General features: G+C 56.1%; 48 protein-coding genes, 2 tRNA genes and 2 pseudogenes. 27 read left to right on the plus strand and 25 right to left on the minus strand.

The genetic code is table 11. The features are described 5' to 3' along the window. A partial coding sequence (locus KMP13_RS08985) for a hypothetical protein (RefSeq protein WP_215265529.1) occupies positions 1-187 on the minus strand: 187 nt, incomplete at its 3' end. Next, positions 184-1716: pseudogene (locus tag KMP13_RS08990) on the minus strand (N-6 DNA methylase). The gene KMP13_RS08985 and the pseudogene KMP13_RS08990, both read right to left, overlap by 4 nt. 224 nt (positions 1717-1940) lie before the next feature. Here KMP13_RS08990 and KMP13_RS08995 point away from each other — a divergent pair. Then, positions 1941-2774: a hypothetical protein gene (locus tag KMP13_RS08995; protein WP_215265530.1), complete on the plus strand. Its 834-nt coding sequence runs from the start codon at positions 1941-1943 to the stop codon at positions 2772-2774. Here KMP13_RS08995 and KMP13_RS09000 read toward each other — a convergent pair. Beyond that, positions 2756-3481 carry a hypothetical protein gene (locus tag KMP13_RS09000; protein WP_215265531.1) on the minus strand — a complete coding sequence of 242 codons (726 nt, stop codon included), beginning with the start codon at positions 3479-3481 and terminating at the stop codon, positions 2756-2758. The two genes, KMP13_RS08995 and KMP13_RS09000, sit on opposite strands and share 19 nt — an antisense overlap. A 226-nt stretch (positions 3482-3707) precedes the next feature. Here KMP13_RS09000 and KMP13_RS09005 point away from each other — a divergent pair, with 226 nt between their 5' ends. Both KMP13_RS09005 and KMP13_RS20440 read left to right on the plus strand, forming a co-directional pair. Next, on the plus strand, positions 3708-4028 hold the full coding sequence (locus KMP13_RS09005; RefSeq protein WP_215265532.1) for a hypothetical protein: 321 nt from the start codon (positions 3708-3710) through the stop codon (positions 4026-4028). Next, positions 4028-4945 (plus strand): recombinase family protein, encoded by a 918-nt coding sequence (locus tag KMP13_RS20440; RefSeq protein ID WP_251363762.1) that lies wholly within the window; start codon positions 4028-4030, stop codon positions 4943-4945. The genes KMP13_RS09005 and KMP13_RS20440 overlap by 1 nt, the downstream gene beginning before the upstream one ends. A gap of 586 nt (positions 4946-5531) precedes the next feature. Here the strand turns inward: KMP13_RS20440 and KMP13_RS09015 are convergent. From KMP13_RS09015 to KMP13_RS09030, 4 genes are all read right to left on the minus strand, one after another. After that, positions 5532-5607: transfer RNA gene (locus tag KMP13_RS09015), tRNA-Val, on the minus strand. A gap of 70 nt (positions 5608-5677) precedes the next feature. Further along, entirely contained in the window at positions 5678-6259 is a 582-nt protein-coding gene (locus tag KMP13_RS09020) for a histidine phosphatase family protein (protein WP_215265533.1), read from the minus strand. Between the two features lie 138 nt (positions 6260-6397). Beyond that, positions 6398-6473: transfer RNA gene (locus KMP13_RS09025), tRNA-Val, on the minus strand. A gap of 73 nt (positions 6474-6546) precedes the next feature. Beyond that, positions 6547-7002: an Lrp/AsnC family transcriptional regulator gene (locus KMP13_RS09030; protein WP_215265534.1), complete on the minus strand. Its 456-nt coding sequence runs from the start codon at positions 7000-7002 to the stop codon at positions 6547-6549. Positions 7003-7132: 130 nt separating this feature from the next. Here KMP13_RS09030 and KMP13_RS09035 point away from each other — a divergent pair, with 130 nt between their 5' ends. Further along, entirely contained in the window at positions 7133-8182 is a 1050-nt protein-coding gene (locus KMP13_RS09035; RefSeq protein ID WP_215265535.1) for a Glu/Leu/Phe/Val family dehydrogenase, read from the plus strand. Between the two features lie 206 nt (positions 8183-8388). Here the strand turns inward: KMP13_RS09035 and lon are convergent, their stop codons facing one another. After that, positions 8389-10800 carry an endopeptidase La gene (gene lon, locus KMP13_RS09040; protein WP_215265536.1) on the minus strand — a complete coding sequence of 804 codons (2412 nt, stop codon included), beginning with the start codon at positions 10798-10800 and terminating at the stop codon, positions 8389-8391. A gap of 564 nt (positions 10801-11364) precedes the next feature. On the opposite strand from lon, the gene KMP13_RS09045 reads away from it, so the two are divergent. Then, positions 11365-11874: a hypothetical protein gene (locus tag KMP13_RS09045; RefSeq protein WP_215265537.1), complete on the plus strand. Its 510-nt coding sequence runs from the start codon at positions 11365-11367 to the stop codon at positions 11872-11874. A gap of 143 nt (positions 11875-12017) precedes the next feature. Here KMP13_RS09045 and tgt read toward each other — a convergent pair whose 3' ends face one another. Beyond that, on the minus strand, positions 12018-13148 hold the full coding sequence (tgt, locus tag KMP13_RS09050; protein WP_215265538.1) for a tRNA guanosine(34) transglycosylase Tgt: 1131 nt from the start codon (positions 13146-13148) through the stop codon (positions 12018-12020). Between the two features lie 164 nt (positions 13149-13312). Here tgt and KMP13_RS09055 point away from each other — a divergent pair, with 164 nt between their 5' ends. The 5 genes from KMP13_RS09055 (at position 13313) to tpiA (ending at position 16253) form a co-directional block, all read left to right on the plus strand. Continuing rightward, on the plus strand, positions 13313-14200 hold the full coding sequence (locus tag KMP13_RS09055) for an SPFH domain-containing protein (RefSeq protein ID WP_215265539.1): 888 nt from the start codon (positions 13313-13315) through the stop codon (positions 14198-14200). Beyond that, positions 14200-14481, plus strand: coding sequence for an NfeD family protein (locus KMP13_RS09060; RefSeq protein ID WP_215265540.1), 282 nt, complete (start codon positions 14200-14202; stop codon positions 14479-14481). The genes KMP13_RS09055 and KMP13_RS09060 overlap by 1 nt, the downstream gene beginning before the upstream one ends. Positions 14482-14613: 132 nt before the next feature. Then, the gene (locus tag KMP13_RS09065; RefSeq protein WP_215265541.1) at positions 14614-14976 is read left to right on the plus strand and encodes an SUF system Fe-S cluster assembly protein; all 363 of its coding nucleotides are present in this window, start codon (positions 14614-14616) and stop codon (positions 14974-14976) included. A 70-nt stretch (positions 14977-15046) separates the two neighbouring features. Next, a complete protein-coding gene (locus KMP13_RS09070; protein WP_215265542.1) occupies positions 15047-15406 on the plus strand; it encodes a HesB/IscA family protein in 360 nt (119 codons plus the stop codon). A gap of 97 nt (positions 15407-15503) precedes the next feature. Continuing rightward, entirely contained in the window at positions 15504-16253 is a 750-nt protein-coding gene (gene tpiA / locus KMP13_RS09075; protein ID WP_215265543.1) for a triose-phosphate isomerase, read from the plus strand. An 82-nt stretch (positions 16254-16335) separates the two neighbouring features. Here tpiA and KMP13_RS09080 read toward each other — a convergent pair whose 3' ends face one another. The 5 genes from KMP13_RS09080 to KMP13_RS09100 form a co-directional block, all read right to left on the minus strand. Next, positions 16336-17712 carry a TRAP transporter large permease gene (locus KMP13_RS09080; protein WP_215265544.1) on the minus strand — a complete coding sequence of 459 codons (1377 nt, stop codon included), beginning with the start codon at positions 17710-17712 and terminating at the stop codon, positions 16336-16338. Next, positions 17712-18389 (minus strand): TRAP transporter small permease, encoded by a 678-nt coding sequence (locus tag KMP13_RS09085; protein WP_215265545.1) that lies wholly within the window; start codon positions 18387-18389, stop codon positions 17712-17714. Before KMP13_RS09085 ends, KMP13_RS09080 begins: the two co-directional genes overlap by 1 nt. A gap of 102 nt (positions 18390-18491) precedes the next feature. After that, positions 18492-19493 carry a DctP family TRAP transporter solute-binding subunit gene (locus tag KMP13_RS09090; RefSeq protein WP_215265546.1) on the minus strand — a complete coding sequence of 334 codons (1002 nt, stop codon included), beginning with the start codon at positions 19491-19493 and terminating at the stop codon, positions 18492-18494. A 235-nt stretch (positions 19494-19728) separates the two neighbouring features. Then, complete coding sequence (locus KMP13_RS09095; RefSeq protein ID WP_215265547.1) at positions 19729-20958, minus strand: sigma-54-dependent transcriptional regulator; 1230 nt, start codon at positions 20956-20958, stop codon at positions 19729-19731. Then, a complete protein-coding gene (locus tag KMP13_RS09100) occupies positions 20955-22709 on the minus strand; it encodes a sensor histidine kinase (RefSeq protein WP_215265548.1) in 1755 nt (584 codons plus the stop codon). The genes KMP13_RS09095 and KMP13_RS09100 overlap by 4 nt, the downstream gene beginning before the upstream one ends. 62 nt (positions 22710-22771) lie before the next feature. On the opposite strand from KMP13_RS09100, the gene KMP13_RS09105 reads away from it, so the two are divergent. Continuing rightward, positions 22772-23956: a cytochrome P450 gene (locus KMP13_RS09105; RefSeq protein ID WP_215265549.1), complete on the plus strand. Its 1185-nt coding sequence runs from the start codon at positions 22772-22774 to the stop codon at positions 23954-23956. 9 nt (positions 23957-23965) lie between these two features. Here KMP13_RS09105 and KMP13_RS09110 read toward each other — a convergent pair whose 3' ends face one another. Continuing rightward, a complete protein-coding gene (locus tag KMP13_RS09110; RefSeq protein WP_215265550.1) occupies positions 23966-24433 on the minus strand; it encodes an Lrp/AsnC family transcriptional regulator in 468 nt (155 codons plus the stop codon). Positions 24434-24580: 147 nt separating this feature from the next. Here KMP13_RS09110 and cobA point away from each other — a divergent pair, with 147 nt between their 5' ends. From cobA to KMP13_RS09145, 7 genes are all read left to right on the plus strand, one after another. Beyond that, complete coding sequence (cobA, locus tag KMP13_RS09115; RefSeq protein ID WP_215265551.1) at positions 24581-25399, plus strand: uroporphyrinogen-III C-methyltransferase; 819 nt, start codon at positions 24581-24583, stop codon at positions 25397-25399. Beyond that, positions 25399-25707: a DUF2849 domain-containing protein gene (locus KMP13_RS09120; RefSeq protein WP_215265552.1), complete on the plus strand. Its 309-nt coding sequence runs from the start codon at positions 25399-25401 to the stop codon at positions 25705-25707. Before cobA ends, KMP13_RS09120 begins: the two co-directional genes overlap by 1 nt. After that, complete coding sequence (locus tag KMP13_RS09125) at positions 25700-27364, plus strand: nitrite/sulfite reductase (RefSeq protein WP_215265553.1); 1665 nt, start codon at positions 25700-25702, stop codon at positions 27362-27364. Before KMP13_RS09120 ends, KMP13_RS09125 begins: the two co-directional genes overlap by 8 nt. Positions 27365-27369: 5 nt before the next feature. Continuing rightward, positions 27370-28128: a phosphoadenylyl-sulfate reductase gene (locus tag KMP13_RS09130; RefSeq protein ID WP_215265554.1), complete on the plus strand. Its 759-nt coding sequence runs from the start codon at positions 27370-27372 to the stop codon at positions 28126-28128. Positions 28129-28133: 5 nt separating this feature from the next. Further along, on the plus strand, positions 28134-28535 hold the full coding sequence (locus tag KMP13_RS09135) for a DUF934 domain-containing protein (RefSeq protein ID WP_215265555.1): 402 nt from the start codon (positions 28134-28136) through the stop codon (positions 28533-28535). Positions 28536-28679: 144 nt separating this feature from the next. Continuing rightward, entirely contained in the window at positions 28680-29519 is an 840-nt protein-coding gene (locus KMP13_RS09140; RefSeq protein WP_215265556.1) for a ferredoxin--NADP reductase, read from the plus strand. A gap of 136 nt (positions 29520-29655) precedes the next feature. Next, positions 29656-30588: a bifunctional helix-turn-helix transcriptional regulator/GNAT family N-acetyltransferase gene (locus KMP13_RS09145; protein ID WP_215265557.1), complete on the plus strand. Its 933-nt coding sequence runs from the start codon at positions 29656-29658 to the stop codon at positions 30586-30588. A gap of 76 nt (positions 30589-30664) precedes the next feature. Here KMP13_RS09145 and KMP13_RS09150 read toward each other — a convergent pair whose 3' ends face one another. Beyond that, positions 30665-31372, minus strand: coding sequence for a hypothetical protein (locus tag KMP13_RS09150; RefSeq protein ID WP_215265558.1), 708 nt, complete (start codon positions 31370-31372; stop codon positions 30665-30667). 372 nt (positions 31373-31744) lie between these two features. Between KMP13_RS09150 and infC the strand changes: the two genes are divergently transcribed. The 8 genes and pseudogenes from infC to KMP13_RS09190 all read left to right on the plus strand — a co-directional run. Then, positions 31745-32206 (plus strand): translation initiation factor IF-3, encoded by a 462-nt coding sequence (gene infC / locus KMP13_RS09155; protein WP_435370351.1) that lies wholly within the window; start codon positions 31745-31747, stop codon positions 32204-32206. A 144-nt stretch (positions 32207-32350) separates the two neighbouring features. Further along, the gene (locus KMP13_RS09160) at positions 32351-32983 is read left to right on the plus strand and encodes a methyl-accepting chemotaxis protein (RefSeq protein WP_215265559.1); all 633 of its coding nucleotides are present in this window, start codon (positions 32351-32353) and stop codon (positions 32981-32983) included. Positions 32984-33222: 239 nt separating this feature from the next. Then, positions 33223-34269 carry a glycosyltransferase family 2 protein gene (locus KMP13_RS09165; protein ID WP_215265560.1) on the plus strand — a complete coding sequence of 349 codons (1047 nt, stop codon included), beginning with the start codon at positions 33223-33225 and terminating at the stop codon, positions 34267-34269. Then, positions 34266-34910, plus strand: coding sequence for a sulfotransferase (locus KMP13_RS09170; protein ID WP_215265561.1), 645 nt, complete (start codon positions 34266-34268; stop codon positions 34908-34910). The genes KMP13_RS09165 and KMP13_RS09170 overlap by 4 nt, the downstream gene beginning before the upstream one ends. After that, positions 34910-37249 carry a glycosyltransferase family 2 protein gene (locus tag KMP13_RS09175; protein ID WP_215265562.1) on the plus strand — a complete coding sequence of 780 codons (2340 nt, stop codon included), beginning with the start codon at positions 34910-34912 and terminating at the stop codon, positions 37247-37249. Before KMP13_RS09170 ends, KMP13_RS09175 begins: the two co-directional genes overlap by 1 nt. Before the next feature lie 3 nt (positions 37250-37252). Next, positions 37253-37942 carry an FkbM family methyltransferase gene (locus KMP13_RS09180; RefSeq protein ID WP_251363763.1) on the plus strand — a complete coding sequence of 230 codons (690 nt, stop codon included), beginning with the start codon at positions 37253-37255 and terminating at the stop codon, positions 37940-37942. A gap of 3 nt (positions 37943-37945) precedes the next feature. Beyond that, the gene (locus tag KMP13_RS09185) at positions 37946-39010 is read left to right on the plus strand and encodes a glycosyltransferase family 2 protein (RefSeq protein ID WP_215265563.1); all 1065 of its coding nucleotides are present in this window, start codon (positions 37946-37948) and stop codon (positions 39008-39010) included. A gap of 89 nt (positions 39011-39099) precedes the next feature. Beyond that, positions 39100-39738 (plus strand): annotated as a pseudogene (locus KMP13_RS09190) (transposase); the annotation flags it as partial. A 145-nt stretch (positions 39739-39883) separates the two neighbouring features. Here KMP13_RS09190 and KMP13_RS09195 read toward each other — a convergent pair. Both KMP13_RS09195 and KMP13_RS09200 read right to left on the minus strand, forming a co-directional pair. Then, the gene (locus KMP13_RS09195; RefSeq protein WP_215265564.1) at positions 39884-40486 is read right to left on the minus strand and encodes a dihydroxyacetone kinase subunit L; all 603 of its coding nucleotides are present in this window, start codon (positions 40484-40486) and stop codon (positions 39884-39886) included. A 2-nt stretch (positions 40487-40488) separates the two neighbouring features. Beyond that, positions 40489-41484 (minus strand): dihydroxyacetone kinase subunit DhaK, encoded by a 996-nt coding sequence (locus KMP13_RS09200; protein ID WP_215265565.1) that lies wholly within the window; start codon positions 41482-41484, stop codon positions 40489-40491. 199 nt (positions 41485-41683) lie between these two features. On the opposite strand from KMP13_RS09200, the gene KMP13_RS09205 reads away from it, so the two are divergent. Next, positions 41684-42466 carry an IclR family transcriptional regulator gene (locus KMP13_RS09205; protein ID WP_215265566.1) on the plus strand — a complete coding sequence of 261 codons (783 nt, stop codon included), beginning with the start codon at positions 41684-41686 and terminating at the stop codon, positions 42464-42466. A 5-nt stretch (positions 42467-42471) separates the two neighbouring features. Here KMP13_RS09205 and KMP13_RS09210 read toward each other — a convergent pair whose 3' ends face one another. From KMP13_RS09210 to KMP13_RS09235, 7 genes are all read right to left on the minus strand, one after another. Beyond that, positions 42472-42846: a cupin domain-containing protein gene (locus tag KMP13_RS09210; protein WP_215265567.1), complete on the minus strand. Its 375-nt coding sequence runs from the start codon at positions 42844-42846 to the stop codon at positions 42472-42474. A 127-nt stretch (positions 42847-42973) separates the two neighbouring features. Further along, entirely contained in the window at positions 42974-44287 is a 1314-nt protein-coding gene (locus KMP13_RS09215; RefSeq protein WP_215265568.1) for an NAD(P)/FAD-dependent oxidoreductase, read from the minus strand. Positions 44288-44436: 149 nt separating this feature from the next. Further along, a complete protein-coding gene (locus KMP13_RS09220; RefSeq protein ID WP_215265569.1) occupies positions 44437-45702 on the minus strand; it encodes an ABC transporter permease in 1266 nt (421 codons plus the stop codon). Next, on the minus strand, positions 45699-46505 hold the full coding sequence (locus KMP13_RS09225; RefSeq protein WP_215265570.1) for a taurine ABC transporter ATP-binding protein: 807 nt from the start codon (positions 46503-46505) through the stop codon (positions 45699-45701). The genes KMP13_RS09220 and KMP13_RS09225 overlap by 4 nt, the downstream gene beginning before the upstream one ends. Before the next feature lie 94 nt (positions 46506-46599). Next, positions 46600-47592 carry a taurine ABC transporter substrate-binding protein gene (locus KMP13_RS09230; RefSeq protein WP_215265571.1) on the minus strand — a complete coding sequence of 331 codons (993 nt, stop codon included), beginning with the start codon at positions 47590-47592 and terminating at the stop codon, positions 46600-46602. Between the two features lie 595 nt (positions 47593-48187). After that, positions 48188-48322 (minus strand): hypothetical protein, encoded by a 135-nt coding sequence (locus tag KMP13_RS20795; RefSeq protein ID WP_285895533.1) that lies wholly within the window; start codon positions 48320-48322, stop codon positions 48188-48190. 192 nt (positions 48323-48514) lie between these two features. Continuing rightward, the coding region (locus KMP13_RS09235; protein WP_353055700.1) for a transposase at positions 48515-48826 on the minus strand (312 nt) is incomplete at its 5' end.

Below are 48826 nucleotides of genomic sequence, written 5' to 3' on the forward strand. Positions count from 1 at the left end.
CGTAAGACGTTCGAAGCGCGACGCTTGCATCACCGCCAGCGTGCCGCATAATGCAACCAACCAGATGAGCCAGATACTCTCTTAGTTTAAGCTGCCATTGGTTCCAAAAACCCTGACGACGGACACCTCGGTAGTCGATAAAACGAACATGTTTTACAAGTTCAACTTCTTCCCACCCCGCCTTCATAGCAGCCCCCGAATGGTGGCCAGCAGGTCTGCGCTCTCGTTATCCAGCGCGGCGATTTCATCCATGATCTCGGCAGGGTCGCGCAAGGGGGCTTCTTCGGGTGTGTTCGAGTTTTTCACCGAGAGGTCATAGGCGTCATCCAGCGTGGAAATATCCAGCGACCATGATTGATCGCTGTCGGCAAAGCTTGCTTGCAGATCAACAAATTCCTTCAGGTCATTGTCATTGAGCGGATTGGTCTTGCCCATGTTGCGCGGTTTGCCATCGGCGGATTTGGGCTCGAGCTGGTAAAACCATGTGTTATGCGTCGGCGCGCCTTTTTCAAAGAACAGCACAACGGTTTTCACCCCCGCGCCGAGGAAGGTGCCAGAGGGGCAATCGAGCACGGTGTGCAGGTTGCACGATGTCAGCAGTTCCTTGCGCAGCGCCTTGGACGCGTTGTCAGAATTGCTGAGGAAGGTGTTTTTGATAACAATCGCGGCGCGCCCACCAGCTTTGAGATGTTTGATGAAATGTTGCAGGAACAGGAAGGCTGTTTCACCGGTTTTGATCGGGAAGTTCTGCTGCACCTCCGCGCGTTCCTTGCCGCCAAAAGGCGGGTTGGCAAGGATCACATCGTGGCGATCCTTTTCCTGCACATCGCGGATGTTCTCGGACAAGGTATTGGTGTGGATGATGTTGGGCGTCTCGATGCCGTGCAAGATCATGTTCATGATCGCGATCACTTAGGCGAGCGATTTTTTCTCCCGACCATAGAAGGTGCTGGTTTGCAGGGTTTTGAGTTGCGTGGTGGTCAGATCGCCCAGTTCGTGGCGCATATAGTCATGCGCCTCACACAAGAAGCCCGCAGAGCCCACCGCGCCATCATAAACGGTTTCGCCAATTTACGGCTTCACCACTTGGATCATGGCGCGGATCAGCGGGCGCGGCGTGTAGTATTCACCACCATTGCGCCCCGCATTGCCCATGTTTTTGATCTTGGCCTCATAGAGGTGGGAAAGCTCGTGCTTTTCCTTTTGCGAGCGGAACCGCAGGCTGTCCATCAGTTCCAGCGCATCGCGCAGTGAATAGCCGCTTTGGAATTTGTTTTTGATCTCGCCAAAGATTTCACCGATTTTATACTCGATGGTGTCCGGCCCTGAGGCTCGCTGCTTGAAGCCTTGCAGGTAGGGGAACAGATCGGTGTTGACGTATTGGATCAGGTCATCGCCGGTGAGCGCATTGTCATGGTCAAACGTGCCATCGGATTTTTTGGGCGCGGCCCATTTGGACCAATGGTGCGCGGGGTCGATGATATAGGCGTAAGCCTTGCCCACAAGTTCCGATTCAAGTGAGCGTTCATGTTCGAGGTCATCGAGATATTTGAGGAACAGCATCCAAGAGGATTGTTCGGTGTAGTCCAGTTCGGTGGTGCAGCCTGCTTCTTTCCACAGGACGTCATCGATATTCTTAAATGCTTGCTCAAACATGCGTTTTTTATTCTTCCTGACAGACTTTTCGCCGCCTTGATATTCCCACCGAGGAATCATACAGAATCCGCCCTGCCTTGCATAGCGGTAATGTTATGAAGCATCCGCGCAATAACTTGTACCACTATGTTTTTTCTGGCTTATTTCAAGATACTCGCGACACCTAAATCGCTTCAGACCAGCCAGAAGGTGTTGATTTGAGAGCCAAGAAATATTTACCAATAAGTTATGTTCGTTGGATCTAGATCGCCACATTTGAAGGCTGGATAAGTAAGGTGAAATTTATGAGCGTAGATGGTTCGCGCTACTCGGTTCTAACCCACAACGACAAGTTTGCGGTATCGATTAGCCATTTGAACTATCTAACAGTTCATATCTCGACGGGAGCCTTAAGTACCCTGAAACGTCTTCACCTTACGGGAAAAGTCAATTTTTCAGTTGACGATGCGTTAGCGTGGGCCATCCAGCACGAGCTGCACCACTTGGAACTTGGACATTTTGAACTACCGGATGGCGTGCCAGTGTTGAACCTTGTGTCGCGGGCGTCAGAGCCAGTGAGACCATTTGCAAGTATTCCTCAAGCGGATTGGCCGGATGTGTCACCATGTTTAGAGCTACAGGCTGATCACGAAGCCATAGAGATGGTGTTGGGCGGTTTCGACGCCTCTGATTGGTCTGGCTTGCGTGAACTTGCCTCTAGTATTTCGGCGGTGATGGTCTTGATCGAAAAAGCCGACGAGGATCTTGAGGGCGAACACTCAACCCACCCCAAGGCGGCGACGCGGATTTTTCAATTACTGGGGCACATCAGTGAAATGTGGGCGATTAAACATCAGCTTTCGGGGCGAGAACTACCGTCAGACGATCTGATCCGGTCTTTTTCAAGCGACGTGATTTTGCCCGCCTATTTTGACGCCATTTCTTTGGCCAATGCTGCTGAGGTAACAAACATAGCCAAGGACTTGGGGGAACCAGATATCTTTTTCTCGGATATTGCCCGCGCCAAGCTGGGTGACTGGGACGCTTTGCAGACCGTCGGTGCAAAGGAATGGGCGCGCCTCAAGCCGTTGAATGAAAAGCTGCTTCCCATTTTGCCGTATTATGCGGATGCCACGTGAACACTAATTACATGCCATTCGACTGTCTCGGATGGTGTGGGGATCGTGTCCAAATCTGGAAGATCATCACCAGTTTGCGATGTGATGACCACAAACTGATGTGGTCCAGTGTCACGCTGCTCAACCAGTGGATCGGGCGTGCCATCGAACTGTATGGGCAAGAGACCATCGCCCTCAGCAATACGTGCCGTCATAGATCCATCATCACAAAGCGGGATCGGATGCCATTGACCTTTGTAGATCTGATAGGCCTGCGCATACCTCCCACCCTTGCATTCAATCTGAAGGCAGAACTTCTCGCCAAGGCGTAAGGTGTCGTCGGGTTTTACGGTTTGGCGTGCGCGTTCTACCAACCCAAGGGACGACGGCTTAAACTTCACCGAGCGCAATTGCCCACGAACGGCATGCTCATCAAGAAACTGCCCCCATGCATCTGTATTCGGTTGCGGGAATAGATCCGCCGCAAATTGGTGCCCCAACTCTGGATGATGGTTGGCAATCCAGCCATGGATCAGCTTCGCGTAAGACCTCCTGATTTTGCCCCTGCGGAAGGTGGACATGTAGTCTGTGCCCATCAATGCCTTGCGGCCAAGGGCGGCGTCCATGATCGCTTCAACCGTTGTGTCGCTTGCATCTGCAACCGAACGCGTCGCCACATAAAGCTGTTTGCGTTGGTCTTCGCTGGCCTTCAACCAATCAATATCCACAAGAAAATTCCCAAACACGAATACCCGTTTATACCCGCACTCTGCCTCGTGATGCGCGCGCGTGACCAGCCTAATCTTGGGTCAGTCGATACGACACGAACGAATTTCTGCTTTGGGAAATAGGATTTTCATCCTATTATGTTCCACTTACGTTCCTTCACGGTGAAGGTTCGCAAAAAGGAGATCCCCAAAACAGAAAAACGCCAAGAGGCAGAAAGGCAGCACCATGAGTGACATTCCCCCTGAGTTAAATCCCGAGACGGCTCCACCGCGTCTGAGCATCGACTGGGATGCCTATATGCCGTTTTTTGAAGATGAAGGCATCACCGACGCCCAAAAGCGTGAGATGATCGAAGCGCTGTGGTCGATCATGGTCAGCTTTGTGGATCTCGGTTTTGGTGTGCATCCAATCCAGCAGGCCTGTGGACAAGATATTTCTCTTGCACAATTGCCTGTGGCTGATGTGCTAAACTTGGACGGTATCACCACAGAATTGGAAGACGCCGCACGCCCTGAACATGGCGGGCCGCAGAAAGGGAGTCGCTGATGGGAATGAAACAACAAGCCTTAATCTATTGCCGCGTGCCTTCACGCGCGCAAGAAGCCGAAGGGCACGGCCTGCAATCACAAGAAACCCGTTGTCGTGAGTTTGCGGCAAACAAGGGTTATGAAGTCGCGGCGGTGTTTCCAGATACCATCACAGGCGGTGGCGATTTTATGAAACGTCCCGGCATGATGGCGTTGCTGTCCTTCCTTGATGCGCAGCCAGATCAAAAGTTTGTGGTGATCTTTGATGATCTCAAACGCTTTGCCCGTGATACGCGGTTCCACCTTGATCTGCGTGAAGCCTTTCGCAAACGCGGGGCAAGTATCGAATGCCTGAACTTTAAATTTGATGACACGCCTGAAGGTGAGTTTATCGAAACCATCATGGCGGCCCAAGGCGCGCTTGAGCGCAAACAAAATGGGCGGCAAGTGGCGCAAAAGATGAAGGCGCGGATGCAAAACGGCTATTACACCTTCTCAGCGCCCTTTGGGTATCGCTACGACAAATTGCGGGAGCATGGCAAAATGCTCGTCCGTGACGAACCCAAGACCAGCATCATTCAAGAAGCGCTAGAGGGATACGCGAGCGGGCGTTTCTCCAATCAGGTTGATATTCGCAACTTCCTCAGCACCAAGCCAGAGTTCCCCAAGGGAAAAAATGGATTGGTGCGCCAACAGGAGATTACTCGGCTTCTGGATCGCGAGGTCTATTGCGGATTGATCAGCTATGCGCCTTGGGGGCTTTCAAGGATCAAGGGGCACCATGAGCCAATAATCTCGACTGAAACCTTCTGGCGCATTCAAGAACGCCGGAAAGACCGTGCTATTGCTCCGGCGCGTAAAAACATCGGAGAGGACTTTGCCTTGCGTGGCTTCGCAGTTTGTCACGGCTGTGACGCCCCCCTCCGGTCCTGCTAGTCAAAGGGAAAAACCAAACGCCACCCCTATTATCTGTGTCAGACCAAAGGCTGCGAAAGCTATGGAAAGTCGATCCGCCGTGACAAACTCGAAGGTGACGTTGGCGACATTCTTCGCCAACTTGAGCCAAGCCCCAGCCTATTTGCCATGGCCAATGACATGTTTCGCGATGCATGGGACATCCGGGGCGCACAATTGGCGCAAGAGGCCAAAACCTTTGATCATCAGATTGCTGAGACACAAAAGCAAATCGATGCCCTGCTAGACAGAATTGTCGAAACCGACAATATCACGGTGATCAAAGCATACGAGAAAAAAATCGATACTCTCGAAAAAGCGAAGATCGTCCTGCAAGAAAAGCGGGCCAAACCGGCCCCTTCAACGCGTGACTATAGAGCCTCGCTAGAACTCTCCCTGAACTTCCTCTCAAAGCCTTGGAAACTATGGGAAAGCGGCAATATTAATCTGCGCAGAACAGTGCTGAAACTGGCATTTTCAGACCGTCTTTCATACTGTCGAGAAACAGGTGCTAGAACACCCCAATTATCCATGCCTTTCAAGGCGCTTCAGGTGTCTTGGGGAGTAATGGTGGGTCGTGAGAGGCTCGAACTCCCGACATCTTCGGTGTAAACGAAGCGCTCTACCAACTGAGCTAACGACCCGGTGAGGGCGGACTTAAAGAATGGCGTGGGGGAGCGCAAGAGGCCAAATACAGTTTTCTCGAAAAAATTTTCAAGTCTCGCGCAGCACTGTTTCAGCGCCATTTTCCAAGACATAGATACAACCCTGCTCATTCGACAGGGCCGCCATCTCTGCCCGGCTTAAGCCACAGACGATCCCCCGCAGGATCTGCCCCCATAGCCCATGTGCCACCAGAACAGTGGGACATTCCAAACGATCCAATGTTGCCTGCACCCGCCCGGCAAAAGTCTCAAACCCCTCCCCGCCTGGCGCTTCGCAAAACAGATCCAACACTTTGGGACAGGCCGCCGAAATGTCGGGATACGTCTGCGCAATCTCATTCAGGGTCAGCCCCTCAAACGCGCCTGCCTGCGCCTCAGCTAGCAGGGCATCGGTGACAAAGGGGTGCGTGCCCAATGCGATCTTGGCGGTTTGCTGCGCCCGTCGCAGCGGCGACACCAAACAGGGCGGCGCGTCGTGATCTAGGATCGGCGCAAGCAAACGGGCCTGCTGATGGGCGTGGCTCACCCCCATTTCGGTCAGATCCGATTCCATCTGCCCCTGAACCCGGTGTTCGGCGTTCCAAAATGTCTGCCCGTGGCGCAGAAACCAGATTTTGGGATAATGCGTCATGGGGGGCCTCCGACGTTTGGTGCCCACCACCGCTACAGCGCGCCGCGTCCCAGTGCAATCAATGTCATGAGTTCGGTACATTTTGACACGGACGTCTCGTCAAGGACGGTCGAGGGCGGCTGGCAATGCAAACAGGAATGGTGGGTCGTGAGAGGCTCGAACTCCCGACATCTTCGGTGTAAACGAAGCGCTCTACCAACTGAGCTAACGACCCGTGCGGCGGGGTTTAGCGACAGAATTATGAAGGCGCAAGTGGCCTTTGCAAGAAAATGCACATTTTTTCGGATCTAAACCTTAGGCAAGCTGTTTCGGCGGATCATCGTCCGCAAAGAGAAGCTGGAGCGCGTGTTGCGAATGCCGGGAACTCGCATCAATTGCTGTTCCAGAAAGCGGTCAAAATGAGTGAGATCACGCGCCACCACGCGCAACAGCATATCCCGCGTCCCGGTCATCAGGTGGCATTCCATCACCTGCTCAAAGGGGCGCACGGCGGCCTCAAAGGCTTGCAGCGCCTGGGCGCTTTGCTGTTCCAGCTCAACCTCGACAAAGATGGTGACCGTCAGGCCCAGCTTTTCGGGATCAACACGGGCGCCGTACCCCTCAATGACGCCTTGATCTTCCAAAGCAGCCACCCGGCGCGCACAGGGCGTCGGCGACAGGCCGACCTTGTCTGACAGATCTGCCATGGTGATGCGCCCGTCTTCTTGCAAAGCGCGCAAAATCTTGTGATCGATTGAATCCATGCAGGTTTTCCCTAAAAAATGGCCATTCACGCAAACAATACTCCAATATAGGTACGAACGAAGACCTATTTTGGAGAAAACATGTGATCTACAGCCCTTAGACTGGCGTTCAACTCAACAGGAGAGCCACATGCAAGTGACCCCAGTCCCAAGCGAAACACACGAAGTCATCTACCGTGTCAGCGATGCAGAAACCGGGCTTTTGGGGTTTATTGCGATCCATTCCACTACATTGGGTCCTGCTGCGGGCGGTTTGCGCATGCGCCCCTATGACAGTGTTGAGGATGCGCTGCTGGACGTAAAACGTCTGAGCGAGGGGATGACCTTCAAAAACGCCGCCGCGGGCCTGTCGCTTGGTGGTGGCAAAGCGGTGATCATCGGCGACCCTGGCACCCAGAAAACACCCGAGTTGTTGCGTGCGTTCGCCCGCACGATCCAGTCACTGGGCGGCACCTATATCACGGCTGAGGATATGGGGATGACTCCCGCTGATATGGCGATCCTTGCGACCGAGACCGCCTTTGTTGCGGGGCTCACCGAAGGGGAATTTGCCAGTGGCGATCCCTCCCCCATCACCGCGCGCGGCATCTTCAACGCGATCCGCACCACATGGGCCCATAAACATGGCTCTGACGCTTTGACGGGCGTCACCGTGTCCGTCCAAGGTCTGGGCAATGTGGGATGGCACCTGTGCGAATATCTGCACGACGCAGGCGCGCAACTGGTGGTGACCGACGTGGACGCAGGCCGGGTGCAAAAGGCGCAAAGCCAATTTAACGCCCGCGCTGTCGCCATTGATGAGATCTACGCCGCCGAGGCCGACATCTTTGCCCCCTGCGCCATCGGAGGCATCCTGAACGCGCAGACCGTTCCAATGCTCAAAGTCAGCGTGGTGGCGGGTGGTGCCAACAACCAGCTTGCCACCGACCAGGACGCTGGACGGTTGCATGCACGCGGCATTCTGTATGCGCCTGATTTTGTTGCCAATGGCGGCGGCATTATCAATGTCGCCACAGAAGTAGAGAAAATTCGCGATCGCAGATCCTTTGTGGCCGCGAAACTGCAAGCGCTTGATGAGACGTTGAAAAACACGCTCGACCAAGCGTCCAAACGTGATGTCAGCCCGGCTGACGTCGCAATTGCGACGGTAGAGGCGCAAATGGCAGCACAAGCCGCTTGAACCATCGCGTGTCCTTCCGTAGAAGGCGCGCGCTACCTGTCGCACACTATGCTGCCCAGGCAGCCAATCATCCAGTTGGGGAAAACATTAAAACGCCAATACAAGGCGGCCTAAACAATTAGGACAACTGCAAAGGGCGGCCCCATAGGCCGCCCTTTTTCAATTCAGAACCACACAGCGATCCAAGATCACATGGGTACCCGCGCTTAGTGCGCTGTGGCACCTTGGCCGGTTCCTTTGTTCTCCAAAGCGGCCTGGGCGGCGGCGGCCTCTTCAGCCTCCTCATCCCATTCGATCGCCTCGGGTGTTGCGGTCAGCGCGATTTTCAGAACTTCGGACACGTGGCTCACTGTGATGATGTTCAGCCCCTCTTTGACATTGTCAGGGATCTCCGGCAGGTCTTTGGCGTTTTCCTCCGGGATCAGCACAGTTTTGATGCCGCCACGTAGGGCCGCCAACAGCTTCTCCTTCAGACCGCCAATGGCCAGCGCGTTACCACGCAACGTGACCTCACCGGTCATTGCAATATCCTTACGCACCGGGATCTGGGTCAGGACCGACACGATAGAGGTCACCATGGCCAAGCCCGCGCTTGGGCCATCTTTTGGCGTGGCCCCTTCGGGCACGTGCACGTGGATATCGACCTTGTCAAATTTGGGTGGCTTCACACCGATCTGAGGCGAAATAGAGCGCACATAGGACGACGCCGCCTCAATCGACTCCTTCATCACATCACCCAGTTTCCCGGTGGTCTTCATCCGACCCTTGCCCGGCAGGCGCAGCGCCTCGATGGACAAGAGCTCACCCCCAACCGAAGTATAGGCAAGACCGGTCACAACGCCGACCTGATCTTCTTTTTCGGCCAGACCAAAGCGGTACTTGGGCACGCCCAGGAAATCATCCAGATTATCCGGTGTGACGGTCACGCTTTCAGCTTCCTTTTTGACAATCTTGGTCAGTGATTTCCGCGCCACTTTGGCAATCTCACGCTCCAGGTTCCGCACGCCCGCCTCGCGGGTGTAGGTGCGGATGATATCGGTCAGCGCCTCTTCTTTCAGTTCAAACTCCTTGGCCTTCAGACCGTGGTTTTTGACCTGTTTGGAAATCAGGTGCTGCTTGGCGATCTCACGCTTTTCGTCTTCGGTGTAGCCCGACAGCGGAATGATCTCCATCCGGTCCATCAGCGGGCCCGGCATGTTGTAGCTGTTCGAGGTGGTCAGGAACATCACGTTCGAGAGGTCGTATTCCACCTCCAGATAGTGATCCATAAAGGTGTTGTTCTGTTCCGGATCCAACACTTCCAACATTGCCGAGGCCGGATCGCCGCGGAAATCTTGACCCATCTTGTCGATTTCATCCAACAGGATCAGCGGGTTGGTGGTTTTGGCTTTTTTCAGCGCCTGAATGATCTTGCCCGGCATCGACCCGATATAGGTCCGACGGTGGCCGCGGATCTCAGACTCGTCGCGCACGCCGCCCAAGGCGATACGAATGAATTCGCGCCCGGTGGCTTTGGCAACCGATTTACCCAGCGAGGTTTTACCAACGCCCGGAGGGCCAACAAGGCACAGGATCGGGCCTTTCAGCTTGGCTGACCGTTGCTGTACCGCAAGATATTCGACAATGCGCTCTTTGACTTTGTCCAAACCATAGTGGTCCTGATCAAGGATCTCTTCGGCGCGGCCCAGATCCTTTTTGACGCGGGATTTGGTGCCCCACGGGATCGACAGCATCCAGTCCAGATAGTTGCGCACCACGGTGGCCTCGGCCGACATGGGCGACATGTTCTTGAGCTTCTTCAGCTCAGCATCAGCCTTTTCGCGCGCTTCTTTGGAGAGCTTGGTGGCCGCGATCTTTTCTTCCAGTTCGGCAACTTCGCCAGCCCCTTCTTCGCCGTCGCCCAGCTCCTTCTGAATGGCCTTCATCTGCTCATTCAGATAATACTCGCGCTGCGTCTTCTCCATCTGGGATTTGACGCGGGTCTTGATCTTCTTTTCGACCTTCAGCACGGACATCTCGCCCTGCATCAGACCGTAGACCTTCTCAAGGCGCTCGCTCACGGACAGTGTTTCCAGCAGCTCTTGCTTGCGGTCCACTTCGATGCCCAGATGGCCGGACACCAGATCCGCCAGCTTTGCAGGCTCGGCGGTTTCACCCACGGCCGCCAGAGCTTCTTCGGGGATGTTCTTGCGCACTTTGGCGTAGCGCTCGAACTCATCGCCAACCGTGCGCACCAGCGCCTCGGTTGTGGTCATGTCGCCGGGGATCTCGGTCAGCGCTTCGACGCGCGCCTCAAAGAAATTCTCATTCTCGAGGTATTCGGTGATCTGAACCCGCGCCTGACCTTCGACCAGAACTTTGACGGTTCCGTCGGGCAGTTTCAGCAGCTGCAGCACATTGGCAAGCACGCCGATCTCATAGATGCCATCAGATTCCGGATCGTCCTCAGAAGGGTCAACCTGGCTGGACAGCAGGATTTGTTTGTCATCCGCCATCACCTCTTCCAACGCGCGCACCGATTTATCACGGCCAACGAAAAGCGGCACGATCATGTGTGGGAACACAACGATGTCGCGCAGCGGCAGAACAGGATAGGAGGAATTGAGTGGCTCTTGCATACTCGGTCCTTTGTTTGGCAAGACGGTCCGGCCCCGATCGTGGCAGCCCTGTCCGTCTCCTCTTTGGAGCTTTTTATGTGGTCAGATGGTCCGTCGTTTTCAAGCCATCTGGGTTACCCTCCACATTGCCCGCAGGTCGCGGCGATCACAAGAGCACTTTTGATGAGAAGGTCAGCGAAAGCTTAAGAGGCGTGTTTGCGCCCAAAGTTTAAGGCCTGCGTCACAGGGGTTGCACGCCGCGTCTGTGAGCGAAAGAATGACACTCCAACCGTCAAAACATCTAAAATACGAGCAAAAATTGAAATATTAACAACTGTTAATTTTCGGAAACTATTGACCACAATAGGACCACGGAAACTCTGTTTTTTCCGATTTTGTTGACCAGTAGCGAACGTGAAATGCGTCGCGTGTTTTTTGAAAAACTCAACAAAGTGATCGAGAAAATTCGATATGTTACACAACATGCTTAGTATCGTTGCTGATACAAATCCGACAAAACTTGCAAAGGACCTCTTGGTCATTTCTCATTTGATGTCGTTGGCGTTGGGACTGGGAACAGTCCTTTTGACGGATCTTCATATACTACGCCACGCCTTTCGCCCCCTCGACAAAAGCGACACAGATCTGATCAAACGCGCACACAAAGTCATCACCGTGGCGCTTTGGGGGCTTTGGATCACCGGGCTGGGGTTGTTTTACCTCAAAACGAACGGCGATCTGGCAGCTGCATCTCCCAAATTGTGGGCGAAACTGGCAACTGTCACCCTGCTGACGGCAACCGCAATAGGTATGGCGCGCGTTGCTGTGCCCATCGTGACCGCCGTCGTGGGGCAACGCCTCATCGACTTGGGGCTCGGGAAAAAGCTGATGCTTGCCAGTTTTGCTGCAATGTCTGCGGCAGGCTGGTTGACCGCCTTATTGCTGGGCGGGGCCGAGACGACGCGCACCGCAGATTTCACCACCCTTGGCACCATTCTTGCGACCAGTTTTGGATTGGCCCAGCTGATCAGTTGCAGTTCTGTTGTCCTGACGCATTTTCTTCCGTCTCTGCGTCAAAGCCGGGTCATGTCGTAAATATCCTGCACCACTCAATCGTTGGCGCGCATTGGGCCGACAATTGGTATTGCTCCGGGGCTTAGTCGTCGACCAAGGCCATGCTTGTATGCGTGACGTTGGACAAAACTACGCCTCGGAGGCTTCCATAGCCCTTCAGCGGCTTACGACGGCTCGATGTCGCCCTGCGCGCGCATGGCATGAAAATCCGCTTCCCAGACCTCAAACGTACCGGCAGCAATCGCATCGCGCATTTCTTGCATGATCTGCTGAAAGTAGTGGAGGTTGTGCCAGGTCAACAACATGCCCGAGATCATCTCGTTTGAGCGGAACACGTGATGCAGATAGGCGCGGCTGTATTTGGAACAGGCGGGGCAGCTGCAATTTTCATCCAACGGGCGCGGATCATCGGCGTGGCGGGCGTTTTTGATATTGATCTGCCCCCGGCGCGTCCAGGCCTGCCCGGTACGCCCCGAACGGGACGGCAGGACACAATCCATCATATCAATACCGCGTTTGACGGCACCGACGATATCATCCGGTTTGCCAACCCCCATCAGATAGCGGGGCTTGTCCTGCGGCAGAAAGTCCGGCGCATATTCCAGGCAGCCAAACATCGCCTCCTGCCCTTCGCCAACCGCAAGGCCACCGATGGCATAGCCTTCAAAGCCAATATCAGTCAGCGCTTTGGCGCTTTCCTCACGGAAGTCTTTTTCCAACCCGCCTTGCATAATGCCAAACAGCGCATGGCCGGGGCGGTCACCAAAGGCCACACGCGACCGTTCCGCCCATCGCATCGACAGGCGCATGCTCTCGGCGATCCGGTCACGGTCAGCAGGCAAGGCCGGGCATTCATCAAAACACATGACAATGTCTGACCCCAACAACCGCTGGATCTCCATCGAGCGTTCCGGCGTCAGTTCATGTTTGGAGCCATCGATGTGGGATTTGAACGTCACGCCGTGTTCTGTCAGCTTGCGCAATCCCGCCAGCGACATGACCTGGAACCCACCGCTGTCGGTCAGGATCGGCCGCTCCCAGTTCATGAACTTGTGCAGCCCACCCAGCCGGTCAATCCGCTCAGCCGTGGGGCGCAGCATCAGGTGATAGGTATTGCCCAACAGGATATCGGCTCCCGTTTCGCGAACGCTTTCCGGCATCATCGCCTTCACTGTGGCGGCGGTGCCCACGGGCATAAAGGCGGGCGTGCGAATATCTCCGCGCGGCGTATTGATAACACCGGTGCGCGCCTTGCCGTCGGTTGCGTTCAGGGTAAATCCGAAGTCCTGTGCCATCTTATCCGTTCCCACATGGTCCAAGGACGCTTCCTTACGAAGAGAATGCCCCTTTGCCAAGGCCACACAATTGTAGTGATGCCGCGAAATGCCTATATTATTGCCACATTTCACGGTAATCCGTTGTGGAAACTTAAAAAGTTCTTTTGGAGGAGCCCATCTCAATGGAGCAGCTCATTATTGATATCTTGTCGCAGAACGTCGTTTTTATCGTTGCGGCCGTTGTCATTATTATCATCATCTTCCGCGGGGTGCGAATTGTCCCGCAGTCGCAGAAATTCGTGGTCGAACGATTTGGCCGCCTGCATGCGGTGCTTGGCCCCGGTATCAACTTCATTATCCCGTTTCTGGATAATGTGGCGCACAAGATCTCGATCCTGGAACGCCAGCTGCCCAATGCCTCGCAGGATGCGATCACCAAGGACAACGTGCTGGTGCAAATCGACACTTCGGTGTTCTACCGCATTCTTGAACCGGAAAAGACCGTGTACCGGATCCGCGATGTTGACGGGGCCATTGCCACCACGGTTGCCGGGATTGTCAGAGCCGAGATCGGCAAAATGGATCTGGATGAGGTGCAATCCAACCGCTCGCAGCTGATCAATCGCATTCAAGAGGCGGTCGAAGACGCGGTTGACGATTGGGGCATCGAAGTCACCCGCGCCGAGATCTTGGATGTGAACCTCGACCAAGCCACCCGTGACGCCATGTTGCAGCAGCTCAACGCCGAACGCGCCCGCCGTGCCCAAGTGACCGAGGCCGAAGGGCTAAAGCGCTCTGTCGAGCTGTCCGCCGACGCCGAACTCTATGCAGCCGAGCAATCCGCCAAGGCCCGCCGGATTGAGGCCGACGCCGAAGCTTACGCCACCGAAGTCGTTGCTAAAGCGATCAAGGAAAACGGCATCGAGGCCGCCCAATATCAGGTCGCCCTGAAACAGGTGGAATCGCTCACGGCACTGGGTCAGGGCGAAGGCAAACAGACCATCGTGGTCCCTGCCCAAGCGCTGGAAGCCTTTGGGGATGCGTTCAAACTGCTGAAAGGAGCCAAGTGATGCCCGATGCATTTTGGCAAATCTGGTGGATCTGGGGCGTTGCCGCGCTGGTTCTGGTTGGCGTCGAAATACTGGTGCCCGGCTTTATCGCGCTGGGGTTCGGCATCGGGGCGGCCATCATCGCGGCCCTGTTCTTCGTAGTGCCCGAAACGACGGTGGCACCGTCTCTGCTGGCCTTGCTCTTTGCCATCCTGTCCTTGGCTGCATGGCTTGTGCTGCGCCGGGTCTTTTCCCTGCCCACGGGACAGGTGAAAAAATTCGACCACGATATCAACGATTGATGTAACATCACGCACAGACGCGCAGCCACGGGCCAAGGAAAACACCCCACGGCTGCGTGATCTGGCCTGCCCCCTCTGGACGCACCGGCTCAGGTTCCCTATATATTCTGTCGGATTACACTCGAGGCCCAAATGACCAACACAACTGAACCGATGGAAGGCACGCCGCTGATCGCGCCTTCAACCGTGAGCCATTCGCTGTATGACGCGGTGGTTGCTGCCTGTCGTTCGGTCTATGACCCTGAAATCCCTGTCAATATCTATGACCTCGGATTGATCTACACGATCGATATCTCCGACGAAAACGACGTCAAAGTCATCATGACCTTGACCGCGCCGGGCTGCCCGGTTGCGGGCGACATGCCGGGTTGGATCGTGGATGCGGTCTCTCCGGTGGATGGAATCAAAAGCGTTGACGTCGAACTGACCTGGGAGCCACCCTGGGGCATGGAAATGATGTCCGACGAGGCGCGCCTCGAATTGGGCTTTATGTAACCTTCCCGTGACTTGAAGCTTCGTCCTTGCGACCCTACGTTTAAAGACAGAGCTACATTGGAGATCAAAAATGTTCGGCATTCCCGGCAAACAAGCTGTGACCATGACGCCCCGCGCCGCCGCGCAGATTTCCAAATTGATGGAAAAAGACGGCCGCGCCGGTCTGCGGATTGGTGTCAAAAAAGGCGGTTGCGCCGGCATGGAATATACCATGGAGTATGTGGATACCGCCGACCCTAATGACGAAGTTGTAGAACAGGACGGGGCGCGCATCCTGATCGCGCCCATGGCGCAGATGTTTCTGTTCGGAACCGAGATCGACTATGAAATCTCGCTCTTGGAAGCCAGCTTCAAGTTCAACAACCCTAACGTCGCCGAGGCGTGCGGTTGTGGTGAATCCATTAGCTTTAGCGTGCCCGGTCGCGAATAATAGGCTAACACAACAGGCTGCGGCTATTTCAACAATTGTGAGCTCTGCGGCACGGTGCTATCTACTGCCGTTGTAACGGGTAAGGGAGATAACCGATATGGCGCGTAAGATTGCAGCTGGCAATTGGAAGATGAACGGTACAGGCGCTGCCTTGGCAGAGCTAAAAGCAATTGCAGAGGCAACCCGTGACAGCGCTGCTGAGGTTCTGATCTGCCCCCCCGCCACATTGGTTCACGCAGCCGCAACCACCATGTCGGGTGCGAATGTCGCCATCGGCGGACAGGACTGCCACGCCGTAACATCCGGTGCCCATACCGGTGATGTCAGCGCCGAAATGCTCAAAGACGCCGGTGCCAGCGCGGTGATTGTCGGCCATTCCGAACGCCGCACCGACCATGGTGAAACCGACATCACAGTGCGTGCCAAAACCGAAGCCGCCCAGAACACCGGTCTGCTCGCCGTTGTCTGCATTGGTGAGACGTTGGATGAACGCGAAGCGGGCGACACGTTGAAAGTGGTCGGCACGCAATTAGCAGGCTCCCTACCCAACAGCATCACTGATGAGAACACCGTCGTGGCCTATGAACCCGTCTGGGCTATTGGCACTGGCAAGGTTCCGACGCTGGAACAAATCGGCGAAGTGCATGACTTCTTGCGTGCGGAACTGGTGGCCCGCTTTGGTGCGGACATCGGCAATGCCATTCCTCTGCTTTACGGCGGCTCGGTCAAACCCAGCAACGCGGCTGAGATCTTTGCGGTCTCCAACGTCGACGGCGCGCTTGTGGGTGGCGCGAGCCTCAAAGCCGCCGATTTCGGCCCCATCGTTGCCGCTCTGTCACAGGCTTAAATCCATACGAAAAAGGCACCAGTACTGGCGCCTTCTTACGTTATCTCAGATGGCCCGCTGGTTTTTCCAGCGGGCCTTTGTGTTAGTGGGTCACAATCTCCGGCCCCATAAAGTGGTTGGGCAAGAAGGTTGAAATCACCGGCACATAGGTGATCAGGATCAGGAAGACGAACAGCACCGCCAGGAAGGGTAACGCCGCGCGCACAACGCTCATCATCGGCATGCCCGCCACGCCCGAGGTCACAAAGAGGTTCAGACCTACCGGCGGCGTGATCATCCCGATTTCCATGTTCACCACCATGATGATGCCCAGGTGGATCGGATCAATGCCCAGCTCAATGGCAATCGGGAACACCAATGGTGCTACGATGACCAACAGACCCGATGGCTCCATGAACTGGCCGCCGATCAGCAGGATGATATTCACAACGATCAGGAACATCACCGGACCAAAGCCTGCCGACAACATCGCATTGGCAATTTGCTGCGGCACTTGCTCATCTGTCAGCACGTGTTTCAGGATCAACGCGTTCGCAATCACAAACAGCAGGGTCACGGTCAACTTGCCGGCTTCAAACAGCGTGTGTTTGGTGTCCGGGTGCACAAAGGCGGTGATCAGCGCCAGCGGCTTTTTGATCAGCGGCGTTTTCGGCGCATCGTCACCGTTGGAAAGCGGCCCCATGTCCTTGTAAACAAAGGACGCAATCAGGAAGGCATAGACCGCCGCCACCGCTGCAGCCTCGGTCGGGGTAAAGATACCGCCGTAGATACCGCCCAGAATGATCACGATCAGGAACAGACCCCAGCCTGCGTCCTTGGCCGAGGCAAAGACCTCTCCCCAACCGTGCCATTCGCCTTTTGGCAGGTTCTTGACCTTGGCCATCACATAGATGGTGACCATCAGGAACAGACCCGCCAGCAGACCCGGAATAACACCAGCCAGGAACATCCGCCCCACCGACACTTCCACCGCTGCCGCATAGACAACCATCACGATGGAGGGCGGGATCAAAATGCCCAGGGTGCCTGCGTTACAGATAACACCGGCGGCGAATTCCTTGGAATATCCCACCTGGCGCATGCCTGCGATCACGATGGAGCCGATGGCCACAACGGTTGCAGGCGAGGACCCCGACAGGGCTGCAAACAACATACAGGCAAAGACACCCGCAATCGCCAGACCACCGGGCAAATGCCCCACGCAGGCGATGGAAAACCGGATGATCCGTTTCGCGACACCGCCCGTAGTCATGAAACTGGAGGCGAGGATAAAGAAGGGGATCGCCAGCAGTGTAAAGTGGCCTTCAAAAGCCTCAAACAACGTCCCCGCCACGCTCGCCAGCGAGCTGTCGGAATAGATCAGCAGGAAGATGGTCGAGCTGAGGCCAAGAGAGACCGCGATCGGCACGCCCAGCAACAACAAGCCAATGACCATCCCAAAGAGAAATACCACGTCCATCAGTCTTGCTCCCTATGCTGGGCTCGCACGGCGTCCAGCTCATCTTCTACTTCATGGCTGGCAACCAGCCGGTCGGCCTGGCCGTGTAGGATCCGCATGGTGGCCTGCGCAAATCGCACAACCAGCAACAACATCGACACGGGCAGCACCACATAGGGCACAACCTTCGGCAGCTTCTCGTAAGCGTCACCATAGTTGATCATCTCTTCCAGAAACCGGAACGCCCCGACCATCGGCACATCCTGCACCTCATAAAAGCTCTGCGAGCGCGCGCTGGTGTTGAACCCGGTTGGGAACCAGCGACCCGAGGTCGGCGGCAGATCGGCAAAGACCGCCCAATAGTCATAAGCGCCCTTGAGCAGCAGCAAGGAGAACACCAGGCAACAGGCGGCGGCAAACAGACCAACGAGGCGGCGCGGACCCGGTGCCAACATGTTCACAATCGCGTCCACGCCCAGATGCGAGTGTTTCTTGACCGCATAGGAAGCCCCCAAAAGGACCAACCACGCAAACAGGAACACGGTTGCCTCCAGTGCCCACAGGATGTTGGAATTAAAGACAAATCGCGCAATGACATTGGCGAATGTCAGGGCTGTCATCAGCCCCAAGATGAGTGCAATCAAAGTCTCTTCGATTGCATCAATAAACCCGGTTGGCCCGGAATGTGCCCCCGACATACGTATCTCCCAAGATTTCAGGAAAGGGATGCGGCACCGTGATCGGTTCGCCGCGAGAGTGAGAGGGGCGCAGATCCCGCCCCTCTGAAGGTTTTAACTGGATTAGAACCCAGCGTTTGCCGCTTGGGCTGCTTCGATCATTTCGGCGCCTACGTCACCCGCGAACTGATCCCAAACAGGCTTCATCGCATCAACCCAGACCGCGCGCTGCGCTTCGTCGAGGCTGCGTACAACGCCGCCCGCTTCGATGATCGCGTCTTTGGCTTCCAGATTGACCTTGGTGGATTCGGAGTTCCGCGTTGCGGTAACTTCGTTCAGGATGGTCAGGAATTGGTCGCGCACATCCGCGTCCAGGCTGTTCAGCCAGTCCACATTGGTCACAACGAGATAGTCCAGAACACCGTGGTTGGTCTCGGTGATGCCGTCCTGCACCTCAAAGAACTTCTTGCCAAAGATGTTGGACCAGGTGTTCTCCTGCCCGTCGACAACGCCCTGCTGTAGCGCGCCGTAAACTTCGGAGAAGGCCATTTTCTGGGGCGAGCCTCCGATGGCTTCCATCTGTGCGACCAGCACGTCAGAAGATTGCACGCGGAACTTCAACCCCTGGGCGTCTTCGGGAGAGACCAGCGGCGTGTTCGCTGACATCTGCTTCATACCATTGTGCCAGAAGGCCAGACCTTGCAGACCACGGCGCTGCATCGAATCCATCATGGTTTGGCCCGCATCAGAGCTTTGGAACGCATCAACCGCATCGATGTTCTTGAACATGAACGGCAGGTCAAACAGGCGGAATTGTTTGGTGAATTTCTCAAATTTCGACAGGGATGGCGCAGCCAGCTGAACATCACCTTGCAGCATCGCTTCGAGCACTTTGTTATCGTTATACAGCGTCGAGTTCGGGAAGACTTCGATGCACATCACACCGTTCATCTCTTCGTTCACGCGTTTTTCCAGCAAAGACGCCGCAATCCCTTTGGGGTGCTTGTCTGTGTTGGTAACATGGCTGAACTTGGCGACGATCTCACCTTCGTCACAAGCTGCAAATGCAGCGCCTGCGGTGGTGGTTAAAGCAACGGCAGTTGCCGCAACAGTAAGGAATTTCATGTTTACCTCCCAATAAAAATCCCTACCTCCGTCGAAACGGAGGCTCGAAGGTAAATCTGTTCGAATGCAGCGCGACTCACAATGCTTGATTCGAACATGTGGGATTCGACGTGAATTCAGCATTATTTTCAAAGACATATTAAATGGGCAGGATCGGCGGAGCTTCGTCCATTTTTTAACCTGTGCGAAAACCCGCACAGGTCGAATTCGCTTTGTGCGGAAATCCGCACATTTGTTAGCGCCGGTAGTCTTCGGGGCGAATCCCATAGCGCGCAAGCTTGTCGTAAAATGTCTTGCGCGGCAGCTTCAGGGACTGCGCCGCCACTGCCGCCCGCCCGTTCTGACGCCCAAGCGCCGCAATCAAAAGCGAACGTTCCACTTGCGCCATCTGTTCGCTTAGTCCCAGCTCCGCCGCCTCGCTGACTTCTTCGGGCATGCCTAGGACAAACCGCATGGCCGCCGACATCAGCGACCGCGCATTTCCGGGCCAATCGCGCGTCATCAGCGTGGTCAGATAGTCCGGCGAGATATTGGGCGTGGCAATGCCGGCCTGTTCAGCGGCCTGCGCCACATAATGGCGAAACAGCACCGGAATATCGGTGGGTCGTTCCGATAACGACGGGATCCGCACCCGCATCACGTCCAAACGATAAAACAGATCCGCGTTGAACCTGTCCTCTTTGACCAGCTGCGCCAGATCGGCAGTGGTTCCGGCAATGACCCGTGTTGCGGTGTCGTGTTCCAACGCGTCGAGCACCGCATATTGCGCTTCGGCAGACAGGGACTGCACCTCATCCAGGAACAAGGATCCCTGATCCGCCTCTTTGCACAGGCTCGCCACATCTTCGGCAGCAATCGACGCCGCCGCCCGTTTCATAAACGGCCCCGCTGCCACCGGTGACATCAGATGGATCACCTCGGCAACCTTGGAAACCCCACTGCCCGGCGCTCCGGTGACCAAGACTTCGGCGCGGGTTGGCGCGACAGAGCGCGCGCGCTTGCGCAACTCCTCTGCCTGGGCGGAAGCACCAAACAACATCCGCGCCGCCGCATCGCCGCTTTCCAGTTTCTGCTTGAGCGCGCGGTTTTCCAAAACCAAGGCACGCGTGCGCAAGGCCCGCTCCAACACGGCCAGCAAATCGGCCGAGGCGCAGGGTTTTTCCAAAAAATCAAACGCCCCTTGCGACATGGCACGTACCGCCATCGGGATATCGCCTTCGCCGGTCAACAGGATCACCGGCAATTCGGGATCGATCTCAATCGCGTAGTCGAGCAGGTAAAATCCATCCCGCCCCGGCATGCGAATGTCCGAGAGGATCACGCCTGGAAAATCAGCGATGATATGATCTTTGGCCGCAACAAAAGATCCATGGGTCGAGGGATCCAGCTCGGCCAACTCCAGCGTTTGGCCCAGCGCGTCGCGCACGGCCGCATCATCATCCACCAACAAGACCTTGCGCGTCATGCCTCAGCTTCCTCGTTCCAATAGTCCAATTCGACGGTAAACAACGCGCCCTGTTCGGTGTTCACACCGCGAATATTGCCTCCGAAGCTTTGCACCAAACCGTATGAGATCGACAAGCCCAACCCCATGCCTTCCTCGCTCGCGCCGACGTCTTTGGTGGAGTAGAACGGGTCAAAGACCTTTTCCGGCTCTTTCAAACCGGGGCCAATGTCACGCACGCCCACGGTCAGCTTGCGCCTGTTGTTGATCACGATCCGGATCAGGCGTTCGTCTTGCCCCACCATGGCATCTGCTGCGTTGTTGATCAGGTTCACAAAGACCTGCCCCAACCGCACCTCTCCGCCCAGCGCATAGACCGGCGTTGCATAGGCCTCGGGGTTCCAGTCCATTGTCACACGGTCGGCCTTGAGCCGCGGTTCGGTCAGTTCCACTGCGGTGGAGATCACGTCAACCAGATCGACACGCCCCACCGGTTCGCTTTCGTTTCGGGCAAAGGCGCGCAGGTTCTTGATGATCCGCGCCATCCGCGCCGACAAATCCGCGATCCGGGTGAGGTTTTCACCTGCGCGATCCCCTTTGCCACGATCCAAAAACGCCGAGCCGTTTTCCGCAAACTGTCGGATCGCCATCAAGGGCTGGTTCAATTCGTGGCTGATCCCGGCCGACATTTGCCCCAACGCGGACAGTTTGCCCGCCTGAACCAGATCCGCTTGGGCGCGGGTCAGTGCGGCCTCGGCATCTTCGCGTTCGCGCACCTCGCGGCGCAGATGTGCGTTGGTCTTGGTCAGCTCTTGTGTCCGTGTTGCAACGCGCGCCTCCAGTTCCACATTGGCCTGCGCCAGCGTGCGCCGCCGCTCCATCGCCAGATACAACAAGGCACCAAAGGCCAGACACAGCGCCATCACGGTTGCCGCCTGCAATGTCGCAAGACGATGCGCGGGGGTTACATCCACCAGAATTTCCCCAACCAACCCCAGCACCGGCAGGTTCACCGACTGATGCAGCGCCGTCTCAGGCAAATAGGGATTGAACGAGGACATCCACAGGCTGTGCCCGCCCACCGTTAGCTGCCGGATCGAACGTTCCACCCCGTGGCTGTCATACAAGCGCTCAGTATCGCTTGATCGTTGCCAATGCAGCAGCTCGGGCCGGTTCGAGATAAAGATCTGATTGTCGTCATTGGTGAAAAACACCGCCGGCAGCGATCCGCGCCAGGTCTGTTCCACGTCCTCGACATCTGCGACAACAACCAAGGCCCCTTGCACATGGTTGCCCTCAAATATCGGCGCAGCAAAGGAATAGGCCCGCCTTGCTCCCGGTGACAGGACGGCATAGCCCGTGCCCAACGCCCCCTGCATAACCCGGCGATACAGCCGCGTGCCTTGTACGTTACGTCCAGACCGGTCGGGGTCTTGGGCTGTGGGATGCCCATTGCGGTCGACAAAAAACACATCCAGCGCGGCGGTTTTGTCCGCGGCCGCCTGCAGGAATTCCGCGATGTTCTCGGATGGCTCTCCGGCGGCCAACCGGCGTACTTCCGGGTGGTCGGCCATCAGAACTGCCAGCTCTTGGTAGACCTGCAATTGCGACACAACCCGGTCCGAGGCCAGTTCAAGATCCGCAGCCGTGCGCTGCGCCAATCCATCCAGCGCCTGACGAAAGCCATAGGTCCAGACAATCGCTGTCAATGTCGCGACCGCCGCCAGGAACCCCAAAATGATAGCCAGACGATTTTCGATAAGCTTTCCCATAGGCCGCACCCTATCAAAGCGCGCTTTGCATTGACCAGTGATCGTGGCAAATAGTTTGAGCTATGAAAACCTTGCATCAATCTCCCACCGACCCGGCCTTTGTTCAGGATCCCTATCCGTTTTACGCACAGGCCCGTGCGGCGGGTCCGTTGCATCACTGGCAGGACTATGGGATGGTCGCGGCCTTTTCCCACAGCGCGGTGCATATGTTGTTGCGCGATCGCCGGTTTGGCCGCGAGCGCCCCGATGATATGGTGCAGAACACGCCCGCCCATCTTGTGCCGTTTATGGCGGTTGAGGCGCATTCGATGCTGGACGCGGAACCACCCCGCCACACGCGGCTGCGCAAATTGGTGCTGCGCGCCTTTACCTCACGTGCGGTGGAAAGCCTGCGCTGCTATATCGAGGCCCTGTGCCATCAGCTGATCGACCAGTTTCCGCAGACCCCGTTTGATATCTTGCGCGCCTATTGCGTGCAGGTCCCGGCGATCACCATCTGCCGCCTGTTGGGGGTTCCCGAAAAGGACGCGATGCAATTGGTGGATTGGTCGAACGCGATTGTGGCCATGTATCAGACCGGTCGCACCCGCGCGGTTGAGGATGCCGCGTCCGAGGCGTCAGCTGCGTTCACCGCCTATCTGCACGACCAGATCACCCAGCGCCGCACAAACCCGCGCGATGATCTGATCACACGGTTGATCGAGGCAGAGGAAAAAGGCGACGCGCTCAGCGAGGACGAGCTGATCAGCACCTGTATCTTGTTGTTGAACGCCGGGCACGAGGCCACGGTGTCCTCGCTTGGCAATGGGTTGCGGATCATGTTGCAGCAGGGCTGGCAGTCCGCGTGGATCAGCCCCGAAGGGATCGAACGTCTGGTCGAGGAGATCCTGCGCTTCGACCCGCCGCTGCATATGTTCACCCGCTACGCCTATGAAGAGGTTGAAATGTTCGGCCATACCTTCCAGCGCGGCGATCAGGTGGCGCTGTTGCTGGCCGCTGCCAATCGGGACCCGGACGCCTGCCCGCGTGCGGAGGAATTTGATCCCACCCGCACCCCCAAGGTGAATAAATCCTTTGGCGGTGGTCTGCACTTTTGTGTCGGCGCACCACTTGCCCGGATGGAAATGCAGATCGCGCTGCCGATCCTGTTGAACCGTTGCCCGGATTTGAAACTGGCTGAGATGCCGGAATTTGCTGACAGCTACCATTTTCATGGCTACCCGGAATTGCGGGTCACCAGAAGCTAACGCGCGCCGTTAATCGCCTAGCGGCAGCATGGTGGTGGACTTGATCTCTTCCATCGACAGCAGCGCGGTCACATTGTGCACCCGCACCTCCGAGATCAGCGCCTGATAGAATTTGTCATAGGCCCGCGCGTTTTGCACCCGGACTTTGATGATGTAATCAATGTCCCCTGCCAGACGGTGCGCTTCCTGCACCTCGGCACGGTCCTGCAGGGCCTTCAGGAATTTGGCCTGCCAGTCGGCCTCATGCTCGGACGTGCGGATCAGCACAAAGAAGCACGCCTCATATCCCAACGCCTCAGCATCCAGCAGGAAAGTCTGCTGTTTGATGACGCCCGCATCCTTCAATTTGCGGATACGATTCCAGACTGGCGTCTTGGAACTGCCAACCTGACGCGCAATTTCGTCCAAAGATTGCCCCGCATCGCGCTGCAGCTCGGCCAAAATTTTCCGATCCGTCCCGTCAATCCGCACCGTCATTCCAGTTTTCCTTCCTTTTCAGGACAAACCATTCCACGCGCCAAAACCCTTAGAATAATCATCCTTATTTTTTCTTACATATGGCGGGCAAGGGGGAATATTTCCTATATCTAAGATCAAGTCAAACACAAGACGGGACCCTGCTGCATGACCATCGAACGCCCATATACCACCAAAGCTGATATCGCGCCCGGGCGTGGTCGGTTTTGCCTGGTGCCCGGCGCGGTCGCCTTTGTCGGCTCGGGTCCGGGTGATGCGGACCTGCTGACACTCAAAGCGCTCAAATCGCTACAACAGGCAGATGTGATCCTCTATGACCGGCTGGTCAGCCAAGAGATCCTGGAACTGGCCGGCGATCAGGCGCAGCTTGAAAATGTCGGCAAAGAGGGCTTTGGCCCCCAGGTCAGCCAAGAAGATATCTGCGCCCGTCTGGTGGCCCATGCGCAAGCGGGGCTGAAAGTGGTGCGTTTGAAATCCGGTGATCCAACAATTTTTGGCCGTCTCGACGAAGAGGTTTCCGCCTGCGAAGACGCCGGTGTCAGCTATCAGATTGTGCCCGGCATCACAGCTGCCTCTGCGGCTGTGGCGGGTATCGGGCAAAGCCTGACCCAACGCGGGCGCAACACTTCGGTTCGGTTTATGACCGGTCATGACATGAAGGGCTTTGCCGATCATGATTGGGCTGCGCTTGCGCATCCCGGTCAGGTGGCTGCCGTCTATATGGGCAAGAAATCTGCCCGCTTTGTGCAAGGCCGTTTGATCATGCATGGCGCTGATCGTGCGACGCCTGTGACAATTGTTGAAAATGCATCACGCTCCAACCAACGCGTTTTAGAAACAACGCTGGACCGCCTACCCCAAGATCTGGCAGAAGCCGCCTTTGAAGGCCCTGCCCTCACACTCCTCGGGCTTGCACCGCGCGAAAGCGCCGCCGCCCTTTACGATTTGCAAATGGAGCTCGCATAATGCCACGCCCCTTTACACCCAAAGTGGTGACCGCCAATGACCTGCTCGAAGGTGATGTGATCTATTTCACAGCAGACAACAGCTGGACTCGTACATTGTCCGAAGCTGAGTTGATCACAGACGAGGCCATCGCCCCGCTGCGACTGTTGGAAGCAGAAAAGCACAATTTGGTTATCGTTGGCGCATATCTCGCCGACGCCAAAGAAGGCCCGAACGGCCCGGAGCCCACGCATTTCCGTGAAGAGTTCCGCCGTACCGGCCCGTCCAACTACAGCCACGGCAAACAGGAGGCCGAAGCCGATGTATAAGTATAACGCATTCGACACCGCCTTTCTGGCAGAGCGCAACGCACAGTTCCGCTCGCAAGTGGAACGTCGCATCGACGGCTCTCTGACCGAAGAAGAATTCCGTCCGCTGCGTCTGATGAACGGTCTCTATCTGCAGCTGCACGCCTATATGCTGCGGGTTGCCATTCCCTATGGCACGCTGAACCCTGACCAGATGCGCACACTGGCGCTGTTGGCCCAGAAATGGGACAAAGGTTACGGCCACTTCACCACCCGCCAGAACATCCAGTACAACTGGCCGAAACTGAAAGACGTGCCAGATATGCTGGACGCGCTGGGATCTGTTGGCCTGCACGCGATCCAGACATCCGGCAACACTATCCGCAACGTGACCTCGGACCATTTTGCCGGTGCCGCCGCGGATGAGATCAAAGACCCGCGCCCCATTGCTGAGCTGATCCGCCAGTGGTCCACCGACCACCCGGAATTCCAGTTCCTGGGCCGTAAATTCAAAATCGCCATCACCGGCAGCCCCAACGACCGCGCCGTAACCAAAGCCCACGACGTGGGTCTGCGGATGATCGAACGGGACGGTCAGGCTGGTTTTGAAGTGATCGTAGGTGGCGGCCTTGGCCGGACGCCGATGATCGGCAAAGTCCTGCGTGACTTCCTGCCCCAAGAGGACCTGCTGCCCTATCTCGAAGCGGTTCTGGCGGTCTACAATATCCTGGGTCGTCGCGACAACAAATACAAAGCTCGCATCAAGATCACCGTGCAGGAAAACGGCATCGACACCTATCGCGAGATGGTCGAAGAGCAGTTCATCCAGCGTCGCGCCGAATTTGACGGCACCGATCAGGAACTGCTGAAAGATATCGAAACCCATTTCGCAGCGCCCGATTTCCGTGACGGCGGCACCGAAGCTTTTGACACGGCCTATGGCTCTGATCCTGTGTTCCGCGCCTGGGTTGACACCAACCTGGCCGAACACCGCAAAGATGACCACGCGATCGTGACCATCTCGATCAAGACCCATGGTGAGACTCCCGGTGATGCGACCGCCGAGCAGATGAACATCATGGCCGATATGGCCGAGCAATTCGCCTATGGTGAGCTGCGCATCAGCCACGAGCAGAACGTGATCCTGCCGCATGTCCACAAATCGGACCTGCCCGCGATCCACGCCGCGCTGAAAGAGGCCGGTCTGGCCACTGCAAACGTTGGTCTGATCTCGGACATCATCGCCTGCCCCGGCATGGATTACTGCGCGCTGGCCACTGCCCGCTCGATCCCTGTAGCCCAGGAAATCGCAACCCGCTTTGACGAATTAAAGCTGGAGCACGAAGTGGGCGAGCTGAAGATCAAAATCTCGGGCTGCATCAACGCCTGTGGTCACCACCACGTGGGTCACATCGGCATCCTCGGCCTCGACCGCGCCGGTGTTGAAAACTACCAGATCACTCTGGGTGGTGACGGCACCGAAACGGCGGCTGTTGGCACGCGGACCGGTCCTGGCTTTGCCTACGACGAGATCATCCCAGCCGTAGAACGCATCATCAAAGCCTATCTTGAGGTGCGCGAAACTGCGGATGAGACCTTCCTCGAAACATACCGCCGGGTTGGCATGGCTCCCTTTAAGGCCGCGCTATACCCCGACAGTGAAAAGAAAGTGGCCTAAGGCACATGTTCACATCTGCGGAACCACTCCAACCCGAGGCGCTCAGCGACGCTGACCGGGCTCTGGCTGAAAAGGTAGAGGTGCTCAACACCCGCTACCGGCACCACTCAGCCACGTCGGTCATGCAAGGCGCCCTGCGAGAGGCGGGTAACATCGCCCTCGTGTCCAGTTTTGGCGCGGAATCCGTGGTGTTGTTGCACATGGCGGCCGTCATTGATCCGGAAACACCGGTGGTGTTTGTGGATACGGAACTCTTGTTCACCGAAACCCTGCTCTACCAGCAGGAGGTCAGCGAACGCCTGGGTCTGCGCAACGTCAAGATCATCAAGGCCGATGATATCGCGGAAAAGGATCCTTACGGAGCCTTGCGTTTCAGCGACAAAGACGCCTGCTGTACGTTGCGAAAGACCGTTCCCCTGGCCAAGGCACTGGATGGCTATGATGGCTGGATCACCGGGCGCAAGCGGTTTCAGGCCGGCACCCGTGCCGCGCTCGAATTCTTTGAAATCGAGCAGGGCACCGGCCGGATGAAGATCAACCCGCTGGCCCATTGGGCCCCCGAAGATGTGCGCGTCTACATGGACGAAAACCGTCTGCCCCGTCACCCGCTGGTGTCTAAAGGTTATCCCTCGATCGGTTGTGCCCCGTGCACCACACCGGTAAAGGACGGCGAAGACCCCCGCGCGGGACGTTGGCGCGGCGAGAACAAAGAAGAATGCGGCATCCATATGGTGGATGGCAAATTGGTACGCACAGGAGCGTAAGAGAGATGAGTGTAATTGTAACCGATAGCGGTTTTGTCGCGGACAATTGGACCGGCGGTTTTGAGGGCGCAAATGTGCTCCAGCTGGCGTCTGATGCGGCACTGAAAGATTACGTTGACTCGCTTGACGGTGTTGAGCTGGTGATCGTTGAATTCCCAAGCTTCGCAGATGGTCGCGGCTTTACCCTGGCCCGTCAGCTGCGTCTGCATGGGTTCGCCGGCCGTTTGCGCGCCAAGGGCCATGTGCTGGCGGATCAATATGCCATGGCACGCCGCTCTGGCTTTGATGAGGTGGAGATCAGCGATGAGCTGGCCACCCGTCAACCCGCCGATCAATGGCTGGCCCGCGCCGACTGGAAAAGCCACAACTACCAAGCCCGCCTGCGCGGTGGCCAAGCCGCCCGCTAAGCCAGCCCTGAGCGAGCTTTGGGATCACGCAAGCACCTTGCCTCCGGCTTCAATCGGGAAAAGGCGCCTGTGTGACCCATATCAAAGAGTATTCATTGGCATCGGTATCGATCTCCGCATGCCCCAGACAGATGAGATTGCCCCGTGACTGACGCTGCTGTTGAGACCAAACCAAAGACCCCGACCCTGCCGGATTCGCAAACCGTAACCGAAGTGAAACATTGGACCGACCGTCTGTTTTCCTTCAAGGTCACACGCCCCGCGTCCTTGCGTTTTCGTTCTGGCGAATTCGTGATGATCGGCCTGATGGGCGAAGTGAACGAAAAGACCGGCAAAGCCAAGCCGATCATGCGCGCCTATTCCATCGCCTCCCCCTCTTGGGACGAGGAAATGGAATTCTACTCGATCAAAGTGCAGGACGGCCCGCTGACCTCGAAACTGCAGCACATCAATGTCGGCGACGAAGTGATCCTGCGTCCCAAACCCGTTGGCACCCTGGTGCATGACGCGCTGATCCCGGGCAACCGGATCTGGTTCTTTGCCACCGGCACAGGCTTTGCGCCCTTTGCCTCGCTGCTGCGAGAGCCGGAAACCTATGAGAAATTCGACGAGATCATCATCACCCACACCTGCCGCGAAGCTGGCGAGTTGACCTATGGTGCCGAACTGATCGAAAGCCTCAAGCATGATGAACTTCTGAACGAAGTGATCGGCGAAGGATTCTGGAAGAAGATCAAATACTACCCTACCACCACCCGTGAAGAGAGCCCCAAGATGGGCCGTATTACCGACCTGATGAAGTCGGGCGAAGCCTTCAAGGATCTGGGTGTAGAGCCGTTGAACCCAGCCACCGACCGCGCCATGATCTGCGGCAACCTGGCGTTCAACCTGGAACTGAAGGAAATGTTCGAAAACTACGGTCTGGAAGAAGGCGCAAACTCCAAACCTGCGCATTACGTGGTCGAAAAAGCCTTCTTGGACTAAGATCACCACCAGTCACAAATTGGAAAGCCGGGCGCATCGCAGCCCGGCTTTTTGTTTGCGCCATGCCGACCCGGTTTGACAGGTCCGGGATAATCGAATTAAGTTGCATCATGCAACTTAATACACAAGGCGCGTCATGACCGATCCGCAAACCATCACCACGATCCGCGCCGCGTCCCGCCTGTTGGTACGCGAGCTTGGCTTTATGGGCGGCGACTTTGCAGGCACCGACCTGCCACCCTCTGCCGTCCATGCGCTGATCGAAATTGAAGGCGGCGAAATCACTGCCAAAGAGCTGTCCCAGCGTCTGCACCTCGAAAAATCAAGCGTCAGCCGTATGTTGCGAAAACTGGTGGGCGCTAATCTGATAATGGAAACACCGGGCACCGACGCGCGTGTCAAAACCCTATCGCTAACGGACAGCGGCGCAGACAGACTCGCCGCGATCCACCGCTTTGCCAGCACCCAGGTTAAGACCGCGGTCCAGGGCCTGCAGCCCGCCCAAACCGCAACGATCGCCGAAGGTCTCGCGCTCTACGCGCAGGCGTTGGCACAGACGGATCTGCCCTCGGCTCCGATCCACTATCACTGCGGTTACCAGTCCGGCCTGGTCGCGCGTATCATTGGGCTGCACATGGACTTTTACGCAAAGCACGCGGGCTTTGGCGATGTGTTTGAAACCGCCCTTGCCCGTGGGTTATCCGATTTCATCCCGCGCGCCCAAAACACCCGAAACGCGATCTGGACCGCGCAGCGATCCGACAAGATCATTGGCTCCATCACAATTGATGGCGAAGATCTCGGCCACGACATCGCCCATCTGCGGTGGTTCATCGTTGACCAAAACACCCGTGGCTCTGGCGTCGGGCGCGCACTTCTGGACAAGGCCGTCGCCTTTGTTGACGCACAGGGGTTTTGCGAAACGCAGCTCTGGACCTTCAAGGGATTGGACGCCGCTCGCACGCTCTATGAGGCGCAAGGTTTCAAATTGGCCGACGAACAGCCTGGCACCCAATGGGGGGCTGAGGTGCTGGAACAACGTTTCGTGCGCAAACATATAGCGGCCTAGTGAACGGCAAAAAGCCCCCAGTAACACTGGGGGCTTTTTAAAATGCTCATTCATCAACACATGCAGAGCGCGGCGATCAGAGACCCAGGGCCGATTTGACCTGATCCAGCGCAACTTGCAGCAGCTCGGGATTGTCACGGGCTTGGCTCAGCGCGGTAGTCAGTGCGGTTTTCTTGAGCGCGTCCAGCTCAGAGCCGTTCACCATCTCGACCACTTTGTCGAAATCAAACCCATCGGCCGTAAACAGTGCCAACGGGCTGTCCAGCGATGCGGTCTGGTCTACCAGATCCGCCGCCGTGTCTGTGGCGTCCTGTGCTTCGTTGGTGACTGCCTCAACGGATGAAGTTGCCTGATCCGCCAGATCGGCCGCCCCATCGGTGACCGCATCCGCCACGTCAGAGGCCGTGTCCACAGCCCCTTCAACCACATCACCTGCGGCCTCGACACTGTCGCCCACCACGGCAGCGGCACTTTCAGCGGCCTCTTGCGCGCTCTCGGTGACAGCGCTTGCTGCATCTGCGGCACCGTCCACGGCGTCCTGAACCGCGTCTTGCGCAGTGTCGACGGCGCTTTCCACCTGATCAACGATGGATGTCGCGGTGCCTTCTACCGCCTCAGCGGCCTCATCTGCGGCCTCTTCGACAGGTTCCACCACTTCGGGTGTTGCATCGGCTTGCGGTGCCTCAGCCTCGGACACAACGGGTGTGCTCTCTTGAGATTGATACCACAACACACCACCCAAGACGACGACTGCGGCTGCTGCGACAAGTGTTACAGGTTTCATCGTGACTTCCTTTCGTTACCATATCCGAAATCGGACCCACGCCGGTAATTGAGCGCGATTGCACCCCGTCTCAAGGGGGAAAGAAATCTTTATAACCTCATGGGCTAAGCGCTGCTGATCAGAACAGCCCTCTTGGGCGGTCCTTAGCCGAGAAACAACGCCAGCCAACAGCAAACATGGGTTGAAAACCCCGAAAAGGCCGGTCATACCCGCATTTAACTTGAATCATGCGCCTGCTGACTGTAGTTTTCAGGCACTTTTTGAAATGACAGAAGGATAGACGTCATAGCCCGCAGACCGCACAATGCGCCGCCTACTCGTGAAACTGGCCCTCGCATCAATGACCGTATTCGCGCTCCTGAAATCCGTCTGATTGGCGCTGAAGGGGAGAACGTCGGGGTGGTACACCCTGCCAAAGCGATGCAAATGGCTGCAGATGCAGGTCTTGATCTGGTGGAAATCTCCCCCAATGCCACACCCCCGGTGTGCAAGATCATGGACTTTGGTAAGTTCAAGTACGAGCAGCAGAAACGCGAAAGCGAAGCGCGCAAAAAGCAAAAGACCATCGAAGTCAAAGAGGTTAAGTTCCGCCCCAACACGGACACCCATGACTACGAAGTCAAAATGCGCAACGTCTTCAAATTCTTGGAAAAGGGCGACAAAGTAAAAGTTACCCTGCGCTTCCGTGGTCGTGAGATGGCGCACCAGAACCTTGGCCGTGAGCTGCTGCACCGTGTGGCTGGCGACGTCAAGGAAATCGCCAAGATCGAAAACATGCCCAAGATGGAAGGCCGTCAGATGATCATGATGATCGGCCCCCTTCCCGCTAAGTAACTCAGCTTAGTTTTCGGACATCTGTTCAAAATTTAAAAAACCCTCCGATTTCGGAGGGTTTTTTTTCGCGCGCCTTATCACAGTTACGATGCCGGTAACCATTTCCTCCTAAACAGAAGAGGATTTCCAAACGAGCGCACCCAAATGAATAACCTCACCGAGATTCAGAACACGGCCTTCACCGCAATTGGTCCTTGTCGTATCGCAGCCTTATCGTTGATGGCATTGATGAATGAAGGCGCAGAAAACGCCAAGGCCGCAGAGATTTTCAAACTGTCCGCCAAACGCTTAGAAACCGCACATAAGATGTTGACCATCGGGCTGCCGGATCTTCTGAAAAGCGCAGATCATGATTTCCCGCCCCTGGTTCAAGAACAATTAGACCAAAGCGTCGCGGCTCTGACCCCGTTGATCAACACGATCCGCAACGCCGATGAGCAGGTCGCCAATCTGCCAAAACCCTCCGAAAAATTTTCCGAGCACTGCCTTTATGTGTTGGAACCGACGGTCACACAGTTTTTGACCGACATGACCCAGAACTTGCTGGATACGCAGAAGAAAAAGAACCAGGACCGTGAGCGGGAGATGTTGGACGCCATTTCCAACGCGGAATCCGTGGGCCGTAACATCCAGCTGATCGCCTTTAACGCATCGATCGAGGCTGCGCGGATCGGTGACATGGGGAAAGGCTTTGCCGTAATTGCCACCGAAATTCGCGAGCTCTCCGGTAAGACTCAAGTGCTGCTGGACGACATCGCAGGATTCTTGCGTACGTAACCCCCGTCCGAGAACAGCCAATCGCGCAGATTTGCTGGGTTGGCCCGCGTGCAACACATTTACAAAGCCTTTTGGTCAATTTTCCGCCCAGATTGACCATTAACGCTTCGCAATGGCATTTGTGCCAAATTAGAAATGGATCTGAGGTTTGGGCGCTGTGACACAGAAGTGAGGCGCGTCAGACCGTATGGTTCCCCGGTGCACCGGGATGTATCTGTTAACTCCGGGGACGCCGCAAAATGCGCATCACGGCCGTCACATGTGTGAAGAACGAAGGACCATTTCTGCTGGAATGGATCGCCTTCAACAGGCTCCTAGGTGTCACGGATTTTCTGTTTTACTCAAACGATTGCAGCGATGGGACCGATCATCTGCTGGACGCGCTGGCCCAACGCGGCCTGGTGCAGCATTTGCCCAATCCGGCTGAGGGGCGCAACTATCAGATGGAGGCGCTGAAAGACTCGCGCCATCAGGACGTGGTGACAGATGCTGACTGGGTCTGGATTGCCGATGTGGATGAGTTCTTGAACATCCATGTGGGCGATCACACGATCCCTGCCTTGATTGAGGCCTGCGAGGATCCGGCTGCGATCTCGCTTACGTTTCAGTTCTTTGCTAATGCCGGGATCGAGACCTATAGCGACAGGCCGGTGATAGCCCAGTTCAGCCATAGCCACAATCCGGACATCTGGTGTGGTGAGACCGCGATTGAGGTCAAGACGCTGGTACGGCAAGATTTTCCGCTGCAATACTATGGCGCCCACCGCCCCTTCCTGCGCAAAGGCCTGCCTAAGGAACAGCGCCCGGCCTGGACCGACGGCTCTGGCCAGCAGGTGCAGTTTCGTTTTCTGACAGCGGCCAACAGCCGCCGCATCCGTAAGTTCCCGGCCAAAGACGCGCGCGCCTTTGCGACCCTGAACCACTATGCGCTGCGCTCCCTCGACAGCTATCTGGTCAAAAACGACCGGGGCGACGTGAACCGGGAAAACCGCGCCTTTGACGACACCTATTGGCGTGAGCGCAATGATGCTGCGTGGAAAGACGCCTCGATCCGGCGCTATCTGCCCGACCTGAACGCGGCACTGAAAGAGCTGAAAAACGACCTCGAAATCGCCGCGCTCCACCGGGCCTGCGTCACGGCGCATCGCGCCAAATGCGCCGAACTGTTACACCTGCCCAGCTTTCAGGCGATGCAAGCGCAGCTCAGATCAGCAGCACCCATAACCGCGCGCGAAGAGGCCCTGATCGCAGAAATTGGACTGAATGAATTGGAAGACGCCAAATGACATTGGATGTTGTGAACCTTGGCCTACCAAAGTCCGGCACCACCACCTTGGCCCGGGCGCTGGCAGAGGCGGGATTTACTGTCGCCGACCACCGGCTGCGCGACAAGGAAGAGGACAAGCCTGGCAAGCGGCGCATCTTTGTCGCCAATCTCCTGTATCGCGGGCTCTATGAACACGGCGATCCAATGGCCCTGCTGCCGGGTTATACCGCCATTTCCGAGATGAGCTTTATCCACGGCAAATTCTCGGTCTGGCCACAATGTGATTTCATCCTTCTGCGTGCGTTCAAGGAACAGTTTCCGGCGCTAAAATTCATCGCCACCCGGCGTGATGCCCGCAGCCATTCCAAATCGATCATGGCCTGGAACAACCTCGGCACCACGCGGTTGCCCAACAATCCGGTGCCCGGCCTGCCGGTTGGCTATGGCAAGTCTGAGGACCAGCAGATGCGCTGGATCGACGGCCATTATGAAGCGTTGCGACACTGGTTCCGCAACGACCCCGACTATCTGGAACTGGATGTCGCCGACGCGGATGCACAGACCAGGGTCGCCAATTTCCTCGGCCGGGACATGCCGTGGTGGGGCAAGGCCAACGAGAACCGCAAAGCAAAAGCCGCCAAAAAGGCAAGGGCCAGCTGATGCGTATCCTGCTCCACATTGGCTTGCCCGAAATGGGTGCGGACCGGCTGCAACAGGTGCTGGCCGACAAACGTGACAACCTGCGCGCCAAGGGAATCTTGTTTCCAACCTCGCCGGGCAACACCAACCAGACGCGCCTTTATATGGCGGTCACCGACAGCGACCATATCGACAGCCTGCGGTGGAACCGGGGGTATTTTGCCGCCGACCGGCAAGCCACGCTGCGCTCAAAACTGGCCAAGGATCTGGCGCGCGAGATTGCGGCGGATCAGCCCAAGGCCCTGATCCTATCGGCCAGCCAATTGGGCACCATCCACCGCAAATCCGAGCTGGAGCGGCTGCACACATTCCTGCGCCAGTTCTCGGACGACATCCAGATCGTGGCCCATATTGATGAACCCGCCAGCGCGCTCACCCGTCATTATGGCGCGCAGGTGATGGAGGGGCGCGCAACCGCACTCACGCGCGACATTGCTCTGAGTGATGCTCCTGATTGGTGGCAGTCATGTCTGGAACAGTCCCCCACCGCGCGCCCGGCCAAAGGCCAGTTTGAAGAGATACAGGGACCGCCTTTCTGGCTCGACTACCCCCGGCTGCAACAGGTCTGGGAGGACATCTTTGGCGCAGGTTGCCTGACGTTTCGCGCCTATGATCCGGATCTGTTCTACAGCGACGCAGCTACCGAGGAGCTGCGCGCGGCTTTTGACATCGCCCCCCGCATTGGCAAGGCCACCCCGGCGAAGATGCCCGCGCTCCCCTCTGCCGCAAGCCTGACCCGCGCACGGCGCTATAACACCGGGCTGCTCAAACTGATGGACACACGCGGACTGATGGTGCCGCGCCGTTTGTGGCGCAGCCTGCTGGAGGATCTGATGATCGACGGGGATGCGATGTCGCCTGCCACCCTCGCACGGATCTCCAAACGGTTTGCCGAGCAGAACCGCGCGTTGCTGGAGCAGCACCCAGACCTGCCAAAAGACATGTTCAAACCACCGCGCGCCCGCGCCTTGTGGCAGGAAGCAGACCCTGAACGTGGCTTTCGCGCCTCGCAATATCTTCTGGCCCATCTGCCCCGTATCGAAAAAGCCGCCCAGGAAGAGGCCGCCGCCAAGGATGGCTTTGCCGCGCTCAGCGCAGACGACGCCCTGCAGGATCTGTCACCCGAGGCACGCGCCCTGATGCCGCCGTTGGCCTTGCAGAATTTCGCCATGCTCAAAGGCTCGCCGTTTCGCCCCCACAACGGTGTTGGCGCAGATGACAGCGCCTTTGACGCCGCCGATTTCACGCTACTGCCGGCGCGTAGCCTTGCCCAAGGCTCCAGTGGCAATGTAATTGTCGGCTGTATGAAGAATGAGGCGCCCTATATCCTGGAATGGGTCGCCTATCACCGCGCCATGGGGATCGACAACTTCCTGATCTACACCAATGGCTGCGAAGACGGCACGGATGAGATCCTGGGCCGGCTTCAAGAGATGGGCATCCTGCAACATCGCAACAATGATGACTGGCGCGGCAATTCTCCGCAGCAATTTGCGCTCAACCAAGCGCTCAACGAACCGGCGATCCAAAACGCCGATTGGGTGATCCACATCGACGTGGATGAATTTATCAATGTGCGCTGCGGCAATGGCACCTTGCAGGATTTCTTTGACCGGGTGCCAGATGCCACCAATGTCGCCATGACCTGGCGCCTGTTTGGTAACAACGGTATCACGGCGCTCGACGATCGTTTTGTGATCGACCAATTCGACCATTGCGCACCTAAATTCTGCCCCAAGCCTCATACTGTCTGGGGCTATAAAACCATGGTCAGAAACATCGGCGCCTATGGAAAATTCAGCTGCCACCGCCCCAATAAACTGGTCGAAGACATGCGCGATCAGGTCAAATGGGTCAACGGTTCGGGCCGCGACATGACCAAGGAGGCCGCCGACAAAGGCTGGCGTTCCTCGCGCAAATCCATCGGTTATGATCTTTTGCAGCTGAACCACTATGCGCTGCGCTCTGCTGAAAGCTTCCTGATCAAACGCCAGCGCGGACGAGCGTTGCATGTGGACCGATCTATCGGGTTGAACTACTGGATCCGCATGGATTGGAGCGATCACCGCGACACCACCATCAAACGCAACCTGCCCCGGCTGCGCGCCGAATATGACCGGCTGTTGCAAGACCGTGATTTGCAACGCTGGCATGCCCATGGTCTGGACTGGCACCGTTCCAAGGCGCAGGCCTTGCACGGCCAACCGGAATTTGCAGAGCTCTATCAACAAGCTCTCAAAGTGAAACTAAACAGCGTCGAACGGGTAGCCTATGCGCTGGCCCTGGATATGGAGAGCTGACCGATGAACGACCTCTCAAACAGCAACCGGGTGCTGCGCAGCCGTGGAATGAAGTTCCCGCTGGACACCTCGGTCCTGCCGCAACGCATTCGCACCCTGCTGCGCACCGAAGCCTATGAGGCCAAGGAAGCAACCGCGATCGAAAAACTGGTGCGCAAGGGCGATGTGGTCATGGAGCTGGGCGGCGGCATCGGCTTTATGTCCACCCTTGTGGCCACCAAAACCCGCGCCAAATCGGTGCATGCGTTTGAGGCCAACCCCCAGCTGATCCCTTATATCAAGCAGGTCCATGCGATAAACAAAGCCAAAAAGGCCGAAGTCACCCATGCGGTTCTGGGCGCTCAGGCCGGCGAAGCCACGTTTTATGTGCGCCCCAATTTCCTCGCCTCCTCCCTAGCTCCCATGGAAGACGACACCGATGTGACCGCGGTCACGGTGCCCGCGCTGGATGTCAACGCGGTGATTGCCGACCTGAAACCCTCGGTTCTGATCTGCGACATCGAAGGGGCCGAGGTTGATCTGTTGCCGCAAATGGATCTGACCGGCCTGCGCGCGGTCGTGATCGAAACTCACCCCCAATGGATCGGCAAAGAGGGCATTCGCAAGGTCTTTCGCTGCCTGGACGACGCAGGTCTGGTCTTTTTTCCGCGCTGGTCTCATGGCAAAGTGGCCGTATTCCGCTCTGATTGGTGATCCATGCGTTTTCTGGCCATACTTACCGTGCGCAACGAAGGCGCGTTTCTGTTGGAATGGCTTGCCCATCATCGTGCGATCGGCTTCACGAATTTTCTTGTCTTTTCAAATAACTGCCAGGATGGCACCGATAAAATCCTCGACCGTCTGGATGAGTCTGGCCTGATCACCCATGTGCGAAATGATGGACCTTACGACAAATCCGGCATTCAATTCACCGCGCTAAAGACGGCCGACAAACACTCTCTGGTGAAAGAGGCCGACTGGATTTTGTCCCTCGACGTGGATGAATTTGTCAATATTCACACCGGCGACGGGCAGCTGGCCGACCTGCTGCGCACCCTGCCCGACGCCGATGCGATCACCCTGACGTGGCGTCTGTTTGGCAATGGCGATCAGGTCCGCTATTCGACCGATCCGGTAACCGAGACCTTTACCCGTTGCGCTCCAGCCGTGATCAATTGGCCCTGGCGCGCCGCCATGTTCAAAACGCTCTATCGCAACGATGGCACCTACCGCAAAACCGGCGTCCACCGCCCGCGCAGTGTCAAGGATGACGACCAGCTAGAGACTTACCGCTGGTTTGACTGCGAAGGCCGCGAGCTGGGCCGCCAATTCAAGACCAAGCGGCTGTTTTCCAACTACGGCCAGTCCAATTTCAAATACGCCCAGCTCAACCACTATGCCCTTGGCGCGATGGAGAGCTTTGTGCTCAAGGCCGACCGGGGGCGTGCGGTGCATTCCGACCAGATGCTGGATGTGGATTATTGGGTCGAGCGCAATTTCAACATGGACAGTGACACCTCGATTGCCCGCTACACACCCATGCGCGACGCGCTGATGGCCGAGATGTTGGAAGACAAAAAACTGCAGCGCCTGCACGAAAAGGCTACCGCATGGCGTCACGCACGGTTCCGTCAGGTGATGCAGGAAGAACCCTTTCGCGCGCTTTTTGCCCGCCTGATGATGACGCCCCCGTCACGCTCCATCAACACCACCACCGCGCGCACCCTCTCGGGCTTCGCCGCGATGGGGCGGCGCAAACTGGCACCCGAGCCTAAGCGATAAGCAACGCGCGCAGGGTCGACTTGGTCGGCTTTGTCGCACAAATCGGTTGAGGGGATTCAAGTTGTGAAACCAGCATGATAGCTGAAGGCATGAGCAGCTGGGCCCCAACGAAGTACAAGACCACAAATTGGCCGTCTTACAATGACAGTTTGAAGCTACGCGGATCGCTGTCGATTTGGTTTGACCCAGCGATGGCCTGGGTGCCACCGCCAAGCGGCAAGCGCGGTCGATAACAGAGTTTCAGCGACGCGGCGATAGACGTGCCTGACTTTGAAGGTCCTGTTCGGGCTCCCATTACGGCAGACCACTGGCTTTGTGCAAAGCCTGCTGGCTGGTCGGACTGGACTGGGCGGCACCTGATTTTAGCACCCTTTGCCGTCCCATTGCCCGACAGGCGATTGCGTAGAAATCTGCCGAGGGGCGAGGTCACCACCAGCGATATTGGTGATGCGCCGAAGCTGCCAGAATTGCTGGATCAAATTCCACCCGATCAGAACATCGGCAGTGTCACAGCAGATGGGGCGTATGACACTCGAAAATTTCACGAGGCGATTGCCGCCCGCAATGCCCATGCTGTCAGCCCACCGCGCAAGAATGCCAAGCCATGGAAGCCCACAAGCGCCGGCCTCCGCCCGAAACGAGGCCGTAGGATAAGTCCCTCTGGGAAAAGGCGACGTCCGACCCTAACCCGATTTGTGCAACGAAGCCCTCTGGCATCACAAATTCATCGTTTGGATGAATTGCCCATCTTTAAGCGCTGTTTCAATTGCTCCATTCCGCCAGAGGCAGCCCGATCGGGGTCTACATTATCGCAGGCCATGAATTTGGAGCGGCCACCCCTCTTTTCAAAACGGGCAGCCGCAAGCAATCAGTTTATGCGAAGCAATCTATCAAGGACTTGATCGCAACCATGCCTGGATCGTCCATACCTTTGGTCTTGTCACCAAAGATCCTCGCACGACCAATTTTGCAGGCTTTGTCGTGGAACTCTTCCAATGCGCTGTCCGCGGCGGCTTTGGCTGCTTCAAGAGCTGCTTCAGCGGTCGCCTTTCCGGCCGTCGACGCAATGACAGCAGTCAGAGAGTCCAGCATGGTCTTGTCACCGATACTCGCGCCACCACGGGCGATCATCGCGTCCAAAGCAGCTTGCAATAGATCTGGAAGCCTCTCCCAATCAATCTCGTTCTCGCCTTTGGTCTGTTTTGCGACAGCCATCAACGAGATCCCCATCAATGTGCCAAAAGACGAACCAGATACTTTGGTCATGGCCTTGGCACATTCCATGCACGCCATTCCAAAGTCATCCGGCAGATCATTGGCGATTGATGCGATGTTGTTGAACCCATTCACCATGGTCACGCCAAGATCACCATCTCCCAAACGACCATCAAGCTCGTTCAGGTGTGCCCCCATTGGGTCAACCTGGGCGGTAATCTTTTCGATACCGGTGCGCAGAGTTGCTGTTGTTAGTGCCACGTTTATTTCCCCCAGAATGGATTGTTGGCTGGTGCGGCCAGAAGCTGCTCCAGTTCGTCGTCAAGTTTCATCAGCGAGATCGAGGCACCGGCCATTTCCATCGACGTGGCATAGTTGCCAACCAACGGATGCGCGATTTCGATGCCCTTGTCTGACAGAATGCGGTTTACAGCCCGGAACAGGATGTAAAGTTCTTCGGCAGGCGTTGCGCCCAGACCGTTGACCAAAACAGACACGCGGTCGCCTTTTGAAAGGTCCAGCTCGTCGGTCAGCTTGGCCAGTAGCTCAGCTGCCAATTCATCAGCGGGCTTGTTCTTGCCGCGCCAAACGCCTGGCTCGCCGTGAATGCCCATACCGATTTCGATTTCATCGTCGGCAATTTCAAAGGTGACTTTGCCGGCCTGTGGCACAATGCAAGATCCCAGCGCCACACCCATGGTACGTGTGTTCAGGCGCGCGCGATCTGCGCATACGTAAACTTCGTCCAACGATTTACCAGCCTGTGCAGCGGCGCCTGCGACTTTGACCACATAGACCAGACCCGCAACGCCGCGGCGCTTCTCGATCTCATCAACACCTGCGCTGGCAACATCATCATTGACGATGATCTGCTTGGCAGTGATGTCTTCCATGTCTGCGAATTCGCAGGCCATGGCAAAGTTCATCTTGTCGCCACCATAGTTGCCCACAACGCAAAGCACGCCTTGCCCTGTGTCTGCAGATTTGATGGCCTCTAGCATCGGGTTCATGTCTGGCGATGCAAACACATCCCCAACAGCACATGCATCCAGCAAACCGTCACCAACGTAACCAGCGAAGATCGGCAGGTGGCCGAAACCACCGCCCGATACAACACCAACGCTGTCAGCGCTGGCCGTGGGCTTGCGCAACAACCGACGGGTTTCACCATCGATACGGAAAACGTCTGGATGCGCGGCCTCTAGGCCTTCGAGTGTTTCGTCAACGTAGTTGACGGCATCATTCATAATTTTCTTCATCGCAGTTCCTCTTCAGGCTTTGCAGCGTCTAAGTCGTCTGACCCAGTTCGACAGTCTGCCCTTGTCTTTCGGTTGCATCATGTTAGTTTCATATCTCAAAACTAAAGTACCACATTATGGATAATTTAGTTTTTTTTACATGTCAATCGGACGGTCCCGCCTTCTTGATGTAACGTTGGAAATGAAGTAGGACAGGAAAATGCAAAGCTCTATTGTCACTAAGTTATTGACCCTCCTCACAGTTGTCAGCGAAACTCGAAAACCGCTTACGTTCTCTGAATTGGTGACCAAAAGCGGGCTAAACAAAAGCACCATCCATAGACTTTTGAACATCAGCACCGAAGAGCGCCTGATAACTTTTGACGAGCATCGTAAGGTCTATTTTGTTGGTCCTAAGATCTTTGATCTCGTACGAAATGCTTACAGCGGCTATGATATTCAGGCCGTCGCACTGGACGAGATGATGCGCCTGCACGCCCTTTTCGAAAGCAACGTGACCATCGGCCTGCCCAATGGAAGAGAGGTTGTTTATCTGAGGGTTCTGGAGTCTCGCCGTTCAATGGGCCCCGTTCAACGCCCTGGCATGCGTGAACCCATTCATTGCTCAGCCTCCGGCAAAGCACTCTTAGCTTTTATGCCAGACAAGATGATCTTATCCAAGCTGGACGGCTACAAATTTGAGAAGTTCACAGACCAGACCATCCAAGACACAGAATCATTTTTGAACGCTTTGGAGGAAGTCCGCGAACTGGGATATGCACGCAATAACCGCGAAGAATATGAACACTTCATGGGCATTTCAGCGCCGATCTTCAACTATATGAGCGAGCCTATCGCGGTGATCAACATATGGACCGTTGATTCCCTGCACTCGATTGACGAGCTTACATCGTGGTCGGGAGAACTTCGGGCCTCAGCAGAACGCGTGACCAGCCTGATAGGCGGGACCGCGCCGGATCTTGCGACCCTACGCAGTCAGTAGCTTAATTATTTGCCGTCATGCGGTGGCAGGTTGTCTACCGACACAATAACAAAGTGCTTTTTGATATAGTTATCGACGGTCCATTCTGTTTCCAGACCCGCGTTCATGACAAATGCGTCGCCCGCAGCAACGTCGTAAGAGTTGCCATCGCTGGTTTTGATCGTCGCGCTACCTTGAAGAATATGGCAGAATTCAACAATACCATCCATTACGGCTGTGAATTTGCCAGCGGTGCTGTCCCAAATACCTGACCGAATAGCCTGCTGATGGCCATCATACATCATCCAGGAGAACTGCTTGGGGTTTCCTTCAAGGATGTCGTCCTGAATGTTCTTTTCAACGGCATCAGGATTCTGGTCCACGAATTTAATGAAGCTCATTTGTCTGTCCTTGTTAGCATAGAAAAAAACGTGCTGGCCCAGGGGAGCGAAACCAGCACGCTGTCGCCTTCCGTCATTGAGGGCGACCAGTTACGGGCGAACAAAAGAAATGTTCACACCGCGGGGATCAAAGCCGATCAAAAATTGTATCCAGATTATCGCGGAACGACATGGCTGGAGCACCCAATGGCAAGAGCTTTGTGGTGCCCCAATGCCAAGGGATCGGGCTGACAGGTGTGACGGGGAACGGCAGCGTGTCGTTCGCGGCGCCCATGGCCTTTCTAGCCAACGCGCGCCCCATAACAGATGTCATTGCGATGCCTCGGCCACTGAAACCAATCGCAGCCAATACGCCTGGCGCGGGTTCGTGCAAATGCGGCATCATTTCGGTGGTTACGGCAATACGCCCTGCCCATGCGGTTTCAATCTTGGACTGCTGCAATTGCGGGAAGACCCGATGCAAACCATTGCGAAGACGTCCCAAACCGCCAAGTGCTGCGGCTTGATCAGTGCTGCCAACACATCCAAAGATAAGACGGCGATCCCGATCATAGCGCGCGAAATAGATAGCGCGCCGTGTGTCCGCAATTGTAACAGCATTTGGCAGAACTTGTTGCTGGAGTTCCGCTGACAACGGTTCTGTCGCAAGCGCAATACTGACCATAGGAAAGAAGGTCTGCTGCAGGCCTGGCCACAGTCCATTGGTGTGCGCATTGGTGGTCAGGATAACCTGCTTTGCAATAACACGTCCTTGTGGAGTGTTCAGATGCCAGTGGTCACCCACGCGTTTCATGCCTGTCACTTTGCTGTTCTCAAACAGCTGCACCCCTAGGCGTTCTGCCGCGCGGGCATAACCATAGGTCAGCGACAGTGGCTGCACGTGGCCACCTTTCTTGTGGAACAGGGAAAACCCGTATTCCTTTGACCCACTCATCTTTTGGGTCTGCTCTCTGTCTAGAAAATCAATGGAAGCGCCGGCTTTGTTCCAGGCTTCTCCCAGGGAAATCAGGCGTTTTTTCGCAGATTTACAATGCGCGGCTTGAACCCAACCGTTTTGCTCGGCGTCACAATCGACATCGTATTTGCCAATGTCACGGAACAACGCATCCGCAGAGCCCAATGTTGTCTCAATCAACCTGTTCGCCTGCGGCTCGCCAAATTTCTTGACCAGCTCGTCAGGCGTTGCACGCCAAATAGGGTTACATTGGCCGCCGCTGCGACCCGACGCGCCCCAGCCAATTTCCATTGCGTCCAGCACGGCAACGGTGGCCCCTTCTTCAGCAAGTCCAATCGCCGTGCGGCACCCCGTCAGACCGCCCCCGACGATTGCAAAGTCAACTTCGATATCTTCGCTCAGAACCAGAGCCTTCGGTCGTTCAGCAGCGGTTCTGCGCCAATGGACTTCGTCAATGCTCTGGGGGTTGAAGCTGTTGATTGTCATTCTGTGCTCATACGGTTTCGCAACATCTCAATGTGCTCTTTGGTTGCTATTTGGGTCGCCGAAAACCACGCCGACCCGACGGGCACCCACCGAAGCGGGTGCAATTGACTTCTGGCGCGCGGAGGAGGGAGCGCGCCAGAAGTCAGGGCTTAGCTCTTGCCTTTCCAAGGCACGAGATAACGTTCAGCCCAGCGCATCATCATATCGATGCCGAACCCGATCACACCAATCAGGACGATGCCCATGATGACGATATCAGTGTTCTGGAACTTCGACGCGGTCATGATCATCATGCCAGCCCCTTGTTCCGCAGCGACAAGTTCAGCCGCGACAACGGTGCCCCAGCACACACCCATCGCAACGCGCGCACCGGTAAAGATTTCGGGTAACGAGTTGGGAATGATGACATGGCGCATGATTTGCCACTTGCTGGCGCCCAATGAATAGGCTGCATGAACCTTGCTGATGTTAACACCAGACACACCTGACCGCGCAGCAATGGCCATGATCCACAGGGCTGCAAGGAACAGCAGGATGATCTTACCCGCCTCGCCGATACCGGCCCAGATGATGACAAGAGGGATCAATGCCAGCGGAGGAACAGGACGCATGAATTCAACAATCGGATCGAACCAACCGCGAAACCAGTTGCTAAGTCCCATTGCATATCCAAGAGGAATGCCAACCACTGCGCCAAGGATAAAGCCCAGAATAACCCGGTACAACGAGAAGCCCAGATGCTCCCAGATTGAGAAGTTCCGAAAGCCTTCTTTGAAGATCTTTACCGTACGGGTCCACACAGTCTCGGGTGAGGGCAAGTACAGCGGCTCCATTTGAAGACCGCGCGAAGGTTCAAAGTTTGGGGTGCCTTTGTCAGACAAGGTCACAGAGCCAAAGTCGAAATCGACAGTGCCCCCTGGAGTAATAGGTTGACCGTTGATGGCAACAATTTTTGCACCCTCTTTCCGGGTCGTCTCGTCGTTCTTGTCCCAAGGGATCAGCACGGACCGCCACTGCGCAACAACAGCCGCGTCGTTCTTGGCAAACCCATCGCCCGCAGGGACTTCGGCTGTTTCGGCGGGTGTCTCGCGGGGGTGAACCACAACACGCACCAAGGCATCATCCGTCGCACCATCAGCCTTTTGCGCGGTGTAGGTGAACTCAGCCGTTCCTTCGAAAGGCGCAGGGGCATGAAGGGGTTTCGGGACGATAACCGACCCGGTGAAGATCCCCCAAATCAGGAAAATCGTGGCGATAGAGATAACACCGGCTATCCGGTTGGGGCGCACAGCACTTTCATCTCCGAAGGTGACAGTTTTCAGCGAGGTGAAATCGCGGATGCCTGCGCCTTGCAGTTTCGTCACCAAGTAGAAAGAGACAACAAAAACAGCAACGTAAATTAGGAATGGAGTCATTTTGAATCTCCCGAACGTCCCATGATTTCTTCTTCCATGTCCCAGATCATGCTGAGAATTTCTTCGCGCTTCACACCAAAGTCGGGGTGTTTCTTGACCTCACGTAGGTCGGCCTCAACGCCAAGATCTGCAAAGGGAAGACGGTATTCAGTGTGGATACGTCCTGGCCGTGGCGCCATAACCAGCAGGCGTTCCCCCAGCAGCAGGGCTTCTTCAACAGAGTGGGTGATCAAAATGATGGTCTTGCCGGTTTCTTTCCAAAGCTTCAAAACCAGCGACTGCATCTTTTCGCGCGTCAACGCGTCCAGCGCACCAAGCGGTTCGTCCATCAAGATCACATCCGGGTGGTTCGCAAGACAGCGGGCCAAGGCCACACGTTGCTGCATACCGCCGGACAATTCGTAGATCGCTTTGTCCTTGAAGTCTTGCAGGCCTACGATTTCAAGAAGATGATCAACCTCATCTTTGTATTCCGCTTCCCGCTGGCCCTGCATACGCGGGCCAAAACTGATGTTGTCGCGCACAGACATCCATTCAAACAGCGCACCCTTTTGGAAGACCATTCCTCGGTCTGCGCTAGGCCCGTGAACAGCTCTGCCGTTCAAAGTGATTTCACCACCACTGGGCGCCAGAAAGCCCGCAACAATATTGAGGAGTGTCGTTTTACCGCACCCAGAAGGACCCAGTACGCTTAGCAATTCCCCAGATTTGAGGTCAAGAGAGACGTCCTGCAACGCTTGAACTGCACCACCGCTGGGCAGATCAAAGCTCATGGATAGGTTTTGGATCGAAAGTCCAGTCATTCCCCACCTATTATATTTATTTTAAAAAAAGGAGCCATGCCGCCGCGGGGCAGGCAAAAGTGGCGCGAGGGAGAGCCCTCGCGCCTGGTCGGGCTTACATGTCCTGAACGGCCTTCAAAGGATCTGTGTTGACTGCGCTGTTGTAACTTTCCAAAGAATAGTCCATCGAGCCGGCTTCCACGAACACTTCGGCAACACCCTTCATGAAGGTTTGCACGTTGCCACCCAGCCACTTCTCAGACAGCTGCTCTTCGACCGAAGGCATTTTCATGGTTGCGATGGCAGATTTCGCGGCATCCAGGTCCAGGCCCGCTTCCTGAGCAATCACGCTCAGCAACTCGTCGCTGCCATCAGCGTACCATTTTTTGTTTGCTTCCGCGGTAACCGCCAAGAACTTCGCAACAACGTCGCCATTTTCAGCGATGTAGGATGCAGGTGCCGATGTTACGTCAAACACCAGAATGCCCAGCTCTTCTTTCTCATCACCGGTCAGCAGAACGTTGCCGTGTTCCTTCATACGGGAAAGGCCACCGCCGAAACCGCATGCAAAGTCCACAGCACCTTGGCTAAGCGCGACTGCGCCTTCTGGTGGCGCCATGTCCACAACCTGCAGTGAATCAACTGGAATGCCGAAATGGCTCATTTGACGCAGGAAGCCGTAGTGCGCGGCGGTTCCCAATGGAACAGCGACTTTCTTACCGGCCAGCTCGCCAGCGGAGTCTTTGTCAATTTCCAGTCCAGAGGAAACAACACAGTTATCATTGTCAGAATAGCTCACTGCGATGTCGACAACCTGAAGATCTTGACCGCCCGAAGCTGCAACAACGAAAGGAGGCAGGCCTTGCGAAACTGCGATTTGAACGTCACCTGACGCCATCGCTGCGCTCATTGCGGTGCCGGTTTCGAAAGAAACCCAGTTCACCTTCATGCCCAGTGCCTCGTCGTAAGCGCCTGTCGCTTTGGCTGCCATCATGGGCATTGGCCATTCCAAGAAGTACGCAACGGTCAGTTCTTCCGCCATTGCAGCTGCCCCGGAGACGGCTGCAATCGCTGCAGCCAAAATTGTCGTTGATGTCTTTTTGATCATTTTGCTTTCCCTGTTGTACTAGTTCCGCATTGCAAAACTTTTATTTTACAATGCGAGAATAGCGGGAGCATTTCATCTTCGTCAATAATAAAAACAAGGCCTAAAGCTCCGCGCAACGCTGCACGCTTATTCTTAAAGCGCCGCGATCCTAAACCTCTGGAACTATTTATGTTTCCCCTACCCTCTGTCGACGTTCAGAGAAACGTTAGGTAAAATCATATCCCCCTTGTTTGAGGTATGAGGAGGTAAAACGCCTATAGGGAGAAACATGCCACGTTCAAGTCAGCGATTCTTGGGCCCAAATTGCGCGGAATTCCGTACCCGCGACCATCGGCCACCATAGAACCATTTCAGATAAAGATCGGTGAATCACTTTTAATATAATGAATTCTTACACTTAACCCAAAATGGTGCCCTACCGCCTAAGTACAGGCCACGCTCTATTTGTTTTTCATGATTGAACTTACATTTTGCATTGTACAGCTACGATCAGATTGCAAACTCACCCCGGCCCAGAGGAGACAACTGGAACGGTGAAGTCTTCGGAACCCAATATTGAACAAGTACCGGCGCGCCGATCAAAGGCTTGGAACGTTCATCCAAAGCTGCCGATCGACATGTAACCGGTCTTTGACGTACCGCCAAAACCAAAGGCGTCGCTTAAATGGCTGCTCGGCACATGGCTCAAGTTCTCGCCGCCTATGAACCACCCAATTTTTGTACTGATCATGGTCTACTTCCTGATGCCAAGCCCCGAAGCGATGCAGCTTTTCTCGGCAGATTGGATGCTCAAAATCGCAGCAATCCTTTTCGGTTCTATCATCCTGCTCGGGACAGAGCTCCATTTGTACCTTTATGTACCTGCCGCAGCTTTGTTGCACAAATCGGGGTTTGAACGGATTTCCCCTTTCCCCGGACGGATTTATCCTACGGGCTCTGTGATAGGTATGCCAAGAACGGTGTAGCGGTTGAGCACCGCGATCCGGACTTGGAGCTCGGCAACTTGCCGGTCGAAGTCCCGCGCCATGAGGCTTTGGCCGAGTAGTTTGACGCAGTGCATGTTCGTCTCTGCTTGGCTTCTGCGGTGATATCCGGTCAACATTCGCCAGAGTGCTCGTCCTAGATATTTGCAGGCTCTTACGGCTTCGTTTCGCGCGATAGCTCCTGCCGTGCTTGACTTCCAAAGTTGGGCATTCTTGCGTGGTGCGATGATGGCTGCGGCTCCCCGAGCGGG

This window comes from Epibacterium ulvae (genome assembly GCF_018678075.1).
Classification (GTDB): Bacteria; Pseudomonadota; Alphaproteobacteria; order Rhodobacterales; family Rhodobacteraceae; genus Epibacterium; species Epibacterium ulvae_A.

What these genes read in the sequence shown, in the direction of transcription:
- KMP13_RS08995 (WP_215265530.1), top strand. Translation starts at nt 1,941, where the DNA reads ATGAGCGTAGATGGTTCGCGCTACTCGGTTCTAACCCACAACGACAAG.
- KMP13_RS09005 (WP_215265532.1), top strand. Translation starts at nt 3,708, where the DNA reads ATGAGTGACATTCCCCCTGAGTTAAATCCCGAGACGGCTCCACCGCGT.
- KMP13_RS20440 (WP_251363762.1), top strand. Translation starts at nt 4,028, where the DNA reads ATGGGAATGAAACAACAAGCCTTAATCTATTGCCGCGTGCCTTCACGC.
- KMP13_RS09020 (WP_215265533.1), bottom strand. Translation starts at nt 6,259, where the DNA reads ATGACGCATTATCCCAAAATCTGGTTTCTGCGCCACGGGCAGACATTT.
- KMP13_RS09030 (WP_215265534.1), bottom strand. Translation starts at nt 7,002, where the DNA reads ATGGATTCAATCGATCACAAGATTTTGCGCGCTTTGCAAGAAGACGGG.
- KMP13_RS09035 (WP_215265535.1), top strand. Translation starts at nt 7,133, where the DNA reads ATGCAAGTGACCCCAGTCCCAAGCGAAACACACGAAGTCATCTACCGT.
- lon (WP_215265536.1), bottom strand. Translation starts at nt 10,800, where the DNA reads ATGCAAGAGCCACTCAATTCCTCCTATCCTGTTCTGCCGCTGCGCGAC.
- tgt (WP_215265538.1), bottom strand. Translation starts at nt 13,148, where the DNA reads ATGGCACAGGACTTCGGATTTACCCTGAACGCAACCGACGGCAAGGCG.
- KMP13_RS09055 (WP_215265539.1), top strand. Translation starts at nt 13,313, where the DNA reads ATGGAGCAGCTCATTATTGATATCTTGTCGCAGAACGTCGTTTTTATC.
- KMP13_RS09060 (WP_215265540.1), top strand. Translation starts at nt 14,200, where the DNA reads ATGCCCGATGCATTTTGGCAAATCTGGTGGATCTGGGGCGTTGCCGCG.
- KMP13_RS09065 (WP_215265541.1), top strand. Translation starts at nt 14,614, where the DNA reads ATGACCAACACAACTGAACCGATGGAAGGCACGCCGCTGATCGCGCCT.
- KMP13_RS09070 (WP_215265542.1), top strand. Translation starts at nt 15,047, where the DNA reads ATGTTCGGCATTCCCGGCAAACAAGCTGTGACCATGACGCCCCGCGCC.
- tpiA (WP_215265543.1), top strand. Translation starts at nt 15,504, where the DNA reads ATGGCGCGTAAGATTGCAGCTGGCAATTGGAAGATGAACGGTACAGGC.
- KMP13_RS09080 (WP_215265544.1), bottom strand. Translation starts at nt 17,712, where the DNA reads ATGGACGTGGTATTTCTCTTTGGGATGGTCATTGGCTTGTTGTTGCTG.
- KMP13_RS09085 (WP_215265545.1), bottom strand. Translation starts at nt 18,389, where the DNA reads ATGTCGGGGGCACATTCCGGGCCAACCGGGTTTATTGATGCAATCGAA.
- KMP13_RS09090 (WP_215265546.1), bottom strand. Translation starts at nt 19,493, where the DNA reads ATGAAATTCCTTACTGTTGCGGCAACTGCCGTTGCTTTAACCACCACC.
- KMP13_RS09095 (WP_215265547.1), bottom strand. Translation starts at nt 20,958, where the DNA reads ATGACGCGCAAGGTCTTGTTGGTGGATGATGATGCGGCCGTGCGCGAC.
- KMP13_RS09100 (WP_215265548.1), bottom strand. Translation starts at nt 22,709, where the DNA reads ATGGGAAAGCTTATCGAAAATCGTCTGGCTATCATTTTGGGGTTCCTG.
- KMP13_RS09105 (WP_215265549.1), top strand. Translation starts at nt 22,772, where the DNA reads ATGAAAACCTTGCATCAATCTCCCACCGACCCGGCCTTTGTTCAGGAT.
- KMP13_RS09110 (WP_215265550.1), bottom strand. Translation starts at nt 24,433, where the DNA reads ATGACGGTGCGGATTGACGGGACGGATCGGAAAATTTTGGCCGAGCTG.
- cobA (WP_215265551.1), top strand. Translation starts at nt 24,581, where the DNA reads ATGACCATCGAACGCCCATATACCACCAAAGCTGATATCGCGCCCGGG.
- KMP13_RS09120 (WP_215265552.1), top strand. Translation starts at nt 25,399, where the DNA reads ATGCCACGCCCCTTTACACCCAAAGTGGTGACCGCCAATGACCTGCTC.
- KMP13_RS09125 (WP_215265553.1), top strand. Translation starts at nt 25,700, where the DNA reads ATGTATAAGTATAACGCATTCGACACCGCCTTTCTGGCAGAGCGCAAC.
- KMP13_RS09130 (WP_215265554.1), top strand. Translation starts at nt 27,370, where the DNA reads ATGTTCACATCTGCGGAACCACTCCAACCCGAGGCGCTCAGCGACGCT.
- KMP13_RS09135 (WP_215265555.1), top strand. Translation starts at nt 28,134, where the DNA reads ATGAGTGTAATTGTAACCGATAGCGGTTTTGTCGCGGACAATTGGACC.
- KMP13_RS09145 (WP_215265557.1), top strand. Translation starts at nt 29,656, where the DNA reads ATGACCGATCCGCAAACCATCACCACGATCCGCGCCGCGTCCCGCCTG.
- KMP13_RS09150 (WP_215265558.1), bottom strand. Translation starts at nt 31,372, where the DNA reads ATGAAACCTGTAACACTTGTCGCAGCAGCCGCAGTCGTCGTCTTGGGT.
- KMP13_RS09160 (WP_215265559.1), top strand. Translation starts at nt 32,351, where the DNA reads ATGAATAACCTCACCGAGATTCAGAACACGGCCTTCACCGCAATTGGT.
- KMP13_RS09165 (WP_215265560.1), top strand. Translation starts at nt 33,223, where the DNA reads ATGCGCATCACGGCCGTCACATGTGTGAAGAACGAAGGACCATTTCTG.
- KMP13_RS09170 (WP_215265561.1), top strand. Translation starts at nt 34,266, where the DNA reads ATGACATTGGATGTTGTGAACCTTGGCCTACCAAAGTCCGGCACCACC.
- KMP13_RS09175 (WP_215265562.1), top strand. Translation starts at nt 34,910, where the DNA reads ATGCGTATCCTGCTCCACATTGGCTTGCCCGAAATGGGTGCGGACCGG.
- KMP13_RS09180 (WP_251363763.1), top strand. Translation starts at nt 37,253, where the DNA reads ATGAACGACCTCTCAAACAGCAACCGGGTGCTGCGCAGCCGTGGAATG.
- KMP13_RS09185 (WP_215265563.1), top strand. Translation starts at nt 37,946, where the DNA reads ATGCGTTTTCTGGCCATACTTACCGTGCGCAACGAAGGCGCGTTTCTG.
- KMP13_RS09200 (WP_215265565.1), bottom strand. Translation starts at nt 41,484, where the DNA reads ATGAAGAAAATTATGAATGATGCCGTCAACTACGTTGACGAAACACTC.
- KMP13_RS09205 (WP_215265566.1), top strand. Translation starts at nt 41,684, where the DNA reads ATGCAAAGCTCTATTGTCACTAAGTTATTGACCCTCCTCACAGTTGTC.
- KMP13_RS09210 (WP_215265567.1), bottom strand. Translation starts at nt 42,846, where the DNA reads ATGAGCTTCATTAAATTCGTGGACCAGAATCCTGATGCCGTTGAAAAG.
- KMP13_RS09215 (WP_215265568.1), bottom strand. Translation starts at nt 44,287, where the DNA reads ATGACAATCAACAGCTTCAACCCCCAGAGCATTGACGAAGTCCATTGG.
- KMP13_RS09220 (WP_215265569.1), bottom strand. Translation starts at nt 45,702, where the DNA reads ATGACTCCATTCCTAATTTACGTTGCTGTTTTTGTTGTCTCTTTCTAC.
- KMP13_RS09225 (WP_215265570.1), bottom strand. Translation starts at nt 46,505, where the DNA reads ATGACTGGACTTTCGATCCAAAACCTATCCATGAGCTTTGATCTGCCC.
- KMP13_RS09230 (WP_215265571.1), bottom strand. Translation starts at nt 47,592, where the DNA reads ATGATCAAAAAGACATCAACGACAATTTTGGCTGCAGCGATTGCAGCC.
- KMP13_RS20795 (WP_285895533.1), bottom strand. Translation starts at nt 48,322, where the DNA reads ATGATCAGTACAAAAATTGGGTGGTTCATAGGCGGCGAGAACTTGAGC.